The organism is Agromyces kandeliae, from assembly GCF_009674665.1.
GTDB lineage: Bacteria > Actinomycetota > Actinomycetes > Actinomycetales > Microbacteriaceae > Agromyces > Agromyces kandeliae.
This window is the reverse complement of sequence record NZ_WKJD01000019.1, coordinates 1-56,403: the sequence shown is the minus strand read 5'-3', so window position 1 is coordinate 56,403 and position 56,403 is coordinate 1. Positions and strand designations below refer to the sequence as shown.

Annotated in this window: 55 protein-coding genes and 1 tRNA gene (1 of these 56 only partly in view); 30 read left to right on the top strand and 26 right to left on the bottom strand. The window is 71.9% G+C overall.

The features are described from left to right. Positions 1-12, top strand: the end of a protein-coding gene (locus GJR97_RS14205) for a beta-ketoacyl-ACP reductase (protein ID WP_154347467.1). Its footprint begins 699 nt before the window's first position; only the last 12 of its 711 coding nucleotides appear in the window; its start codon lies beyond the left edge, outside the window; its stop codon occupies positions 10-12. A gap of 44 nt (positions 13-56) precedes the next feature. On the opposite strand, the gene GJR97_RS14200 is transcribed toward GJR97_RS14205, so the two are convergent. From GJR97_RS14200 to glgC, 3 genes are all read right to left on the bottom strand, one after another. Beyond that, complete coding sequence (locus GJR97_RS14200; protein ID WP_154347466.1) at positions 57-1,010, bottom strand: SMP-30/gluconolactonase/LRE family protein; 954 nt, start codon at positions 1,008-1,010, stop codon at positions 57-59. Between the two features lie 76 nt (positions 1,011-1,086). After that, the gene (serB, locus tag GJR97_RS14195; RefSeq protein ID WP_324613517.1) at positions 1,087-1,749 is read right to left on the bottom strand and encodes a phosphoserine phosphatase SerB; all 663 of its coding nucleotides are present in this window, start codon (positions 1,747-1,749) and stop codon (positions 1,087-1,089) included. Continuing rightward, a complete protein-coding gene (glgC, locus tag GJR97_RS14190) occupies positions 1,746-2,993 on the bottom strand; it encodes a glucose-1-phosphate adenylyltransferase (RefSeq protein WP_154347465.1) in 1,248 nt (415 codons plus the stop codon). Before glgC ends, serB begins: the two co-directional genes overlap by 4 nt. 101 nt (positions 2,994-3,094) lie before the next feature. Between glgC and glgA the strand changes: the two genes are divergently transcribed. The 3 genes from glgA (at position 3,095) to GJR97_RS14175 (ending at position 5,482) form a co-directional block, all read left to right on the top strand. After that, entirely contained in the window at positions 3,095-4,285 is a 1,191-nt protein-coding gene (glgA, locus tag GJR97_RS14185; protein WP_154347464.1) for a glycogen synthase, read from the top strand. 51 nt (positions 4,286-4,336) lie between these two features. Further along, complete coding sequence (locus tag GJR97_RS14180; protein ID WP_154347463.1) at positions 4,337-5,125, top strand: ABC transporter ATP-binding protein; 789 nt, start codon at positions 4,337-4,339, stop codon at positions 5,123-5,125. A gap of 108 nt (positions 5,126-5,233) precedes the next feature. Then, positions 5,234-5,482 (top strand): type B 50S ribosomal protein L31, encoded by a 249-nt coding sequence (locus GJR97_RS14175; RefSeq protein WP_129233276.1) that lies wholly within the window; start codon positions 5,234-5,236, stop codon positions 5,480-5,482. A gap of 46 nt (positions 5,483-5,528) precedes the next feature. Here the strand turns inward: GJR97_RS14175 and GJR97_RS14170 are convergent, their stop codons facing one another. Continuing rightward, the gene (locus GJR97_RS14170) at positions 5,529-6,011 is read right to left on the bottom strand and encodes a hypothetical protein (protein ID WP_154347462.1); all 483 of its coding nucleotides are present in this window, start codon (positions 6,009-6,011) and stop codon (positions 5,529-5,531) included. Between the two features lie 53 nt (positions 6,012-6,064). Further along, complete coding sequence (locus GJR97_RS14165) at positions 6,065-6,766, bottom strand: exonuclease domain-containing protein (protein WP_154347461.1); 702 nt, start codon at positions 6,764-6,766, stop codon at positions 6,065-6,067. 61 nt (positions 6,767-6,827) lie between these two features. Here GJR97_RS14165 and GJR97_RS14160 point away from each other — a divergent pair, with 61 nt between their 5' ends. Both GJR97_RS14160 and GJR97_RS14155 read left to right on the top strand, forming a co-directional pair. After that, positions 6,828-7,736, top strand: coding sequence for an alpha/beta fold hydrolase (locus GJR97_RS14160; RefSeq protein ID WP_154347460.1), 909 nt, complete (start codon positions 6,828-6,830; stop codon positions 7,734-7,736). Beyond that, entirely contained in the window at positions 7,733-8,833 is a 1,101-nt protein-coding gene (locus tag GJR97_RS14155; RefSeq protein WP_324613516.1) for a glycosyltransferase family 4 protein, read from the top strand. The genes GJR97_RS14160 and GJR97_RS14155 overlap by 4 nt, the downstream gene beginning before the upstream one ends. 25 nt (positions 8,834-8,858) lie before the next feature. Here GJR97_RS14155 and GJR97_RS14150 read toward each other — a convergent pair whose 3' ends face one another. Continuing rightward, entirely contained in the window at positions 8,859-9,638 is a 780-nt protein-coding gene (locus GJR97_RS14150) for a Sir2 family NAD-dependent protein deacetylase (protein ID WP_154347692.1), read from the bottom strand. Positions 9,639-9,788: 150 nt separating this feature from the next. On the opposite strand from GJR97_RS14150, the gene GJR97_RS14145 reads away from it, so the two are divergent. Both GJR97_RS14145 and GJR97_RS14140 read left to right on the top strand, forming a co-directional pair. Further along, the gene (locus GJR97_RS14145) at positions 9,789-10,586 is read left to right on the top strand and encodes a TrmH family RNA methyltransferase (protein ID WP_154347459.1); all 798 of its coding nucleotides are present in this window, start codon (positions 9,789-9,791) and stop codon (positions 10,584-10,586) included. A gap of 23 nt (positions 10,587-10,609) precedes the next feature. Next, a complete protein-coding gene (locus tag GJR97_RS14140) occupies positions 10,610-11,917 on the top strand; it encodes a D-alanyl-D-alanine carboxypeptidase family protein (RefSeq protein WP_154347458.1) in 1,308 nt (435 codons plus the stop codon). Between the two features lie 15 nt (positions 11,918-11,932). On the opposite strand, the gene GJR97_RS14135 is transcribed toward GJR97_RS14140, so the two are convergent. Beyond that, complete coding sequence (locus tag GJR97_RS14135; protein WP_154347457.1) at positions 11,933-12,736, bottom strand: SGNH/GDSL hydrolase family protein; 804 nt, start codon at positions 12,734-12,736, stop codon at positions 11,933-11,935. A gap of 104 nt (positions 12,737-12,840) precedes the next feature. On the opposite strand from GJR97_RS14135, the gene GJR97_RS14130 reads away from it, so the two are divergent. Together GJR97_RS14130 and GJR97_RS14125 are read left to right on the top strand one after the other, a co-directional pair. Further along, entirely contained in the window at positions 12,841-14,673 is a 1,833-nt protein-coding gene (locus GJR97_RS14130) for a DEAD/DEAH box helicase (RefSeq protein WP_324613515.1), read from the top strand. Positions 14,674-14,779: 106 nt separating this feature from the next. Continuing rightward, positions 14,780-16,180, top strand: a complete 1,401-nt coding sequence (locus GJR97_RS14125; RefSeq protein WP_154347456.1) for a DHA2 family efflux MFS transporter permease subunit — start codon at positions 14,780-14,782, stop codon at positions 16,178-16,180. Here the strand turns inward: GJR97_RS14125 and GJR97_RS14120 are convergent. Continuing rightward, positions 16,126-17,361 (bottom strand): trans-sulfuration enzyme family protein, encoded by a 1,236-nt coding sequence (locus tag GJR97_RS14120; protein ID WP_154347455.1) that lies wholly within the window; start codon positions 17,359-17,361, stop codon positions 16,126-16,128. The two genes, GJR97_RS14125 and GJR97_RS14120, sit on opposite strands and share 55 nt — an antisense overlap. Positions 17,362-17,469: 108 nt before the next feature. Here GJR97_RS14120 and GJR97_RS14115 point away from each other — a divergent pair, with 108 nt between their 5' ends. After that, positions 17,470-17,946, top strand: coding sequence for an Lrp/AsnC family transcriptional regulator (locus tag GJR97_RS14115; protein WP_129233612.1), 477 nt, complete (start codon positions 17,470-17,472; stop codon positions 17,944-17,946). Positions 17,947-18,143: 197 nt separating this feature from the next. Next, positions 18,144-19,262, top strand: a complete 1,119-nt coding sequence (locus GJR97_RS14110) for a VIT1/CCC1 transporter family protein (RefSeq protein ID WP_154347454.1) — start codon at positions 18,144-18,146, stop codon at positions 19,260-19,262. A gap of 10 nt (positions 19,263-19,272) precedes the next feature. On the opposite strand, the gene GJR97_RS14105 is transcribed toward GJR97_RS14110, so the two are convergent. Further along, on the bottom strand, positions 19,273-20,145 hold the full coding sequence (locus GJR97_RS14105; protein ID WP_324613514.1) for a DUF3097 domain-containing protein: 873 nt from the start codon (positions 20,143-20,145) through the stop codon (positions 19,273-19,275). Between the two features lie 57 nt (positions 20,146-20,202). Then, a complete protein-coding gene (locus GJR97_RS14100) occupies positions 20,203-21,441 on the bottom strand; it encodes an MFS transporter (protein ID WP_324613513.1) in 1,239 nt (412 codons plus the stop codon). 105 nt (positions 21,442-21,546) lie between these two features. Between GJR97_RS14100 and GJR97_RS18835 the strand changes: the two genes are divergently transcribed. Beyond that, complete coding sequence (locus tag GJR97_RS18835) at positions 21,547-22,632, top strand: DUF998 domain-containing protein (RefSeq protein ID WP_154347452.1); 1,086 nt, start codon at positions 21,547-21,549, stop codon at positions 22,630-22,632. Positions 22,633-22,647: 15 nt separating this feature from the next. Here GJR97_RS18835 and GJR97_RS14090 read toward each other — a convergent pair whose 3' ends face one another. From GJR97_RS14090 to GJR97_RS14075, 4 genes are all read right to left on the bottom strand, one after another. Then, on the bottom strand, positions 22,648-26,136 hold the full coding sequence (locus GJR97_RS14090) for an error-prone DNA polymerase (protein ID WP_154347451.1): 3,489 nt from the start codon (positions 26,134-26,136) through the stop codon (positions 22,648-22,650). Further along, the gene (locus GJR97_RS14085) at positions 26,136-27,710 is read right to left on the bottom strand and encodes a DNA polymerase Y family protein (RefSeq protein ID WP_324613512.1); all 1,575 of its coding nucleotides are present in this window, start codon (positions 27,708-27,710) and stop codon (positions 26,136-26,138) included. The genes GJR97_RS14090 and GJR97_RS14085 overlap by 1 nt, the downstream gene beginning before the upstream one ends. Continuing rightward, the gene (locus GJR97_RS14080; RefSeq protein ID WP_154347450.1) at positions 27,707-28,549 is read right to left on the bottom strand and encodes a hypothetical protein; all 843 of its coding nucleotides are present in this window, start codon (positions 28,547-28,549) and stop codon (positions 27,707-27,709) included. The genes GJR97_RS14085 and GJR97_RS14080 overlap by 4 nt, the downstream gene beginning before the upstream one ends. Before the next feature lie 263 nt (positions 28,550-28,812). Next, a tRNA-Leu gene (locus GJR97_RS14075) sits at positions 28,813-28,896 on the bottom strand. Between the two features lie 186 nt (positions 28,897-29,082). On the opposite strand from GJR97_RS14075, the gene GJR97_RS14070 reads away from it, so the two are divergent. Together GJR97_RS14070 and GJR97_RS14065 are read left to right on the top strand one after the other, a co-directional pair. Continuing rightward, entirely contained in the window at positions 29,083-30,411 is a 1,329-nt protein-coding gene (locus tag GJR97_RS14070) for a M20/M25/M40 family metallo-hydrolase (RefSeq protein WP_154347449.1), read from the top strand. Between the two features lie 70 nt (positions 30,412-30,481). Continuing rightward, positions 30,482-31,303, top strand: coding sequence for an undecaprenyl-diphosphate phosphatase (locus GJR97_RS14065; protein ID WP_154347448.1), 822 nt, complete (start codon positions 30,482-30,484; stop codon positions 31,301-31,303). Positions 31,304-31,381: 78 nt separating this feature from the next. Here the strand turns inward: GJR97_RS14065 and GJR97_RS14060 are convergent, their stop codons facing one another. Further along, on the bottom strand, positions 31,382-32,293 hold the full coding sequence (locus GJR97_RS14060; protein ID WP_324613511.1) for a PAC2 family protein: 912 nt from the start codon (positions 32,291-32,293) through the stop codon (positions 31,382-31,384). Positions 32,294-32,370: 77 nt separating this feature from the next. On the opposite strand from GJR97_RS14060, the gene GJR97_RS14055 reads away from it, so the two are divergent. The 9 genes from GJR97_RS14055 to lnt all read left to right on the top strand — a co-directional run bounded on the left by GJR97_RS14055 (position 32,371) and on the right by lnt (position 42,412). Next, positions 32,371-33,045, top strand: coding sequence for an HAD family hydrolase (locus GJR97_RS14055; protein WP_324613510.1), 675 nt, complete (start codon positions 32,371-32,373; stop codon positions 33,043-33,045). Then, positions 33,042-34,058, top strand: a complete 1,017-nt coding sequence (locus GJR97_RS14050; RefSeq protein WP_324613509.1) for a tRNA (adenine-N1)-methyltransferase — start codon at positions 33,042-33,044, stop codon at positions 34,056-34,058. Before GJR97_RS14055 ends, GJR97_RS14050 begins: the two co-directional genes overlap by 4 nt. Before the next feature lie 40 nt (positions 34,059-34,098). Then, entirely contained in the window at positions 34,099-35,043 is a 945-nt protein-coding gene (locus tag GJR97_RS14045) for an FKBP-type peptidyl-prolyl cis-trans isomerase (protein ID WP_324613508.1), read from the top strand. Positions 35,044-35,092: 49 nt separating this feature from the next. Then, positions 35,093-36,112 carry a helix-turn-helix transcriptional regulator gene (locus tag GJR97_RS14040; RefSeq protein ID WP_324613507.1) on the top strand — a complete coding sequence of 340 codons (1,020 nt, stop codon included), beginning with the start codon at positions 35,093-35,095 and terminating at the stop codon, positions 36,110-36,112. Continuing rightward, positions 36,109-37,128 (top strand): helix-turn-helix transcriptional regulator, encoded by a 1,020-nt coding sequence (locus tag GJR97_RS14035; RefSeq protein WP_154347444.1) that lies wholly within the window; start codon positions 36,109-36,111, stop codon positions 37,126-37,128. Before GJR97_RS14040 ends, GJR97_RS14035 begins: the two co-directional genes overlap by 4 nt. Positions 37,129-37,191: 63 nt before the next feature. Then, positions 37,192-37,479: a twin-arginine translocase TatA/TatE family subunit gene (gene tatA / locus GJR97_RS14030; protein WP_154347443.1), complete on the top strand. Its 288-nt coding sequence runs from the start codon at positions 37,192-37,194 to the stop codon at positions 37,477-37,479. Positions 37,480-37,529: 50 nt separating this feature from the next. Further along, the gene (gene tatC / locus GJR97_RS14025; protein WP_154347687.1) at positions 37,530-38,294 is read left to right on the top strand and encodes a twin-arginine translocase subunit TatC; all 765 of its coding nucleotides are present in this window, start codon (positions 37,530-37,532) and stop codon (positions 38,292-38,294) included. A 12-nt stretch (positions 38,295-38,306) separates the two neighbouring features. Further along, the gene (locus tag GJR97_RS14020) at positions 38,307-40,736 is read left to right on the top strand and encodes a DEAD/DEAH box helicase (RefSeq protein ID WP_154347442.1); all 2,430 of its coding nucleotides are present in this window, start codon (positions 38,307-38,309) and stop codon (positions 40,734-40,736) included. After that, a complete protein-coding gene (gene lnt, locus GJR97_RS14015; RefSeq protein WP_154347441.1) occupies positions 40,733-42,412 on the top strand; it encodes an apolipoprotein N-acyltransferase in 1,680 nt (559 codons plus the stop codon). The genes GJR97_RS14020 and lnt overlap by 4 nt, the downstream gene beginning before the upstream one ends. Here lnt and GJR97_RS14010 read toward each other — a convergent pair. The 4 genes from GJR97_RS14010 to GJR97_RS13995 form a co-directional block, all read right to left on the bottom strand. Next, on the bottom strand, positions 42,409-42,774 hold the full coding sequence (locus GJR97_RS14010) for an RNA polymerase-binding protein RbpA (RefSeq protein ID WP_129234554.1): 366 nt from the start codon (positions 42,772-42,774) through the stop codon (positions 42,409-42,411). The genes lnt and GJR97_RS14010 overlap by 4 nt on opposite strands. Positions 42,775-42,860: 86 nt before the next feature. Beyond that, entirely contained in the window at positions 42,861-43,613 is a 753-nt protein-coding gene (locus GJR97_RS14005; protein ID WP_324613506.1) for a glycerophosphodiester phosphodiesterase, read from the bottom strand. A 5-nt stretch (positions 43,614-43,618) separates the two neighbouring features. Continuing rightward, entirely contained in the window at positions 43,619-44,575 is a 957-nt protein-coding gene (locus GJR97_RS14000; protein WP_324613505.1) for an SPFH domain-containing protein, read from the bottom strand. After that, a complete protein-coding gene (locus tag GJR97_RS13995) occupies positions 44,572-45,045 on the bottom strand; it encodes an NfeD family protein (protein WP_129234551.1) in 474 nt (157 codons plus the stop codon). Before GJR97_RS13995 ends, GJR97_RS14000 begins: the two co-directional genes overlap by 4 nt. Before the next feature lie 125 nt (positions 45,046-45,170). On the opposite strand from GJR97_RS13995, the gene GJR97_RS13990 reads away from it, so the two are divergent. Beyond that, the gene (locus tag GJR97_RS13990; protein ID WP_324613504.1) at positions 45,171-45,938 is read left to right on the top strand and encodes an SDR family oxidoreductase; all 768 of its coding nucleotides are present in this window, start codon (positions 45,171-45,173) and stop codon (positions 45,936-45,938) included. Positions 45,939-46,029: 91 nt separating this feature from the next. On the opposite strand, the gene GJR97_RS13985 is transcribed toward GJR97_RS13990, so the two are convergent. From GJR97_RS13985 to GJR97_RS13975, 3 genes are all read right to left on the bottom strand, one after another. Continuing rightward, positions 46,030-46,638, bottom strand: a complete 609-nt coding sequence (locus GJR97_RS13985) for an HdeD family acid-resistance protein (protein ID WP_154347440.1) — start codon at positions 46,636-46,638, stop codon at positions 46,030-46,032. Positions 46,639-46,760: 122 nt separating this feature from the next. Continuing rightward, positions 46,761-47,810, bottom strand: a complete 1,050-nt coding sequence (locus tag GJR97_RS13980) for a 1-acyl-sn-glycerol-3-phosphate acyltransferase (protein ID WP_154347439.1) — start codon at positions 47,808-47,810, stop codon at positions 46,761-46,763. Continuing rightward, positions 47,810-48,655, bottom strand: a complete 846-nt coding sequence (locus GJR97_RS13975; RefSeq protein ID WP_154347438.1) for a patatin-like phospholipase family protein — start codon at positions 48,653-48,655, stop codon at positions 47,810-47,812. The genes GJR97_RS13980 and GJR97_RS13975 overlap by 1 nt, the downstream gene beginning before the upstream one ends. 66 nt (positions 48,656-48,721) lie before the next feature. Between GJR97_RS13975 and GJR97_RS13970 the strand changes: the two genes are divergently transcribed. The 4 genes from GJR97_RS13970 (at position 48,722) to GJR97_RS13955 (ending at position 52,687) form a co-directional block, all read left to right on the top strand. Then, positions 48,722-49,165, top strand: a complete 444-nt coding sequence (locus tag GJR97_RS13970; RefSeq protein ID WP_324613503.1) for a helix-turn-helix transcriptional regulator — start codon at positions 48,722-48,724, stop codon at positions 49,163-49,165. A 10-nt stretch (positions 49,166-49,175) separates the two neighbouring features. Then, positions 49,176-49,586 carry a VOC family protein gene (locus GJR97_RS13965; RefSeq protein ID WP_154347437.1) on the top strand — a complete coding sequence of 137 codons (411 nt, stop codon included), beginning with the start codon at positions 49,176-49,178 and terminating at the stop codon, positions 49,584-49,586. Positions 49,587-49,665: 79 nt separating this feature from the next. Then, positions 49,666-52,050, top strand: coding sequence for an ATP-binding cassette domain-containing protein (locus GJR97_RS13960; RefSeq protein ID WP_154347436.1), 2,385 nt, complete (start codon positions 49,666-49,668; stop codon positions 52,048-52,050). Between the two features lie 193 nt (positions 52,051-52,243). Continuing rightward, the gene (locus GJR97_RS13955) at positions 52,244-52,687 is read left to right on the top strand and encodes an iron chaperone (RefSeq protein WP_154347435.1); all 444 of its coding nucleotides are present in this window, start codon (positions 52,244-52,246) and stop codon (positions 52,685-52,687) included. A 400-nt stretch (positions 52,688-53,087) separates the two neighbouring features. Here the strand turns inward: GJR97_RS13955 and GJR97_RS13950 are convergent, their stop codons facing one another. From GJR97_RS13950 to dhaK, 4 genes are all read right to left on the bottom strand, one after another. Continuing rightward, positions 53,088-53,417: a hypothetical protein gene (locus GJR97_RS13950; RefSeq protein ID WP_154347434.1), complete on the bottom strand. Its 330-nt coding sequence runs from the start codon at positions 53,415-53,417 to the stop codon at positions 53,088-53,090. A gap of 139 nt (positions 53,418-53,556) precedes the next feature. Further along, entirely contained in the window at positions 53,557-54,273 is a 717-nt protein-coding gene (gene dhaM / locus GJR97_RS13945) for a dihydroxyacetone kinase phosphoryl donor subunit DhaM (RefSeq protein ID WP_154347433.1), read from the bottom strand. Position 54,274: 1 nt separating this feature from the next. Further along, on the bottom strand, positions 54,275-54,922 hold the full coding sequence (dhaL, locus tag GJR97_RS13940; protein ID WP_324613502.1) for a dihydroxyacetone kinase subunit DhaL: 648 nt from the start codon (positions 54,920-54,922) through the stop codon (positions 54,275-54,277). Between the two features lie 11 nt (positions 54,923-54,933). Further along, complete coding sequence (gene dhaK, locus GJR97_RS13935; RefSeq protein ID WP_324613501.1) at positions 54,934-55,935, bottom strand: dihydroxyacetone kinase subunit DhaK; 1,002 nt, start codon at positions 55,933-55,935, stop codon at positions 54,934-54,936. Between the two features lie 219 nt (positions 55,936-56,154). Here dhaK and GJR97_RS13930 point away from each other — a divergent pair. Further along, positions 56,155-56,403, top strand: a 249-nt coding sequence (locus GJR97_RS13930; RefSeq protein WP_324613500.1) for an aquaporin, incomplete at its 3' end; no start/stop codon positions are given.

Genomic DNA, 56,403 nt, shown 5'->3' with positions numbered 1-56,403 from the left:
ATGGGGCACTGAGCGAGGCGGATGCCGCGGTCCCGGCGCCGACCGCACCGTGACGGTCAGCGATCGACGCGAACCGCCTCGTAGGTGGTCGTCGGCGTCGGCGGCGTGCCGAACCGAGCGTTGGGCAGGTAGAGGCCGTTCCCGAACGAGTCCACCGTCGTGGGCACGTCGAAGTCGGCGCTCGTGAGCGTGTCGACGACCTCGCCGGCCGAACCGGACGGGTCGAGCCGGACCTTCGCCACCTGGTTCAGCTGGTTCTGCACCACGTAGAGCGTCCGGCCGATCACGAGCATCCCATCGCCGTTGGGCAGGTTCGCCCCGCCCAGGTCGACGGCGGTCGCGTCCCCGGTCGCCGGGTCGACCCGGTACAGCGTCGCGGTCGAGCTCTGGATCACGAGCAGCGCCTTCCCGTCGGGCGCGGCCACGATGCCGTTGGCGTTGAAGAAGCCCTGCTGCACCCAGTCGCCACCGAGCGGGACCGTCTCCACCTCGGAGGGGTCGGGCAGGGCGCCGCCCGGGCCGAGCGGGAGCCGGTAGAGCTCCGCGGCGAAGCTGTTGGTGAACCACGCGGCATCCCGGGTCACGATGACGTCGTTGATGAATCCCGCCCCCTCGGTGAGCTGGTAGGACGCGAGCACCTCGCCTGTCGCCGTGTCGACGACGCGCGCATCGCCGGCGTCGCCGCCCGAGACGAAGAGGCGGCCCATGGCATCGAGGTCGAGGCCCACGGACGGCGTGCCCGGACCCTCGCTGACCACCTCTCCCTCTCCGCTCCGGAGGTCGGCGGCGTAGATGTCGCCGTCGGCGAGCGAGCCGAAGTAGGCGGTGCCGCCCGGCGCGATCGCGATCCCCTCCGGCTGGAAGCCGTCGGGCAGGTCGATGACCGATTCGACCGCACCACCGCCGGACGACGACGCTGGGATCGCGGCGGCCGGCGACGCGACCGAGGCGATGAGGAGCGCGGCGAACGCGCCCGCGACGGACGAACGTGCGACGATGCGGCTGTCCATGGGGTCAGGCTAGGCCCGACCGACGCAGGCCGCGACGGGTTCGCACGCGACTCCCAGCCGCGAGCGCCGAACGGGATCAGCCGCGCAGGCCGGCGAGCGCGAGCACGCCGCTCAGGTCGACCCGGTCGATCGCGACATCCGCCTGCGCCCGCACCACCGGCTTCGCGCAGAACGCGACGCCGAGCGCCGCACGGTCGAGCATGCGCAGGTCGTTCGCGCCGTCGCCCACCGCGATGGTGCGCGCGAGCGGGATGCCGGATGCCGCCGCCCACTCCTCGAGCGCGCGCCGCTTCGCCTCCGCGTCGACGATGTCGCCCAGCACGCGGCCGGTGAGCCGGTCGTCGTCGACCTCGAGCCGGTTCGCGCGGCAGAAGTCGAGCCCGAGGCGCTCCGCGAGCGGATCGAGCAGCTCATGGAATCCGCCGGAGACCACGCCGACGCGACCGCCGGCGGCGTGCACGCCGTCGATGAGTTCCCGCACGCCGGGCGTGGGGGTGAGCCGCGCGCGCGCCGCGAGCACCTCGGCGACGGGCAGGCCGGCGAGGGTCGCGACCCGCTCGCGCAGGCTCGCCGCGAAGTCGAGTTCGCCGCGCATCGCGCGCTCCGTCACCTCGGCCACGTGCTGGAGGCTTCCCGCGGCTTCGGCGAGGAGCTCGATCGCCTCCTCGCGGATCAGGGTCGAGTCGGCGTCGAGCACGACGAGGAGGCCGCCTTGGCGGCCGGTGGTGCCGTGGCTCACGCGTGCTTCCGCACGTGGGACCCCTTGCCCACGACGGTGATGCCGCTGTCGGTGACGACGAACCCGCGTGCGCGGTCCTCGGCGCGGTCGACGCCGATGTGCGCCCCGGCCTCGACGACGACCTCCTTGTCGAGGATGGCGCGTCGCACCGTCGCACCCGCCTCGATGCGGGCGCGGTCGAACAGGATCGAGTCGGAGACGTTCGCGCCCGAACCGACGATCGCCCACGGACCGAGGACGCTGCGCTCGACGTGCGCGCCCGAGATGACCGAGCCGAGCGAGACGATCGAGTCGATCACGGTGCCGAGCGACCCGCGCGCGTCGCGCGTGAACTTCGCGGGCGGCGAGTTGACCTGCTGGCTGAAGATCGGCCACTCCTGGTTGTAGAGGTTGAAGACGGGCAGCACCGAGATGAGGTCCTGGTGGGCCTCGAAGAACGAGTCGATCGTCCCCACGTCGCGCCAGTAGTACCGGTCGCGGTCGGTCGAGCCGGGCACCTCGTTGCCCTTCAGGTCGTAGACGCCCGCCTTGCCCTGCGAGACGAAGGCGGGGATGATGTCGCCGCCCATGTCGTGGCTGGAGTCGGTGCGTTCGCCGTCGCGCAGCACGGCGTCGATCAGCGCGTCGGCGTTGAAGACGTAGTTGCCCATCGAGGCGAGCACCTCGCCGGGGGAGTCGGGCAGGCCCTCGGGGTCGCTCGGCTTCTCGAGGAATCGGTGGATGCGGTCGGGCGACGACCCGTCGACCTCGATGACGCCGAACTGGTTCGCGAGCGAGATCGGCTGCCGGATCGCGGCGACCGTCGCCTCGGCGCCGGAGTCGATGTGCGCCTGGATCATCTGGCTGAAGTCCATGCGGTAGACGTGGTCGGCGCCGACCACGACGATGATGTCGGGCTGCTCGTCGTAGATCAGGTTGAGGCTCTGCAGGATCGCGTCGGCCGACCCCGAGAACCAGCGCTTGCCGAGGCGCTGCTGCGCCGGCACGGACGCCACGTACGAGCCGAGCATGCCGTCGAGGCGCCACGTCTGCGACACGTGCCGGTCGAGGCTGTGCGACTTGTACTGCGTCAGCACCACGATCTGCTGGAGACCCGAATTGATGAGGTTCGACAGGGCGAAGTCGATCAGGCGGTACTGCCCCCCGAACGGCACCGCGGGCTTGGCGCGGTCCTCGGTCAGGGGCATGAGGCGCTTGCCTTCGCCGCCCGCGAGCACGATTCCGAAGATCTTCCGCGTAGCCATGTGCCCAGCGTAGTCAGCAGGACGCCGCCGCCGACAGGTGGTTGACGGCGCGTGACCGCAAGTCTTGACGGCACGCGACCGACTCGGACTAACGTTGCCGCATGCGAGTCGACCTGCTCACGCGCGAATACCCGCCCGAGATCTACGGAGGGGCCGGCGTACACGTCGCCGAACTCGTCCGCGCGCTCCGTCGCGACATCGACGTGCGGGTGCGATGCTTCGGCAGCCCGCGCGAGGAGGCCGGGACGACCGCGTACCCGACCCCCGCAGAGTTCGCGGGCGCCAACGCCGCACTGTCGACCATGGGCGTCGACCTCCTGATGGCGCAGGATGCCTCCGGCGCCGACCTCGTGCACTCGCACACCTGGTACGCGAACTTCGCGGGCTTCACCGCCAAGGCGCTGCACGGCATCCCGCATGTCGTCACCGCCCACAGCCTCGAGCCGCTCCGACCCTGGAAGGCCGAGCAGCTGGGCGGCGGCTACCGCGTGTCGAGCTGGGTCGAGCGGACTTCGTTCGAGGACGCGGACGCCGTGATCGCCGTGAGCGACGGGATGCGGCGCGACATCCTGCGCTCCTATCCCGACATCGACCCGGCGAAGGTCTCGGTCGTCTACAACGGCATCGACCTCGCCGACTGGCGTCCCAACGACGACCCCGACCTGGCGCGTTCGCTCGGTCTCGATCCCGACCGCCCGTCGATCGTGTTCGTCGGCCGGATCACGCGGCAGAAGGGACTGCCCTACCTGCTGCGCGCGGCGCGGTCCCTGCCCGACGACGTGCAGCTCGTGCTGTGCGCCGGAGCGCCCGACACCCCGGAGATCATGGCCGAGGTCTCGGGGCTCGTCGACGAGCTGGCGGCGACGCGCCAGGGCGTCGTCTGGATCGACCGGCACCTGCCGCGGAACGAGCTCACGGCGCTCCTCACCGCGGCGACCTGCTTCGTCTGCCCGTCCGTCTACGAGCCGCTCGGCATCGTGAACCTCGAGGCGATGGCGTGCGGCGCCGCGGTCGTCGGCACGGCGACGGGCGGCATCCCCGAGGTCGTCGACGACGGCGTCACGGGCGTGCTCGTGCCGATCGAGCAGCACGACGACGGCACCGGCACGCCGCTCGATCCCGACCGCTTCGTCGCCGACCTCGCCGCGGCGCTCGAGCGTGTGGTCGCCGACCCCGGCCGCGCTCGGGAGATGGGCGCGGCGGGCCGACGGCGCGCGGAGGAGCACTTCGCGTGGGACGCGATCGCGGCCGAGACGCGGGCGCTCTACGAGCGCGTCCTGGCGGGCCGCTGAGGGGTGTCCCGTGCGCGGGTCCGTCCGCCGGGTCCCACTAGGCTGGAGACCATGGCGTCTACGGTTCTGCAGTTCCAGCATGTGTCGGTGATTCGCGATGGCAACACGATCCTCGACGACATCGACTGGAACGTGGCCTCCGATGAGCGCTGGGTGGTCCTCGGGCCGAACGGCGCGGGCAAGACCACGCTGCTCCAGATCGCCGCGGCCGCGATGCACCCCACGCGCGGCTCGGTCGAGGTGCTGCAGGAGGCGCTCGGCAAGGTCGACGTGTTCGAGCTTCGCCCGATGATCGGGTTCGCCTCGACGGCGATGGCCCGGCTCATCCCGCGGAACGAGAGCGTGCTCGACACCGTGCTCACCGCGGCGTACTCGGTCACCGGCCGATGGAACGAGGAGTACGAGTCGATCGACGACCGTCGCGCGCAGCGCGTGCTCAAGGAATGGGGCCTCGACGGCTTCGCGGAGCGCCGCTTCGGCAGCCTGTCCGACGGAGAGCAGAAGCGGGTGCAGATCGCGCGTTCGGTCATGACCGATCCCGAGCTGCTGCTGCTCGACGAGCCGGCGGCGAGCCTCGACCTCGGCGCTCGCGAGGAGCTCGTCGCACTCCTCGGCGGCTATGCGTCCTCGAAGTCGTCGCCCGCGATCGTCATGGTGACCCACCACGTCGAGGAGATCCCGGAGGGCTTCACGCACGCCCTGCTCCTCGCCGACGGCGGGATCCGCTCGGCGGGACCGATCGCCGAGGCGCTCACGTCCGAGACGCTCAGCGACACCTTCGGCATGCCGATCGAGCTCAGCGAGCGCGACGGCCGCTTCACGGCACGCGCCGCACGTTGACGCACCGAGAGGCACGTCTCTGCTAGAATCGTGTTTTGGCCAAAGGCCGACGCACTTCCCTGCCCTCGAGGCGGGGTGACCCCAACATCCGATCAAGCAAGGATTCTCATGAAGACCGACATCCACCCCGAGTACAACGCCGTCGTCTTCCGCGACCTCGCCTCGGGCGAGACGTTCCTCACCCGCTCGACGGTCACGAGCGACAAGACCATCGAACTCGACGGCGAGACCTACCCGGTGATCGACGTCGAGATCTCGTCGGCCTCGCACCCGTTCTACACGGGCAAGCAGCGCATCATGGACTCGGCGGGTCGCGTCGAGAAGTTCAACAAGCGCTTCAAGGGCTTCGGCGCGTAAGACGCTCCACGACAGGGGCGGGCGACTCCGGTCGCCCGCCCCTTCGTCATGCCCGGGTCAGCCCCGCGGCCCAATCGAGCGCGTCGAGCTGCGCCTGATGCGCGGTGATGCGCCCGGCATCGAGCGCCTCGCCCGCGGCGAGCAGTGCCGCCGCCTCGTGGGGCGTGCCCGTGCCCTCGTCGATCACCGAGCGCGCGCGGTCGACGAGCTCGCGGATCGAGATGCGCTCGTGGAGGAACTGCGCGGCGAGCTCGCGGAGCGCGAGCCGCAGGGTGGCCGGCTCGCGCGGGTCGGGCACGGCGGTCCCGAGCTCGGCGAGCGCGCGTCCGAGCGCCTCCCTGAGGTCCCATGGCGAGTCCGCGTCGGACATGCCGGCGAGCTCGTGCAGCGCCGGGGAGTCGAGGCCGGCGACCGTGGCCTCGACGGCCGCGTCGACGAGGAAGCCCGGCGGACTGTCCCCGAGGATCCACAGGGCGCTCGACTCGACGAGCGCGTCGGTCGCTGGGCGTTCGGGGAGTCGTTCCGACATGGCTCAAGGCTCCCACTTCGGCGGCTGCGGCGCGATGGACTTCCGGCCCGGATTCAGCGGAGCGGCCAGGCCCCCGACGTGGTGAACTCCGGCTCGCCGTTCATCCGCCGCCATTCCTGGTAGCTCTCGGCCTGCTCGCGCGACCAGTCGACCTGGCTGGCGTGGAGCTCGGCGATGGCGGTGGCGGCCACCTCGGGGAACGAACGGGCGATCGCCTGGGCCACCCGGCCCGCGGCGATCGCGTCGGCGCCCGCGTCGTGCGCCGCGGTGAGTTCGACCCCGTAGTGCTCGCACGCCGCCGTGAGCGTGCGCTTGCCACGCCGGAAGCGGTCGACGGCTTTGTCGATCACGAGCGGGTCGATCACGAAGCCCGGGCCGCGGAACGCCTCGTGCGCATAGCGCTCGGCCTCGCGGTGCAGCACGGAGAGGTCGTAGGCGGCGTTGTAGGCGACGATCGGGTAGCCGCGGCCCGCGGCATCCCGGAGCGCTTCGATGATCTCGGCGACCGCCTGCGCGGCCGGCTGCCCCTCGAGCCGCGCCCGCTCGGTGCTCACGCCGTGGATGAGCGAGGCGGCGGTCGGGATCTCGACGCCGGGATCGACGAGCCACTGGCGTTGCTCGAGCACGGCCCCGTCGGCCCCGATCACGCCGACGTGGGCGGTGACGATGCGGCACGTGTCGATGTCGATGCCGGTGGTCTCGAGGTCGAACACCGCGAGGGTGTCGGCCCAGGATGCGACGGGGGAGGGCTCCATGCCGGTCACGGTATCGGCGGCCTCCGACAGCGCTCAGGTGACGCGCCGTAGGATGCTGGGGATGATCGCCTCACCGTACGCCGTCGACCTCGCGCGGATCCCCGTCCGCGAGCACCGTGCCCTCGTCCAGGGCAGCGAGACCGCATGGTGGGAGTACGGACCGGAGGACGGCCCCGCCATCGTCGCGGTGCACGGCTTCCGCGGCGACCACCACGGCCTCGAGCCGATCGTGGCGAAGCTGCCCGGATACCGCGTGATCATCCCCGACCTGCCCGGGTTCGGCGCGTCGTCGACATTCGCCGACCGACCGCACGACATCGACGCGTACGCCGAGTGGCTCGTCGCCTTCGTCGACGAGACGGGGGTCGCGGATGCCGCGGCGCACTCCGGCGAATGGACCCTGCTCGGCCACTCGTTCGGCTCGATCGTCACGAGCTCCGCGGTGGCATCCGGCCTCGCACCCGACCGGCTCATCCTGCTCAACCCGATCGGCGCGCCCGCCCTCGAGGGGCCGCGCGCGATCATGACGCGGCTCGCGGTCGGCTACTACCGGGCCGCCGCGGCGCTTCCCGAGCGCGCCGGCTTCGCGCTGCTCCGCAACGGCGCGATCGTGCGGGTCATGAGCGTCACGATGGCCAAGACCCGCGACCCGGAGCTTCGACGCTTCATCCACGACCAGCACGACCGGTACTTCTCCGCGTTCGACGACCGCGATGCCGTGCTCCAGGCGTTCGAGGCATCCGTCGGGCACGACGTGCGCGAGTACGCGCCCGCCATCTCCACGCCCACCCTGCTGGTCGTCGCGGAGGAGGACGACGTCACGCCGCTCGAGGCCCAGTACCGGCTGCGTCCGCTGTTCGAGGACGCGACGCTCGCCGTCATCCCCGACGTCGGCCACCTGATCCACTACGAGACGCCAGGCGAGGCGGCGGGACACATCCGCGTGTTCGTCGAGGGGGAGCGGGCGTGAGGCTCGTCGTCGACTGCCGGTACGTCCGGATCGACCACCACGACGGGATCAGCCGGTTCACCGCGGGGATCGTCGCCGAACTCGCGAAGCGGCACCCCCTCACCATGCTGATCAGCGATCACCGGCAGCTCGACAAGCTGCCCGCGCTGCCGTGGGAGATCGTGAGCGGGCCGACGAGCGTGCGCGAGCCGTGGGTCGCCCGCCAGGTGCGCAAGCTCCGGCCCGACGTGGTGTTCTCGCCCATGCAGACCATGGGCTCGTGGGGGCGCGACTACGGCCTCGTGCTGACGCTGCACGACCTGATCTACTACGAGAACCGCACCCCGCCGCGCGACCTGCCGGCGTTCGTGCGCGTGCTGTGGCGGCTGTACCACCTGATGTGGTGGCCGCAGCGGATGCTCCTGAACCGCGCCGACGCGGTCGTGACGGTGTCCGAGACGAGCGCCGGCCTCATCCGGAAGCACCGCCTCACGAAGCGGCCGCTCACCGTGGTCCAGAACGCGGCCGACGAGATCGGCACGCCGCGGCTGCCCCGCGCCCGTCCCGAGGGCGGCCGGCTCGTCTACATGGGCTCGTTCATGTCGTACAAGGGCGTCGAGACGCTCGTGCGCGCGGTCGCGCAGCTGCCCGACCACGAACTGCACCTCATGAGCCGCGTCTCCGACGAGCAGCGGCGGAGGCTGACCCGCATGGCGCCCGAGGCGCGGCTCGTGTTCCACGACGGAGCGACCGACGAGGAGTACGCGCGTGTGCTCTCCGGCGCGACGGCGCTCGTCACGGCGTCGAAGGCCGAGGGCTTCGGCATCCCGCTCGTCGAGGCGATGCGCCTCGGCACGCCCGTCGTCGTGAGCGACATCCCGATCTTCCGCGAGATCGGCGGCGAGGCGGCGACCTACTTCGCCGTCGACGATGCGGATGCCGCGGCCCGCGCGATCGCCTCGCTCGACGCGCCCGGGGAGTGGGAACGACGGTCCGCGGCATCCGTCGACATCGCGCGGCGGTTCACGTGGAGCGCGTCCGCCGAGCGGCTGCTCGAGGTGCTCGCCGACGTCGGCGGCACCAATCGGCGCGCTGCGCACTCGCGGCGGCGGCGCTGAGCTCCGCCCGCCCGGTCCGCGGGGGTCAGGCGAGCGCCGCGGCCATCGCGGTGAGCGTCTCGGTCGCGCCCGCGTCGAGCTTCACCGTGGCCCGGCTGTCGCCCTTCGTGATGCCCCGGTTCACGACCACGATGGGCACGCGGCGTCGGCGGGCGATCTCGAGCAGGCGCACGCCGGAGTTCACGACCAGCGACGAGCCCGCCACGAGCATCACGTCGGCGCGCTGCACGAGCGCCGCGGCCTGCCGGTACACGGGCGTCGGAACGAACTCGCCGAAGAACACCACGTCGGGCTTGAGGATGCCGCCGCACACCGTGCACGACGGGATCGCCATCGACTCCACGTCGTCGACCTCGACGTCGCCGTCGGGCGCCGGCCGGATCGCGACGTCGAGGTCGATGTGCGGGTTCAGCTCGGCCAGTCGGTCGGCGACGGACTGGCGTGCGAACACCTGACCGCACGAGAGGCACACCACCCGGTCGGAGGCGCCGTGCAGCTCCACCACGTGCGAACTGCCCGCGCGACGGTGCAGCCCGTCGACGTTCTGCGTGACGACGCCCGAGACGACCCCCGACTCCTCGAGTCGTGCGAGGGCGCGATGCCCGTCGTTCGGCTGCGCGGTGCCGAAGGTGCGCCAGCCGAGGTGGCTGCCCGCCCAGTACCGCTTCCGCGCCGCCTCGGACGCCACGAACGTCTGCGCAGTCATGGGCGTGCGCACCGGCGCTCCCTCGCCCCGATAGTCGGGGATGCCCGAGTCGGTGCTCACGCCCGCGCCCGTCAGCACCGCCACGCGGGACCCGCGCATGAGGCGGATCGCCTCGTCCAGCAGCACATCGGACGGCGCCGGAGCCTCGATCCCAGTGACCACGCGCGTCTCCCTTCGACCGTGCTGCGATTCTAGACATGCGGCTTTTCCGGAATGTTTCCGGATGCCGCGCGACGACCGGGAGGACCCATGCGCATCGAACACGTCACCGACGCGACATCCGACGCCGTGGCCGACTACGCCAGGCTCACCGATGTCGCCCTCCGCAGCATCACCGAGCCCGAGCGGGGCGTGTTCATCGCCGAGTCCGCCAAGGTCATCCGCCGCGCCATCGCCGCCGGGTGCACGCCGCGTTCCGTGCTCATGGAGGAGAAGTGGCTCGCCGACCTCGAACCCCATCTCGCGCCGTTCGACATCCCCGTGCACCTCGCCGACCCCGCTGGGCTCGAGGCGATCACCGGGTACCGCGTGCACCGCGGCGCGCTGGCGGCGTTCGAGCGCCCCGTGCTGCCGGACCCGGGCGACCTCCTCGCCGGCGCCCGACGCGTCGTCGTCCTCGAGGACATCGTCGACCACACCAACGTCGGCGCGATCCTCCGCTCGGTCGCGGCGCTCGGCGCGGGCGCCGTGCTCGTCACGCCCCGGTGCGCCGACCCGCTCTATCGGAGGAGCGTGCGCGTGAGCATGGGCACGGTCTTCCAGGTGCCCTGGACGCGGCTGCCCGAGTGGGGCGAGGCGCGCGAGCTGCTCACCGCCCACGGGTTCCGCGTCGCGGCGCTCGCACTCGCCGACGACGCCGTGAGCCTCCGGGAGCTGGCCGCCGACCCTCCCGAGCGGCTGGCGCTCGTGCTCGGCGCGGAGGGGGACGGCCTGTCCCGCCAGGCGCTCGCCGCGGCCGACACGATCGTGACGATCCCGATGGCCCGCGGCGTGGACTCGCTGAACGTGGCGGCCGCCGCCGCCGTGGCGTTGTACGCGATCGCATAGGTCGGCTGGGTATCCTGCAACGGATGTCTCGCACGCTCGACCCGGCTCCGCCCACCCCGACGCGACCCCCGAAGCCGTCGGCCGCGGTCTACCGGCGGCGGCGGATCGTCGCGGTCGCCGTCCTCGCCGTCCTCCTCGGGCTGTTCATCGGCGGCGGCATGTACACCTCGTCGGCGCTCGGCGCACCGGTCCCGGCCGCGGAGCCCGCGATCGCCGACCCCGCGCCGATCGCCGCGCAGGCCCAGGAGGTCGCCCAGCCCGGGTTCGGCACGTGGGCGGTCGGCGCCGTCGGGTTCGACGGCCTGATGGCCGCAGGGGGCGAGGACACCCCGATGCCGATGGCGAGCATCGCCAAGGTCATCACGGCGCTCGTCGTGCTCGAGGAGCACCCGATCCCCGCCGGCGAGGGCGGCCCGCAGATCGCCTACACCGACGCCGACGTCGACATCTACTGGGACATGGTCGCCCAGAACGGTTCCGTCGCGCCGGTCGTCGCCGGTTCCGAGCTCTCGCTGAAGGAGAGCCTCGAGGCGATGATGCTGCCGTCGGGCAACAACTACAGCATCTCGCTCGCGAACTGGGCGTTCGGTTCGGTCGACGGGTACCTCGAGCGGGCGTCCGCGTGGCTGTCCGGACACGGGCTGACCGAGACGCGCGTGGTGGACACGAGCGGTCTCTCGCTCGACGACGTCAGCACCGCCGCCGACCTCGTCCGGCTCGGCGAGATCGCGCTCGAGAACCCGACGCTCGCCCAGATCGTCGCCACCCGGTCGGTCGCCATCCCGGAACTCGGCACGATCGAGAACTCGAACCGGCTGCTCGGCACGCACGGCATCGACGGCATCAAGACGGGCACGACGGATGACGCGGCGAACCTGCTCTTCTCCGCAGACGTGGCGGTCGGCGAGAGCTCCGTCACATTGGTCGGCGTGGTGCTCGGCGGCGACACGCACGCGCTCGTGCGCGGGGCCGTCGCAGGGCTCGTCGACTCGATCGGGCCCGGGTTCCACGAGGTCGTCGCGCTCGAGGCCGGTCGGCCGCTCGCCGCGTACGCGACGCCGTGGGGCGACACGGCCGAGGCCGTCACGACCGAGGGGGCGACCGTCGTCGTCTGGTCGGACACGCCCGTCGACATCGCCGTCGAGGCCGGGCCCCTGCGCCTCGTCGACGACGGCGCGGAGGTCGGCGTCGCGACGGTCACGGCCGGCACCCAGGTCATCGAGGTGCCGCTCGCGGTCGACGGTGCACTCGAGGACCCGGGCGCGTGGTGGCGCCTGTCGAACCCGGGCGCACTCGACGAGGGCGCCGTGGCGGAGCCCCCCGCCGGCTGACCGAGTCGCCGCGCGTCAGTGGCCGGGCCTCGCCTCGGGTCGCGAGGCGTACGGTCCCGCCGCCGGCCGCTTCGGCGTGACGAGGTCGCCGGAGGACTGGTGCCGGATCCGGCGGATGACCCAGGGCACGAGGTACTCGCGCGCCCAGGAGAGGTCCTCCGTCCGCGCCTCGCGCCACGAGCGCTCGGGCAGCGGCTCGGGCTTCATCGGCTCGAGGTCGTTCTCGACGTTGAGCGACTGCAGCACCATCCGGGCCACGGTGTGGTGACCCAGCGCGTTCAGGTGCAGGCGGTCGCGGTCCCACATGCGCTGGTCCTGGATCTCGGCGAGCGCCCACTGGTCGGCGACGAGGCAGTCGTGCTTCTGCGCGATCGCGCGGAGGTTCTCGTTGTAGATCGCGACCTTGCCGCGGATGCCCCGGAACACGGGGGAGAAGCCGACGTCGACGCCCGTGAAGATGACGATCGTCGCCCGGTCGCGCGCGAGCCGCTCGATCGCGTACTCGAAGCGGGCGGAGATCTCATCGGGATCCGTTCGCGGACGGATCACGTCGTTGCCGCCGGCCGAGATCGTGATGAGGTCGGGGCGCAGTTCGAGCGCGGGCTCGATCTGCTCGTCGATGATCTGCTGGATGAGCCGGCCACGGATCGCGAGGTTCGCATAGGCGAAGTCGTCGGCACCCTGCGAGAGGACCTCGGCGACGCGGTCGGCCCACCCGCGGTGGCCGCCGGGCACGCCGGGCTCCGGGTCGCCGATGCCCTCCGTGAACGAGTCGCCGATCGCGACATATCTCGACCAGGGATGCTGCTGCGTGACCATCCCTCCATTCTGCACAGCCCGCGAGGCGGCGGTGCGGCGTGTCGGCTGCACGTGCGTGCGTCGCGCGACATCCGTGTCGGTCGACTCGACTACAGTGCTGCAGAGTGAGCAACGCGACCCCATCCGGCAGCCACCTGCCCGGCACCTCGGCCGCAGAGCACCTCTCACCCTCCTTCCCGGCCCGTGCGCCTTGGGGCACCGCGTCGAAGCTGCGTGCCTGGCAGGCCGAGGCGCTCGAGCAGTACTTCGCATCCGAGCCGCGCGACTTCCTCGCCGCCGCGACCCCGGGCGCCGGCAAGACGACGTTCGCACTCCGCCTCGCGGCGGAGCTGCGCGCTCGACGCACCATCGATCGCATCACGGTCGTCGCCCCCACCGACCACCTGAAGCGCCAATGGGCGGATGCCGCGGCGCGCGTCGGCATCCGGCTCGATCCCGGCTTCCGCAACGCGCACGGGCGCTCGGCCCGGCACTACCACGGCGTCGCCGTGACGTACGCTCAGGTCGCGGTGCGGCCCGCGCTGCACCGCGAGCTGACCCTCTCCGGGCGCTCGCTCGTGATCCTCGACGAGGTCCACCACGGCGGCGACACGCTCTCCTGGGGCGATGCGATCCGCGAGGCGTTCGAGCCCGCGACGCGCCGGCTCTCGCTCACGGGCACGCCGTTCCGGAGCGACACCGCGCCGATCCCCTTCGTCGACTACGCGCCCGACGAGCAGGGCGTCCGGATCTCGCGGACGGACTACGACTACGGGTACGGCCGGGCCCTCCGGGACGGTGTCGTCCGCCCCGTGCTCTTCATGGTCTACGCGGGCAGCATGCGCTGGCGCACGAGGGCCGGCGACGAGATGGAGGCGCGCCTCGGCGAGGACGCCACGAAGGACATCCACTCGGCGGCGTGGCGGACCGCGCTCGAACCGTCGGGGGAGTGGATCCCGTCCGTGCTCCAGGCCGCCGACCGTCGCCTCACCGAGGTGCGGCACGCGATCCCGGACGCCGGCGGGCTCGTCATCGCGACCGACCAGTCGACCGCGCGCGCGTACGCCGAGATCCTCGAGGGCGTGTGCGGCGAGAAGGTCACCGTCGTGCTCTCCGACGAGAAGGAGGCGTCCGGCCGGATCGAGGAGTTCTCGGAGGGCACGAGCCGCTGGATGGTCGCCGTCCGCATGGTGTCCGAGGGCGTGGACGTGCCCCGCCTCGCCGTGGGCGTGTACGCGACCAGCTCGTCGACCCCGCTGTTCTTCGCACAGGCGATCGGGCGGTTCGTGCGGGCCCGACGCCGCGGGGAGACCGCGTCCGTGTTCCTTCCGAACGTGCCCGTGCTGATGGCGCTCGCGGGCGAGCTCGAGCGGCAGCGCGATCACGCGCTGGACCGGCGCAGCGGGGACGGCGACGACGATCCGGGCCTCGAGGACGGGCTGCTCGAGTCGGCGAACCGCGAGGACTCGGCCTCCGACGAGCTCCAGGACGAGTTCACCTGGCAGGCGCTCGGTTCGGATGCCGCGTTCGACCGCGTCGTCTACGACGGCACCGACTTCGGCACGTTCGCCGAACCGGGCAGCGACGAGGAGCTCGACTTCATCGGGATCCCCGGCATCCTCGAACCCGAACAGGTCAGCGAGCTCCTCCGCCACCGCCAGGCCCGTCAGGCGCGCCGCGCATCCGACCGCCGCAAGCACGCGCTCGCCGCGGGGGAGTCGGCGGAAGCCGACGGCGAGGAGCGCGCCGAGCCGGTGGCCCTGTACCGCACGCTCAAGGAGCAGCGCTCGCTGCTGAACAGCCTCGTGGGCCTCTACGCGCGACAGACGGGACAGGCGCACTCGCTCGTCCATGCCGAGCTCCGGCGCGCGTGCGGCGGCCCGGAGGTCGCCCAGGCGACCGTGACGCAGCTGCAGTCGCGCATCGAGCTGCTGCGCCGCCGGCTGTCCGGGCGCTGAGGCCGCGCCGCGGCTTCCGCGGCATCCGCGGGGCTCGATGAGTTTCGTCGGACGCCCGCGACCAAGGCCCCGGACGCCGTCGCCCGTGCGGCGTAGCATGGCGCCCATGGACCGCCGCAGCCGCGTGCTCGCCATCGCGATCATCGTCGCCTTCATCGCCTTCCTCGACGGTGCGGTGATCAACATCGCGCTTCCGGCGATCGAGGCCGAACTCGGAGGCGGGCTCACGCTCCAGCAGTGGGCGGTCGACGCCTACCTCCTCACCCTGGGCTCGCTCATCCTGCTCGCCGGATCGCTCTCCGACTCGTTCGGGCGACTCCGGGTGCTGCGCATCGGGTTGTACGGCTTCGGCGTCACGTCGATCGTGTGCGCGATCGCGGTGGACGGCACGGTGCTCGTCGTGGCGCGTGCGCTGCAGGGCGCCGCCGGCGCGCTGCTCGTGCCGAGCTCGCTCGCCCTCATCATCGCGAACTTCCCGTCAGCCGAGCAGGGCCGGGCGATCGGCCGGTGGACGGCCTGGACGACGAGCGCATTCCTCATCGGACCGATCCTCGGCGGCGCCTTCGTCGACCTCGTCTCGTGGCGGCTCGTGTTCGCGATCAACGTGCTGCCGATCGCAGTCGCCCTGATCATGATGCGCCCGCTGGGCCGCGACGAGCCGAACCCGGATCGGGCTCGCGTCGACTGGCTCGGCGCGACCCTCGGCGTCGTGGGCCTCGGCGGCATGGTCTTCGCGCTCATCGAGCAGGGCCGCCTCGGCTGGGCGGACCCCCTCGTGTTCGTTCCCGCGCTGGTGGGCGTCGTCGCACTCGTCGCGTTCGTGCTGTGGGAGCGGCGCGCACCCGCACCGATGCTCCCGCTGTCGCTGTTCCGTGCGCGCAACTTCGCAGCCGGCAACCTCGCGACCTGGTTCATCTACGCCGCGTTCATGCTGGGCCTGTTCGCGCTGCCGATCTTCCTGCAGGAGGTCGGCGGATTCCCGGCGACCCTCGCCGGCCTCGCCACGCTGCCCCCGATGGTGCTGCTCGTGCTGCTCGGCTCCTGGTTCGGCACCCTCGGGGGGAAGTTCGGTCCGCGGTTCTTCATGTCCGCGGGACCGGTCGTGGTCGGCGTCGGGTACCTGCTGACCGTGGTCGTCGACGTGCCCGTCCAGTACTGGTGGCAGGTCTTCCCGGGCATGGTGGTGGTCGGCCTCGGGATGGCGATGACCGTCGCCCCGTTGACGTCGGCGATCCTCGGCGCGGTGGACCCGTCGCGAGCCGGTATCGGCTCGGCCGTGAACAACGCCGTCGCCCGCATCGCAGGACTCGTCTCGGTGGCGTCCATCGGCGTCATCGTCGCCGGCGCCCTGGACGTCGACGGCTACCGCCGCACGGCGGTCGTGATCGCGGCGCTGCTCTTCGTCGGCGGCCTCGTGTCGTGGATCGGCATCCGCAACCCGGGTGCGTCGGATCAGCCCAGCGCGTCCGCAGATGCGGCGAGCTCCGAGGAGCGCCCGAGGTCCTGAGCGTCCGCCGCGGCGTCGAGTGCGGCCATCAGGTCGGCCGTCAGGTCGTCGACGTGCTCGAGCCCGATCGACAGTCGCACGACACCGCCGTCCGGCTTGGCATGCGCCGCGACCGGTCGGTGCGTGAGCGACGCGGGGTGCTGGACGAGCGAGTCGACGCCGCCGAGCGAGACCGCGTGCGTCACGAGGCGACAGGCCTCGGTGAAGCGGCAGGCGGCGTCGTAGCCGCCTGCGAGCTCGATGGCGATGATCGAACCGGGCCCCGCGAGCTGACGGCCGAGGAGGCCCTGCGGGTCCTGTCCGGGCAGGCCCGGGTAGCGGACCCGGGCGACGGCCGGGTGCGCCTGGAGGCGTCGGGCGAGCTCGCCGGCCGTCTCCTGCTGCGCGCGCACGCGGATCGGCAGGGTGCGGATGCCGCGGTGCAGGAGGTAGGCGCCCATCGGGTGCAGGAGGCCGCCGGTCAGGGCGCGGACCCGCCGGAGACGCTCGACCCATTCGGTCGGTCCCGCGACGACGCCGCCCATCGCGTCCCCGTGGCCGCCCAGGTACTTCGTGGCGCTGTGCAGCACGAGGGTCGCGCCGTGCTCGAGCGGACGCTGCAGCACGGGGGTCGCGAACGTGTTGTCGACGAGGAGCGGCACGCTGCCCGCGGCATCCGCCACCCGTCGGAGGTCGAGCAGTTCGAGCGTCGGGTTCGCCGGTGTCTCGACGATCACGAGACCGGTGTCGGGGCGGATGGCCGCGGCGATGCCGTCGACGTCGGTCCAGGTGACGCTCGTGCCGAGCAGGCCGCTCTCGAGGACGTGGTCGCTGCCTCCGTAGAGCGGGCGGACGGCCACGACGTGCGGGGTACCGGCGGTCGTCGCGGCGATGAGCGTCGCGGCGAGCGCGGCCATGCCGCTGGCGAACGCGACGGAGCCGTCGGCGCCCTCGAGGTCGGCGAGCGCGGCCTCGAACCGGGCGACGCCGGGGTGCCAGAGACGCTGGTAGACCGCGGAGCGGCCCTCGGTGAGGCACCCGCCCGTCGCGAGGTCCTCGTAGGACATTCCGCCGTTCTCGACGTCGCCGAGCGGATTCGTCGTGGAAAGATCGATGGTGGGAACGTGGGAGCCCGCCTCGTGCACCCCTTCCATTCCAGCGTGGACGGCACGGGTCTCGAGGTTCGACGACGGTGTCAGCATGCGAGCAGGCTACAGAATCTGTCACTAGTTCGGGTGCCTTGCGAAGATACTTGCGAATCAGCGAGAATCGTAGAAGAAAGTGCACGCGTGATTGGAAGGGTCTCGACCATGGCGCAGAAAGCGGAACTCGACCGGGTCGACCGGGCCCTGCTCACCGCCCTGTCGAAGAACGCGCGGGCCTCGGGCGCAGCGCTCGCTGCCGAGGTCGGCGTGGCGGAGTCGACGGTGTCGCTGCGGCTCCGGCGCCTGCAGAGCCTCGGCACCGTCCGCGGGTACCGCGTCGACGTCGACCTCGTCTCACTCGGCGTCTCGCTCCAGGCGCTCATCGCGATCCGGCTGGTCAAGCACGACCGCAGCGAGATCGACGCCTTCCGCAACGCGGTACCGCACCTGCCGGGCGTGATCGGCGTGTTCCACATGGCCGGCGCGGAGGACTACCTCCTCCACGTCGCCGCCCGCGACGCGGAGGAGCTGCGCGAATTCGTGCTCGCCCACCTCACCGGCCACCCGGCCGTCGCCCACACCGAGACGAACCTGATCTTCGAGCACGCCGAGGGCGACGGCTGGCAGAAGCTCGTCGGCTGAACGACCGGTTCCCGCCGCACGCAGTCGTTCGGCGTTCCGAAATGCTGCCAATCCGGCCGCGCGGCATGACGCCGCGCCATCCGCACCGCTAGCCTTTCGGACGGCCCGACCGGGCCGACCTACGCGACGACGCAGGCGCCCGACACGCCGACGCACCGCGGCACGGGGGTCTGCGAACCGATGGAGCAGACACCGCCATGACCGCCGACGACGCAGCGCGCGACCCCCACGTCGAGCCGCGCGGGACCGCAGCCGACCGCGACCGATGGCGGCGGTACCTCGCGGACGAACGAGCAGAGGCCGCCGTCTACCGGGAGCTCGCGGCGCGACGCGACGGCGAGGAGCGCGAGATCCTGCTGGCCCTCGCCGCGGCCGAGGGGCGCCACGAGGCGCACTGGCTGCGCCTCCTCGGTGGCGACGAGACGGGCATCCCGCGGGCCGACGTCCGCACCAGGATGCTCGGCGGACTCGCGCGCCGCTTCGGGTCGATCTTCGTGCTCGCGCTCGCCCAGCGTGCCGAGGCGCGATCGCCGTACGCGACCGACCCGCACGCGACCGCCGCGATGGCCGCCGACGAGCGCATCCACGGCGAGGTCGTGCGCGGCCTCGCCGCACGGGGACGCCGTCGCCTCGCGGGCACGTTCCGCGCCGCCGTCTTCGGCGCGAACGACGGCCTCGTGTCGAACCTCGCACTCGTGCTCGGCATCGGGGCGACCGGCGTCCCCGCACCCGTCGTGCTGTTCACGGGCATCGCCGGTCTCCTTGCGGGAGCCCTGTCCATGGGCGCGGGGGAGTACGTGTCCGTCCGCTCGCAGCGCGAGCTGCTCGAGGCATCCGCCCCCGACCCGAGTGCGCGCGACGCACTCGGCGACCTCGACCTCGACGCGAACGAGCTGGCGCTCGTGTACCGCGCACGCGGGATGGCACCCGACGAGGCGGTCGACCAGGCCGCGCTCGTGCTCGCGCGCGTGCAGGCCGCCGAACGTCAGGCGGCGCCGACCGATGCGATCGGCACGCTCGAGCACGACGACGAGGCGGTCGGCACCGGAATGAGCGCGGCGATCTCGAGCTTCCTGTTCTTCGCGTCGGGCGCGCTGATCCCGGTGCTGCCGTGGCTCTTCGGGATGTCGGGCCTCGCCGCCACCGTCACCGCGACGGTGCTGGTGAGCCTGGCGCTGCTGCTGACCGGCGCGACCGTCGGACTGCTCTCGGGCGCGCCGCCGCTGAAGCGCGCGCTGCGCCAGCTCGCGATCGGCCTGGGCGCCGCGGCCGTCACCTACGTCCTCGGCCTCGCGTTCGGCACCACGATCGCGTAGCCGTCACGGCTCAGTCGGCCGGGGCGGTGACGAAGTCGATCAGCTCCTCGACGCGCCCCAGCAGCGCCGGCTCGAGGTCGCCGTAGCCGCGCACCCGACCGAGGATGCGCTGCCAGGCGCGCGCGATGTCCGCCTGGTCCTCGTGCGGCCAGCCGAACGCCGCGCAGACCCCGTGCTTCCACGACGTGCCCCGCGGGATCACCGGCCACGACTCCCGGCCGACGCGAGTCGGCTTGACGGCCTGCCAGACGTCGACGAACGGGTGGCCGACCACGAGCACGTGGCCGCGGTGCGGGCCGCGCATCGCGGCATCCGCGATCCGCTGCTCCTTCGACCCGGCGACCAGGTGGTCGACCAGCACGCCGACCCGGCGACCGGGTCCCGGCTGGAACTCGTCGAGCACGTCGCCCAGCACGTCGACGCCCTCGAGGTACTCGACGACGACGCCCTCGACGCGCAGGTCCGCACCCCAGATCCTCTCCACGAGTTCGGCGTCGTGCCGACCCTCGACGAAGATGCGGCTCGGCAGGGCGACCTTCGCCGGGCGCCCCGCCTCGACCGCGAACGAGCCCGACGCCGTGCGGATCCGGCCCTGCGGCGCGCGGGCCTCCGGTGCCACGAGTCGCACCGGCTCGCCGTCGACCAGGAAGCCGTGCCCCAGCGGGAACATCCGCATGCGGCCGTGGCGGTCCTCGAGCGTCACGGTCTGCTTCTCGACCGAGACCACGGCCCCGCAGTACCCGTCGGCGGCGAGCTCGACGACCAGGTCGCGCGTCGCCGGGAGCTCCGGGATCGTGCGCCGCCCGGCGGCGCGCCAGTCGCCGGCGAGGACGTCCGGGCCGTAGCGGTCGGGTCCGAAGCGATCGTTCGAGGCTGGGGGCACCGGACGAGGCTAGCGAATCGATCGCGACGCCCGGCGTCGACACGACGGGGACGGGCCTCAGGTTCGTGCAGGTGCCCGGCGCACGAGGCCGGCGGTCCAGGCCGCGCCCGCGAAGGCGATGCCCGCGGCGACCGCGAACGCCCACGGGATGCCGAAGGGCGCCGCGACGAGGCCGAGGGCGATGGGGCCGATGCCGAGGCCCAGGTCGAGCGCGGCGCTGGCCGTGCCCGAGGCGACGCCCCGCTCGGACGGGGACGCCGTGGCGAAGACGGCGGAGAAGAAGGCGGGGGTCGTGAAGGTGATGCCGACCGCCATGAACACGACGCCGACGAGCAGCCCGACCCAGTCCTGCCATGCGGCGGCGATCACCAGGCCGACGCCGATGAGGACGAGCGACGCCGCGGCGAGCGGCAGCGACGGGAGGCGATCGGGGACGCGGGCGAAGGCGATGCGGCACACCACCACGACGGCGCCGTAGGCGAACAGGGCGATGCTCGGCGAGGCGAGGTCGATGCGCTGGGCCCACAGCGTCGCGAACGCGATGAAGCCGCCGACGGCGGCGAGCGAGCTGAGGAAGCCGATCGAGATCGGGATCGCCGGACGGTGGACGATCCGCAGCCGGCCCCCGATCTCGGGCGGGGCGGTCCTCGTCTCGCCCACGAGGAATGCGAGCCCCGCCGCGAGCACGGCGAGGCCGGCGCCCCCGAGCCACACAGCGCGGAACCCCGCGGCATCCAGCAGCACCTGGCCGACGAGGGGTCCGAACGCGATGCCGAGGTAGAGCCCGAGTGAGTTGTACGAGAGCGCCTCGCCCAGGCGCGAGGCGGGCGCCAGGTCGGCCAGCGCGGCGAACACCGACACGAAGAAGGCCGCCTCGGCGACCCCGGCGAGCAGCCGGAGGCCGATGATGACGGCGAGATCCTGGGTCACCGTGAGCAGGAGCAGGGATGCGGCCGCGAGCAGCGCCCCTCCCACCAGCATCGGCCGGCGGCCGAAGCGGTCGGACGCGCGTCCCGCGAACGGTCGCAGCACGAATGCGGAGACCGCGAAGACGCCCACCGAGAGCCCCGCGGAGGCCTCGTCGCCACCGACGGGCCCGGTCACGTAGAGCGGAAGCGCGAAGAGGGCGAGTCCGGTCGCCGTGAAGTACGCCAACTCGGCGACGGCCAGAGCGATGAAGGCTCGCGTGAAGAGCGGTTCGCGCGTCGATCCGGCCATGCGGCCACCTCCTCGCGTCGCGTGCGCGTCGCGCGTCCGGGCCGTGGCCAGCGTATCGCCGTCCGGCCGCCGCCGCACCGGCTGAGCGCTGCGCTACCGTGGCCATCAGAGCACGAGGCCGGCCCCGGTCGCCGTACGATGCGGCGCCGCCCGGGACGGCTTCGCCGGCGAGGGGAGCGAGTCGTGCCGACCGACCGCAGTGCGGGCCTGAAGCGGCTCCTCGGAACCGGCGAGCGCTCGCTGGAGTCCCTCGCCCTCGCCGCGGGCGCCGTCTCGTTCGCTGCGGTGGGGCTGATCGCGATCCCGGTGTTCGGGCTGGGCGACGCGCCGATCTCCGGACGCGGCTCGATCGGCGAGTACGCCGCCGTCGCGAGCGGCGTCGTCGCGATCGTCGTGTTCGCCGCCGGGAGGGCGATCGTCGCCGGGCGCGAGGGCGGCGGGCGGATGCGGCCGATGGACGTGCTCGACGTCGTCGCGCTCGCCATCGCGCACGGCGTGATCGCCCTGCTCACGTGGACCCTGCTGGCCGACATCCTCGAGCGCGCGTTCATCGGCGCACCGGTGTTCGCCGTTCCGCTGCTCGTCATCGCGGGCTCCGCCGGTGCCGTCACGGCCTACGTCGTGTTCTCGTCGGCGACGCACATGGACCTCCTGCTGCTCGCGATCGTCCTGGCGGTGTTCCTCGTCGAGGGCATGCTCGCGAGCATGCTGACCGCCTCCGACCCGCACTGGTGGGCCGAGCACCTGAGTGCGCTCGGCATGACGGACGACCTGTCGGCCCGGGCGTTCAACCTGACGCTCATCGTCGCCGGCTTCCTCGTGACCACGCTCGCCCGTGCCGCGACGACGACCGTCACCACGTCGCATCCGCACGGGCGGCGCAACGTGCGCGTCTGCCTCGTGCTCATCGGGGTGCTCCTCGCATGCGTCGGGATCTTCCCCGTCGACACCCACTTCTGGATCCACACGGTCGCGGCATCCGGGATGGCGGTGACGTTCTTCGTGCTGGTCGTCGCACTGCGGCGCTGGATCCCGGGCACGTCGCGGACGTTCCTGGTCGTCGGCTGGTCGTTCATGGCCGTCGTCGTCCTGTTGGCCGTGTACTTCATCGTCGGCCTGTACACGCTCACCGCAGTCGAGCTCGTCGCGGGCATCCTCGTCTTCACGTGGATCATCCTGTTCATCCGCAATGTCGCGGCGCTCGGGGCGGACGCCCGCCCGAGCGGCACGGCCGGGGCCGTGCCGGAGGCGCGTCTCCAGCCGCGATGAGGATCGGCCGCGGGGTCAGCGGAAGTCGCGGGACCGGTTGGTGGTCGACACGGTCAACGGCTCGAACCGGTCCGCGACGAGGTTGACCACGCCCTCGCGCGAGCGCTCCAGGATCCCGCGGACCACCATCGCCGGCGCCTCGCGCGCGATCCGGCGGTACCGCGACCACACGCCCACGCTTGCGATCACGTTGAGCGTGCCGGATTCGTCCTCGAGGTTCATGAATGTGATGCCGCTCGCGGTCGCCGGTCGTTGCCGGTGCGTGACGACGCCACCCACCTCGATGCGTCGCCCCGACTCGGCACCCCAAAGCCGATCGATGCGAACCACGCCGCGCGCGTCGAGCCGGTCGCGCACGTGCCGGATGGGGTGGTCGTCGGGCGAGATGCCCGTCGCCCACAGGTCGTAGACGACCTGCTCGGCGTCGTTCAGCAGGGGCAGCAGCGGCGGCTGCACGACGACGACCGCGCCGGGCAGGTAGTCGGCACGGTCCTGCGCGGCCTCGCCCGCGAGCCACAGGGCCTGCCGTGGCCGCAGGTCGAAGCACTCGAACGCCCCCGCCGCGGCGAGCGCCTCGAGTTGCGTCGCATCGAGGTCGGCGCGACGGGAGAGGTCGGCCATGTCGCGATACGGGCCGTGCGCGTCGCGCTCGGCGACGATGCGCTCGGCGACCTTCGCCCCGATCGAGGTGACGTCGGCGAGTCCCAGGCGCACCGCGAACGCACCGTCGCGGCGATGCTCGGTCGAGCGGTCGGGCGCCTCGCGATCGAACGGCCCGACCGGCGGCTGGGCGGCGTGGGCGCAGTCCCGCCTGCCGGTGGGGCGACGGATGCCGCGCGCCCCCGCCGCGGCATCCGTCGCCGTCGCCTCGGCGCCGCCGTCAGCGCCGGCCGCACCGCTCCGCCCGACCGCCTCGAGCCCCGCGTGCACGCCCGAGCGTGCGAGGTCGGGCCGGAGCAGCTCGACGCCGTGCCGCCGCGCGTCGGCGGTGAGCGTGTGCGGCGAGTAGAAGCCCATCGGCTGGGCGCGCAGCAGCGCCGCCAGGAACGCCGCGGGGTAGTGCAGCTTCAGCCACGAGCTCGCGTAGACGAGCAGCCCGAAGCTGATGGCGTGGCTCTCGGCGAACCCGAAGTTCGCGAACGCCTCGATCTTCTCGTAGATCGCGTCGGCGGTCTCGGGGTCGATGCCGTTGCGCGCCATCCCGGCGTAGAGCTTCGCGCGCAGCCGCTCGATCTTCTCGACGCCCCGCTTGGAGCCCATCGCCCGACGCAGCAGGTCGGCGTCGGCCGCGTCGCAGTCGCCCACCGCGACGGCCATCTGCATGAGCTGCTCCTGGAAGAGCGGCACCCCGAGCGTGCGCCGCAGCACGGGCTCGAGCTTCGGGTGCAGGTAGGACACCTGCTCCTCGCCCGTGCGGCGGCGGATGTAGGGGTGCACCGCACCGCCCTGCACCGGCCCCGGACGGATGAGCGCGATCTCGACGACGAGGTCGTAGAAGCAGCGCGGTTGCAGCCGGGGGAGCGTGCCCATCTGCGCGCGCGACTCGACCTGGAACACCCCGATGGAGTCGGCGCGGCACAGCATGTCGTAGACCGCCGGCTCCTCCTTCGGGATCGTCGCGAGCTCCCACTCCTCGCCCGTGTGCTCGCGGACGAGGTCGAACGTGTACTGCAGCGCGGCGAGCATGCCGAGCCCGAGCAGGTCGAACTTCACCAGGCCCATCCAGGCGCAGTCGTCCTTGTCCCACTGCAGCACCGTCCGGTTCTCCATGCGCGCGTGCTCGATGGGGCACACCTCGCCCACGGGGCGATCGGTGAGCACCATGCCGCCCGAGTGGATGCCGAGGTGCCGCGGGAAGGTCAGCAGCTGCTCGGCGAGCTCGACGACCGACTCGGGGATGTCGTGCTCGTCGGTCTCGACGACCGAACCCCAGCGTTCGACCTGACGCGACCACGCGTCCTGCTGCCCGGTCGAGTAGCCGAGCGCCTTCGCCATGTCGCGCACCGCGCCCTTCGGCCGATAGCTGATCACGTTCGCGACCTGCGCGGCGTTGTGCCGCCCGTACCTGCCGTAGACGTACTGGATGATCTCCTCGCGGCGGTCGGAGTCGAAGTCGACGTCGATGTCGGGCTCCTCGTCGCGCAGCGACGACAGGAACCGCTCGAACGGCAGCTCGTAGTAGATCGAGTCGACCCCGGTGATGTCGAGCACGTAGCAGACGGCCGAGTTCGCGGCCGACCCGCGGCCCTGGCAGAGGATGCCGCGGCGGCGGGCCTCCTGCACCAGGTCGTGCACGATGAGGAAGTACCCCGGGAAGTCCTTCTGCTCGATCACGTCGAGCTCCTTCGCGAGGCGCTCGCGCACGTGGTCGGGCACGCCCGGGTAGCGCCGCTCGGCCCCCCGCCACGCGAGCTCGCGCAGCCACGACATGGGCGTGTGGCCCTCGGGCACCTCCTGCCGCGGCAGGCGCGGACGCGCGCTCCGCAGCCGGAACGACAGGTCGCGCGCGAGCGTCACCGAGTGCTCGACGGCGCCGGGGTGGCGCTCGAAGCGCGCGAGCATCTCGGCGCCCGCGCGCAGGTGCAGGCCGTCGGTCGCCGGAAGCCACCCGTCGAGCTCGTCGAGGCTGCGCCGCGCCCGCACCGCCGCGAGCGCGGAGGCGAGCCGATGCTCGCGGGGCGTCGCGTAGTGGACCGCGTTCGTCGCGAGCACCGGCACGCGCGCACGGCCGGCGAGCGCGGCGAGCGCGTCGTTGCGGACCTGGTCGAGCGGGTCGCCGTGGTCGGTGAGCTCGACGACGACGTGGTCGCGGCCGAACAGCGCGACCAGCCGGTCGAGCTCGCGCCATGCGGCATCCGCCCCGCCCTCGCCCGCGAGCGCCCGGCGCACCGCGCCCTTGCGACACCCCGTCGAGACGACCCAGTGCCCGTCGGCGCGCGCCGCCAGGTCGTCGAGGTCGTAGACCGGACGGCCCTTCTCGCCGCCCGCGAGCTGGCCGGCGGTGATCGCCGACGCGAGCCGGTGGTACCCCTCCTCGCGCGCGGCGAGCACGAGCAGGTGGTCGCCCTCGGGGTCGGCGGCGCCCATCTGCGGCTCGCTGAGCCCGAACGAGAGCTCGGCGCCGTACACGGTCTCGAGCTCCGGGTACGCCTCGGCGGCCTCGGCGAAGCGCACGATGCCGTAGAAGCCGTCGTGGTCGGTGATCGCGATGCCGGTGAGCCCCAGCCGGTGCGCCTCCTCGACGAGCTTCTCGGGACCCGACGCCCCGTCGAGGAAGCTGAACGTCGAGTGCGCGTGCAGCTCGGCGTACGGGACGACGGGCCCGGTCGGCCGCTCGTCGGCCTCCGGCGGCCGGTACGGATGCCGCTTCCGGCTCCAGGCCGGGCTGTCGCCGCCGTCGCCCATCACCTTGGAGCGACCGGCGGACGCGCCGCCCGGACGCTGCCGGTCGGAGAGCCGCCGCTCGAGCTCGGACCACGGGATCTCGGGGTTGTTCCAGCCCATCAGTCGTACCTCGCCTCGGCCCACCAGCCGTCCGCGTCGCGGACCAGCAGCCACGCGCAGCCGTCGTGGTCGACCACCTGGAAGCGGTGCACCCGGCGGGCGCGCTCCGCGTCCCACCAGCGTTCGACGACCGGCCACGGGCCCGCCCACGCCCGCACGGGCGATGGCCGCCCACCGCCGACCGCGAACGAGGCCGGCGCCGCGGAGATCGCCCCGCGCGCATCGACCGCCACGGGTGCGGCCTCGGCGTCGACGAGCGCGACCGGCAGCCGCTCGCGGAACACGCTCGCGGGCGCGAGCGCAGGCAGGCTCCCCGGCCAGGGCGCTTCCGCCGCGACCCGCTCGGGGGCGCGATCGCCCCACGGCACGAGCACCTGACGGTCGGCCAGCATGCGCCCGCCGCCGATCGCCGCCGTGACCACGCCCTCGTGCCCGAGCATGCTCTGCACGCGCGTGAGCCCGTGGTGCACGCGCTCGTCGGGTCCGCCGCCCCAGAGCCCCTCCTCGTGGTTGCCGGTCGAGTCGACCCGCTCGGGCACGATCCGCAGGCGCACGATCGCGGACTCGAGCCCTGTGTCGGCCGTGCCGGACCCCTGCAGCTGCCACCGCACGCGGTCGACCACGTCGGCCGGCGTGAACCAGTGCGGGTGCAGCCAGCTCCGGCTCGAGTGGCCACCGCGCTCGTCGTCGAGTTCGACCCGGATGCCCGTGCACACGAGCCGCACGGCCCGCATCCGCTCGATGAACTCCTCGGCCCGCACGCGGAACGCGAACGCGAGTTGGTCGACGCGCTCGAGCGGGGGCTCGAAGTGCTGCTCCACCTCGAAGTCGGGCGGGGGAGTCCGCGGCGCCACGCGCGACTGCTCCCGCCCGGCGGCCCGATCGTGCGCGAACGCGCCGGCCGCGCCGAAGCGCCGCCGCACGTCCTCTTCGGGCAGTGCCGCGAACTCGCCGAGCGTGCGCACGCCCAGCCGGTGGAGCAGGGTCGCGGTGCGGCCGTCGGCCACGAGCGAGACCGGCAGTGGCGCCAGGAACCGCGCCGACGCGCCGGGAGGCACCGCGAGCACCGCGCCCGGTGCGGGCGAAGCGCCCTCAGCATGCGCGGCGCCCGCTGCCCGCGCCGCCTGCTCGGCGGCGAACGGCCCGTCGGCGACGCCCACGCGTGCCCCCACGACCCCCAGCCCCGCGGCGGCCTCGAGGAGCGCCCGCGCCGCGGCATCCTCACCGCCGTAGTACCTGACCGGACCGCGCGCCCGCATCGCCAGCGTGCCGGGCCGCAGGACCTGCACGCCGGGCACGATCGCCTCGATGCCCCGCACGACCGGCTCGAACGCGCGGTGGTCGAGCGCGGCGTCGTACTCCAGCACCGCGAGCGCGGTCGAGCGGTACTGCGCCTCGCGCAACCGCAGCCCCCGCGCCACGCCGTCGCGCCGGGCCGCTGGCGAGCAGGAGTGCACGAGCCCCTTCTCGGTGAGCGCGACCGGCAGCGCGGGGTCGATGCCGTGCTCGCGGCACGCCGCGAGCACGGGCCAGTCGGGGCACCAGAGCACGATGGTGCGCACGCCCGTGCTCACGACGCCCTCGCCGTGAACTCGGGTCGGTGCACGATGCCGTGCGCGGATGCCGCGTCCGCGGCATCCGCCCCGACCCCCTCGGGTGCGACCTCCGGCTCATCGTCGCCGCTGCCGGCATCGACGGCGCGGATCGCGGACGGCGCGCCCGCCTCCTCGATCGCGGCGAACCCGAGGTCGCCCCCCGGCAGCCGCAGCCGCCGCCGGGCGCCGCGCCCGACCTCGCCGCGCCCGGTGACCCGCACCACGACCTCGCGCTCGGCGAGGTGCCCGTGCCCGTGCCCGAGGCCGGTCCAGTCGCTCCGCTCGAGTTCGAGCCGGGCGTCGCTGCCCGGCCAGCCGCCGTCGACGAGGAGCAGTGCGCCGCGCTGGCGCAGCCGTGCCGCGAACCGCGATGCCTCGGCCGGGGCGAGCCGACCCGCGGGCCGCACGGCGACCACGGGGATCACGTCGGCGAGCGCCGCGGCGACCGTCAGCCACTGACGGCCGGGATCGGGCACGAGCACGAGCCGCTCCAGGTCGATCCCGAACCGCGCCGCCGCCTCGACGCCGAACTCGGGGATGCCCGAGACCGCGACCCAGCGACCGCTCCGCGACGGCCCGGCGAGCGCGGCCATGAGCAGCGTGATCGAGCCCTCGACCTGCACGACCGCGCCCTCGCGCAGCGCGCCGCCCGGCAGCACGCTCGCGAGCGCCGGGTGGGTGGGCACGGCCCGCGTGTCGAGCCTCGTGGCCTGCATGCCGCGGATGCGGGCCTGCAGATCCTCGACCCGCTCGAGCCGTGCGGCGGGCGCCGACTCGGGGGCGATCGCGCCGTCGGGCGCGGGTCGGGGAGCGATCATCGTCACCCCTCAATGTTCGAACACATGTTCGAATGTGGCAAGTCGGGGATGCCACGCGTCCACGCCCCCGAGCGGGGGTCGTGTCGGCGGCGCGGCGGCACACCGGAGCCCACGGGAGGAAGTTCCGGCGGCTCGCCGGTGTGTCCCGGCGCGACGCGCCGCGCGGCCCGCGGAACATCCTCCCGTTCGCGGCGCGACCGGCGGGGAGCGTGCGTTAAACGCGAGAAGGCCGGATCCGAAGATCCGGCCTTCTCGACAACGCGTGCGCGAGGGGGGACTTGAACCCCCACGCCCGTTAGGGCACTAGCACCTCAAGCTAGCGCGTCTGCCATTTCCGCCACCCGCGCGTTGTCTCGGCCTCCGATCGCTCAGCGGCCGTAGAAGACACTAGCACGGTTTGCGGGGGCCCCAGACCACTCGGCACCCCTGGGCGACCACGGGTGGAGGACGGGGCAGGTCAGGCGCGGAAAGCCGGATTTCCGAGGCATCCGTCGCCACCCGCGAAGCCGAGGCCGCGCGATAGCGTGGACCGCATGGCCGAGACGCTCCCGACGAACCCCGAGCCCCAGCCCGAGCTCGACGAGACCGCGCTCATCGCGCGCGACCTCATCCGATTCGACACCACGAACCACGGCGAGGGCCGCTCGAACGGCGAGCGAGAGGCCGCGGAGTACGTCGAGGCGCGCCTGCGCGCGATGGGCCTCGAGCCGGTCGTGCACGAGTCCGCGCCGCGTCGCGCCAACGTCGTCGCACGCGTCCCGGGTGCGAACCCCGACAAGCCCGCGCTCGTCCTCCACGGCCACCTCGACGTCGTGCCCGCCGACCCCCGGAACTGGAGCGTCGACCCGTTCGCGGGCGAGATCCGCGACGGCATGCTGTGGGGGCGCGGCGCCGTGGACATGAAGGACATGGACGCCATGATCCTCACCGCGGTCGGCGACATCCTCGCCGAGGGGCGCCTCCCCGAGCGCGAGCTGATCCTGGGCTTCTTCGCCGACGAGGAGGCGGGGGGACTGTACGGCGCGAGCTGGCTCGTCGACGAGCACCCGGAGCTCTTCGCCGGCGCGACCGAGGCGATCAGCGAGGTCGGCGGGTACTCGATCACGGTCGGCGGAAAGCGCGCGTACCTCCTGCAGACCGGCGAGAAGTCGCTCGTCTGGGTGCGGCTCGTCGCGCACGGCACGGCCGCCCACGGCTCGAGGCTCGTCCGCGACAACGCGGTCACGAAGCTCGCCGAGGCGATCGCGCGCATCGGCCGACGCGAATGGCCGATCCGGCTGACGGGCACGACCCGAGAGCTGCTCGCCGCGATCGCCGGCGCACTCGGCGTCGACCCCGAGCAGGCCTCGCCCGACGAGCTGGCGCTCGCCACGGGGTCGGCCTCGGGATTCATCACGGCGACCCTCCGCACGACGTCGAACCCGACGCTGCTGCAGGCCGGATACAAGCACAACGTCATCCCCGACCGCGCGGAGGCGCTCATCGACATCCGCACGCTGCCGGGGGAGGAGGACGCGGTCCTCGCCGAGATCGGCGAGCTCCTCGGGCCCGACGTCGAGCTCGAGATCGTTCACCGCGACGTCGGCCTCGAGGCGCCCACGCACGGCCCGCTCGTCGACGCCGTCACGCACGCCCTGCACGCGCACGACCCCGAGGCGGCGGTCTTCCCGTACCTGCTCAGCGGGGGCACCGACAACAAGGCACTGTCGCGGCTCGGCGTCTCGGGCTACGGCTTCGCGCCGCTCCGGCTGCCCGACGGCCTCGACTTCCCTGCGATGTTCCACGGCGTCGACGAACGCGTGCCGCTCGACGCACTAGTCTTCGGTAGGCGGGTCCTGCGGGACCTGCTCCTGGCGTACTGATCGCGCCCACCCGTTCCCGACCACGACGGTCCCGTGCCCTTCGCGTCGAGGGGCGGAAGGCGATGCCCCCTTGTTCGAAGCCCTGATCCTCGGCCTCGTGCAGGGACTCACCGAGTTCCTGCCGATCTCCTCGAGCGCGCACCTGCGCATCCTCGGTGAGTTCCTGCCCAACGCGGCGGACCCGGGCGCGGCCTTCACCGCGATCACGCAGCTCGGCACCGAGGCCGCGGTCGTCGTGTTCTTCTGGCGCGACATCGTCCGGATCATCCGCCAGTGGTTCGGTGCGCTGCTCGGCCGTGTTCCGCGCAACGACCCCGATGCGCGCATGGGCTGGCTGATCATCATCGGCTCCATCCCGATCGTCGTCCTCGGCCTGCTGTTCCAGGACCAGATCGAGACGGTCTTCCGCTCGCTCTACGTCGTCGCGACGATGCTCATCGTGTTCGGCATCGTCCTCGGCCTCGCCGACTGGGCGGGCGCCAAGCGCCGCAAGCTCGACGACCTGACGTACCCGCACGGCGTCTACTTCGGGCTCGCCCAGTCGCTCGCGCTCATCCCGGGCGTCTCGCGCTCGGGAGGGACGATCACGATGGGCCTCCTGCTCGGCTACGAGCGCGCGGCCGCGGCGCGGTACGCGTTCCTCCTCGCGATCCCGGCGGTGTTCGGGTCGGGCTTCTACCAGCTCTTCAAGAGCTGGGGCGAGCCGGCCGTGTACGGCCCACTGGAGACCGCCGCCGCGACCGTCGTGGCGTTCGTCGTCGCGATCCTGGTGATCGCGTTCTTCATGAAGTGGATCTCGCGGCACAGCTTCCTGCCGTTCGTGATCTACCGCATCGCGCTCGGCACGACCGTGTTCGTGCTGCTCGGCGCGGGCGTCCTCGAGCCGTTCTGATCCGCGCGCGGTCGAGGCGGGCGAGCGCGAGCGACCCGACCGGGGCCCGGCCGCGATCGGGCGAGCGGATGCCGCGCGTCAGCCGCCGTCGCGCGGCCGCCACGGGCCGCCGCCGGGCTGGTCCCCGCGCCGGCGGAGGTAGCGTTCGAACTCCTGGGCGATCGCCTCGCCGGACGCCTCGGGCGCGTCGACCGCGTCGCGGGCCTGCTCCAGCTGGGTGATGTACCCGGCCATCTCCTCGTCGTCGGCGGCGAGGGCGTCGACGCTCGACTCCCACGCCTTCGCCTCGTCCTCGAGCGAGCCGCGCGGGATGCTGAGCCCGGTGAGTTCCTCGACCTTGCCGAGCAGCGCGAGCACGGCCTTCGGCGACGGGGCGTTGTGCACGTAGTGCGGCACCGACGCCCAGAGCGACACCGTGGGGATGCCGACGCGCTCGGCCTGGTCGGCGATGACGCTGAGGATGCCGACCGGCCCCTCGTAGGTCGAGCGGTCGACGCCGAGCGCGGCGCGCACCTCGGGGTTCTCGCTCGAAGCGAAGACGGAGAGCGGGCGCGTGTGGGGCGCGTCGGCGAGCATCGCGCCGAGGAGCACGATGCCCTCGATGTCGGCGGTGAGCGCGGCGTCGATGAGCTCGGCGGCGAAGCCCTTCCAGGTTCGCGCGGGTTCCGCGCCGAGGAGGACGTGCAGCCGATCGGCCCCGGGCCCCGTGACCACCTCGTCGTCGTCGTCGGGGCGCGGTTCGCCGCTCGGGCCGAGGATCGCGGCGCCGGGCCAGCTCAGTCGACGCGTGCCGTCGGGTGCGGACTCGATCGTGGGGCGCGTGAACTGGTAGTCGAAGTAGAGCTCGGGGTCGACGGCGGCGATCTCGACGAGACCCAGCCGTTCCGCCAGGAGCCGGGCGGCTCCGGTGGCCGCCTCACCGGCGTCGTTCCATCCTTCGAATGCCACGACGAGGAGTCGTCCGCCCTCGAACCCGGTCGGCTGCTGCACTCGGTCCGCCCCGCTTCCCGAGCCCGGAACGTCCGGACTCATGTCCACAATAGGCCGTGCCGATAGAATCGCCCGTTGTGACCAAGCGCCTGCCCGCCGCCGTCCTCTGGGACATGGACGGCACCCTCGTCGATACCGAGCCGTACTGGATGCGGGCCGAGATCGAACTCGTCACCGAGTTCGGCCGGACCTGGACGCACGAGGACGCGCTGCAGATGGTCGGCATGGGTCTCTGGGACGCCGCGGAGGTGTTCCGGCGCGCCGGCGTCGACCTCCCGGCCGACGAGATCGTCGAGCGGCTCACCGAGCGCGTGCGCGAGCAGCTCGCCCAGCACGGCGTCCCCTGGCAGCCGGGGGCGCAGGCGCTCCTGAAGCAGCTCCGCGACGCCGGGATCCCCACCGCGCTCGTGACGATGTCGATCCGCTCGATGGCGGAGGACGTCGTCGGCGCCATCCCGTTCGCCGCGTTCGACGAGCTCGTGACGGGCGACGAGGTCGCCGCGCCGAAGCCGCACCCCGAGCCCTACCTGGCCGCCGCGGGGCGCCTCGGCGTCGACATCGCGGACTGCGTCGCGATCGAGGACTCGCCGACGGGCCTCGCGTCGGCGACCGCGGCGGGCGCCGTGGCGATCGGCGTGCCCCACATGCTCGCCCTCGACGAGGCGCCCTCCGACGTGGTGTGGGACACGCTCGACGGCCGGACGCTCGACGATCTCGTGGAGGTCGCGGCGACCAAGTGGGCGCGCGCGTGAGCCGCGGCGAGGCGAGCGGGCCGTTCCGCGTCGGCGACCGAGTTCAGCTGACCGGCCCGAAGGGCCGCATGCACACGATCACGCTCGAGCCGGGCAAGGTCTTCCACTCGCACAAGGGCACGATCGCCCACGACGAGATCATCGGCCTTCCCGACGGCTCGGTCGTGGCCAACGCGGTCGGGGTCGAGTACCTGGCCCTCCGACCCCTGCTCAGCGACTTCGTCATGTCGATGCCGCGCGGTGCGGCCATCGTCTACCCGAAGGACGCCGTGCAGATCCTCGCGCAGGCCGACGTCTTCCCCGGGGCGACCGTCGTCGAGGCGGGCGTGGGCTCCGGCGCGCTGTCGCTCTGGCTGCTCCGCGCGATCGGGCCGGCGGGCCGGCTCATGTCGTTCGAGCGGCGCGAGGAGTTCGCCGACGTCGCACGAGGCAACGTCGCGACCTTCCACGGCGAGGATCCGGCCAACTGGTCGATCACCCTCGGCGACCTCGCCGAGGCGCTCCCGCAGCAGGCCGAGCCCGCCTCCGTCGATCGCGTGGTGCTCGACATGCTCGCGCCGTGGGAGTGCCTCGACGTCGTCTCGGCGGCGCTGAAGCCCGGCGGCGTCGTGCTCTGCTACGTCGCGACCGTCACGCAGCTCTCCCGGGTCGCCGAGGCGATCCGGGCGACGGGCTGGTACACCGAGCCCGTCGCGAACGAGACGATGGTGCGCGGATGGCACGTGCAGGGGCTCGCCGTGCGGCCCGACCATCGCATGATCGCGCACACCGGCTTCCTGATCACGGCGCGCCGGCTCGCGCCCGACACCATCCTCCCGGAGCTCAAGCGGCGGCCGTCGAAGACCGAGTTCAGCGATGAGGACGTCGAGGCGTGGACGCCCGGCGCGCTCGGCGAACGCAACGTCAGCGACAAGGTGCTCCGCAAGCGGGCCAGGGCGGCGGATGCCGCGGCGCGCAGTTCGCGCGGCGACATCGACGCGGACCCCACCACCGACCCCGCCGACGCCGACTAGGCTGTCTGCGCCCGTTCCACCCGAGACGAAACGAGGATCCGTGCGCCTCCCGCTCGCACTCACCGTCACCGCGACCGCCGTCGCCCTCGCCCTGACCGGCTGCGCCTCGGCGCCCGCACCGCAGGCCGAGTCCGGCGGGTCGTCCGACCTCGTCGACGTCCGGGGCGACTTCGGCGAGACGCCGCGCGTCGACTTCCCGACCCCGCTCGTGCCCGACACGACGCAGTGCACCGAGCTGATCGAGGGCACGGGCGACTACCTCGTCGACGGTCAGCAGGCGCTCGTCGGGCTCGCGGTCTACAACGGGACGACGGGCGAGGAGATCCAGGCGCCCCAGGGCTTCGGCAGCCAGGACCCGCTGCCGGTCGTGCTCGGGGCGAACACGCTGACGGGCCTGCGCACCGGGCTGAGCTGCGCGCGCGAGGGGTCGCGCGTCGCGGTCGTCATCCCGCCGGCCGACGGCTTCGGCGAGGCGGGCAACGCGGGACTCGGGATCGGCGCGGAGGACAGCCTCGTCGTCGTCTTCGACGTGCAGGAGGCGTTCCTGCCGAGGGCGAACGGAGCGCCGCGCATCACCCGTGACGGCTTCCCGGCCGTCGTCACCGCGCCCGACGGCCGGCCCGGCATCACCGTGCCGGACGACGAGCCGTTCGAGACGACCGAGGTCGAGGTCCTGAAGCAGGGTTCCGGCGAGACCGTCGAGGACGGCGACCGGGTCGTGGTGCACTACACGGGCGTGCTCTGGGACGACAACGAGGTGTTCGACTCGAGCTGGGAGAACGGCGCACCGGCGTCGTTCATCGTGAGCGAGGGCTCGGGCTCGCAGGTGATCCCGGGCTTCGCCGAGGCGCTCATCGGCCAGCAGGTCGGCTCGCAGGTCGGCGTCGTCATCGCCCCGGAGGACGGGTACGGCGACGCCGAGCAGGCCGGCATCCCCGCCGGGTCGACGCTCTTCTTCGTCATCGACATCCTCGGCGTGGTGTGAGGCCGGGCGGCGGCCGTGCCGCCGCGGGCGCTTCAGTATGATCGCTGACGTGGCGTCATCCAAGCCCGCGGGGGAGTCTCGGATCCCGGTCGAGGACCGGCTCTTCAGCCTCGTCCTCGCGCTGCTCGCGACCGAGACCGGACTGCTCAAGTCCGAGATCCTCTCGACCGTGCGCGGCTACGCGGAGCGCTACGATCCGAGCGGCGGGAACGCGAACCTCGAGCGCCAGTTCGAACGCGACAAGGACGACATCCGCGACCTCGGGATCCCGCTCGAGACGGTCGAGTCCCCGGATCGTCCCGGCGACAACCAGGCGTTGCGATACCGGATCCCGAAGGGCGAGTACGACCTGCCCGTCGACGTGCGGTTCACGCCCGACGAGCTCGCGCTCCTGGGCCTCGCGGCCGAGGTGTGGCGCGAGGCCTCGCTCTCGGCCGACTCGCAGCGCGCGCTCACGAAGCTCCGCTCGCTCGGCATCGAGCCGCGCGAACCCGTGATCGGCTACGCGCCGCGGCTTCGGGTGAGGGATGCCGCGTTCGAACCGCTCCGGCAGGCGCTCGACCGGCGGCAGCGCGTCCGCTTCCACTACCTCAAGCCCGGCGAGCAGGCGCCTCGCCTGCGCACCGTCGAGCCCTACGCGGTGGTCCTGCACGAGGGCCGCTGGCACCTCCACGGGCGGGACGTCGACGCGGCGGCGCCGCGCACGTTCCTCCTCTCGCGGATCGTGGGCGACGTGAAGGCGCTGACCGGAGCGCCGTTCGACGCGCCGCCTGCCGACGTGCAGGATCGCGTCCTCGCCGACCTCCAGGCGCTGCGGCTCGCCAACACGGCCGACCTCGTGGTGAGCGCCGGGTCCGATGCGGAGGTGCGGCTCGGCAAGCGTGCCGTCGAGGTCGACGACGACGCCGGAGTCATCCGCCTGCACTACACCGACGAGGTCGTCTTCGCCGACGAGCTCGCCTCGTACGGTCCGGAGGTGCGCGTCATCGCACCCGATTCGCTGCGGGACGCCGTGCGGACGCGACTCGCGACGGTCGCCGCCGCGCACCGCACGGGAGGCGCCGCATGAGCGCTCGCCCGTCGCGGCGGCCCGCGGGGCTGCGCGCGCCCGACAAGCTCGTCTTCCTGCTCTCGCTCGTGCCGTACCTGCTCGAGCAGCGTGTCGTGGACGTCGCCGACGCGGCCGCCCACTTCGGCGTCGGCGAGCAGGAGATCCGGGACGCGGTGATGCTCATCGCGACGTCCGGGCTGCCCGGTGCGACCGGGACCTACCAGCCGAACGACCTCTTCGACATCGACTGGGACGCGTTCGAGGACGACGACGTCATCGTCATCGTCCATCACGTCGCGATCGACGACGCCCCGAAGCTCTCCGCCCGTGAGGCCGCCGCGCTCATCGCGGGCCTCCGCTACCTCTCCGCGGCGCCCGAGAACGCCGACAGCGCATCGCTCGCCGCGCTCACCGAGAAGCTCCGGGCGGGCGCCTCGGGCGAGCCGAGCCGCATCGCGGTCGCCGAGGAGGCCGTCGACGCGACCCTCGCCGAGGTGCGCCGGGCCGTGGCATCCGGCCGCAGGCTCGAGTTCGACTACCTGAACGCGCGTGGGGAGCACCGGCGCCGTCGGGTCGACCCCCTCCGGATCGCGTCGCTCGGCGCCGACTGGTACCTGCAGGCCTACGACCAGCACCGCGAGGACGTCCGCAACTTCCGGATCGACCGGATGAGCGGGCTCAGCATCACCGACGAGCCGATCGGCGACCACACGGGCCGGGTCATCCCCGAGACCCTCTTCCAGGCGTCGCCGGACGATCTCGAGATCGTCGTGGACGTCGCGCCCGAGAGCCTGCCTCTGCTCGCCGACTACCTCGCGGACTCCACGTCGACCGAGGTGGACGGACGACTGCGCGTGACCCTGCGCCTCGCGCACGTGCACGGGCTGAAGCGCCTCGTCACGGGTCTGCCCGGTCTCGTGACGGTCGTCGCCCCGAAGGAGGCCCGCGAGGTCGTTGCCGCGTGGGCGGAGGCCGGTCTCGCGGCCTATCCGGACGACCTGTCCGATCGTGACCCGATCGAAGCAGAGGTGTGAGGCTCGCCCCTCTCACGAGCAGGTAGACTGGCCGCACCATCCCGCCAGAATGGACGAGCACCTATGTTTGGAAACGCCTTCACCGGTTGGCACGCGCTGATCATCCTCTTGGTGATCCTGCTGCTGTTCGGTGCGCCGAAGCTTCCCGCGCTCGCGCGGAGCCTGGGCCAGTCGATGAAGATCCTCAAGAACGAGGTCCGCTCCGACGGAGACGACGCCGACGCCGAAGCCAAGGACGGCGCTGCGGCGAGCACCGAGGCCCCGGCCTCGACGACCACGTCGACGCCCGCGTCGACGACGCCCGCCCAGGTCGAGCAGCCGAAGCGCGCGGACTCCGGCCCGAGCGCCTGAGCCGCATGACCGCGGTGAAGGATCGCGGGGAGAAGAACCGCGAGAAGCGGATGTCGCTCGGCGCGCACCTCGTCGAGCTGCGCAAGCGCCTCTTCCGTTCCGCGATCGCCATCGTCATCGGCATGGTCGCGGGCTGGTGGCTGACGGACGCGTTCGTGTGGCAGGCGATCCAGGAGCCGGTCAACCTCGTGGTCGAGGCGCAGCAGGGCACCGACGCCGCGTCGACGGGCATCATCTTCCCGACGATCTCCAGTGCGTTCGACCTCCGCCTGCAGATCGCGTTCACGCTCGGCATCGTGATCTCGGCCCCGGTCTGGCTCTACCAGGTCTTCGCCTTCCTGGTCCCGGGCCTGAACACGCGCGAGCGCAAGTACACCTTCGCGTTCTTCGCGACGGCGATCCCGCTCTTCTTCGCCGGCTGCGCAGCCGGCTGGTTCGTGCTTCCCAACATCGTGAAGCTCATGACCGGGTTCGTCCCGGAGGGCGCCGAGACGCTCCTGACGGCGAAGGAGTACATCGACTTCGTGCTGAAGCTCGTCGTCGCCATCGGCATCGCGTTCGTGGTGCCGGTGTTCATCGTGCTCCTGAACTTCGCCGGGATCCTGAGCGCTGCGTCGATCATCAAGTCGTGGCGCGTCGCGATCCTCGTGATCGTCCTGTTCACGGCGTTCGCGACGCCGTCGGCCGACATCGTCTCGATGTTCATGCTCGCGATCCCGATGATCGGGCTGTACTTCGCGGCGTACGGGCTCGCGTACCTGCACGACCGTCGCGTCGCCAAGCGCAATCAGTTGGAGTTCGGCGACGCTGTCTAGGCTGGAGGGGTGATGAGCCTCTCGCCGGCGGAACGCTACGCACTCTCCCGGCAGCAGCGCCGGCAGCCCAGGCTGCAGGAGTTCGCAGCGGACCTCTCCTTCGACCTCGATCCGTTCCAGCGCGCCGCGTGCGCGGCGCTCGACGAGGGCCGAAGCGTCCTCGTCGCGGCGCCCACGGGTGCGGGCAAGACCGCGGTCGCCGAGTTCGCCGTGCACCTCGCCATGAACGGGGCCGACGAGAAGGTCTTCTACACGACGCCCATCAAGGCGCTCTCGAACCAGAAGTACCAGGAGTTCGTCGAGGCCTGGGGTCCGAAGAGCGTGGGCCTGCTGACGGGCGACACGAACATCAACGCCGGCGCCCGGATCGTGGTGATGACCACCGAGGTCCTCCGCAACATGCTCTACGCCGACTCGCCGCTGCTCGAACGACTCTCGTTCGTCGTCATGGACGAGGTGCACTACCTCGCCGACCGTTTCCGCGGCGCGGTGTGGGAGGAGGTCATCATCCACCTCCCCGAGCACGTGCGGCTCGTGTCCCTCAGCGCGACCGTGTCGAACGCCGAGGAGTTCGGCGACTGGCTGCAGGCGGTCCGCGGCGACACGGACGTCATCGTCTCCGAGCAGCGGCCCGTGCCGCTCGAGCAGCACGTGCTGGTGGGGTCGAAGCTCATCGACCTCTTCGACTCGTCGGGCCAGGCGGCGACGCATCGCGTGAACCCCGAGCTGCAGCGGCTCGCTCGCGCCGGCGGCCGATCGATCGGCGGCCGTTCGCAGCGTGGTCGTCGCGGCAGCGACCGCGGTCGCTACCACAGGCCCGCGCCCGGCGGTGGGCGTGCGGAACGGTCTGCGGTCGTTGAGCTGCTGAGCGGCAAGCACCTGCTGCCCGCCATCTTCTTCATCTTCTCGCGGGCCGGGTGCGACCAGGCGGTGCGCCAGGTGCTGCGCAGCGGCATCCGCCTCACCGACGCCGACGAGCGCGCGGAGATCCGCGCCATCGTCGAGGAGCGGGCCCGGATGCTGCGCGACGACGACCTCGCGGTGCTCGGCTACTGGGAGTGGATCGAGGGACTCCAGCGGGGTGTGGCCGCGCACCATGCCGGCATGCTCCCGACGTTCAAGGAGATCGTCGAGGACCTCTTCCAGCGCAAGCTCCTGAAGGTCGTGTTCGCGACCGAGACGCTCGCCCTCGGCGTCAACATGCCCGCCCGATCGGTCGTGCTCGAGAAGCTCGAGAAGTTCAACGGCGAGGCGCGCGTGCCGATCACGCCGGGGGAGTACACGCAGCTGACCGGCCGCGCGGGGCGTCGTGGGATCGACGTCGAGGGCCACTCCGTGATCCAGTGGGTCGACGGCCTCGATCCGGAGTCGGTCGCCTCGCTCGCGTCACGTCGGAGCTATCCGCTGAACTCGAGCTTCACCCCGACGTACAACATGGCCGTGAACCTCGTCGACCAGTTCGGCCGCGAGCGCACCCGGCAGATCCTCGAGCTCTCGTTCGCGCAGTTCCAGGCCGATCGAGCCGTGGTCGACCTCGCCCGCACCCTCCGCAAGCAGGAGGAGTCCATGGCCGGCTTCGAGGAGGCGATGCGCTGCCACCTCGGCGACTTCGCCGAGTACGCCGGCATCCGCCGCCGGATCGGCGACCTCGAGCGGCAGTCCTCGAAGGGCAACCCGACGCACGCGCAGCGCGAGCGGCTCCAACGGGAGCTCGGCGCCGAGCGCAAGCGACTCCGTGCGCATCCGTGCCACGGGTGCGCGGAGCGGGAGCAGCACGCCCGGTGGGCCGAGCGCTGGTGGCGCCTGAAGCGCGATCACGACGAGCTCTCGCGCCAGATCCGCGCGCGTACCGGCCAGGTCGCGAAGCGGTTCGACCGCGTCGCCGAGGTGCTCGAGGAACTCGGGTACCTGGAGCGCGATGGCACCGGCGGCCTGGCTTCGACGGCCGCGGGTCGGACGCTCAAGCGCATCTACGGCGAGCGGGACCTGCTGGTCGCCGAGGCGCTCCGACGCGGGCTCTGGGAAGGTCTCGACGTTCCGTCGGTCGCCGCGATGGCAGCCGCGCTCGTCTACGAACCGCGTCGCGACGACCGCGGGGTGCAGTACCGGATGCCGAAGGGCGGCTTCCGTGCGAGCTTCGACCGGACGCTCGATGCGTGGAGCGAGCTCGACGACGTCGAGCGCGACCATCGACTGCCGGGAAGCGAACAGCCCTCGCCCGCCCTGGCGACGGCGATGCACGCCTGGGCGCGCGGAGCCGGACTGGCCCAGGTGCTCGCCGACACCGAACTCGCCGCCGGCGACTTCGTGCGGCTGTCCAAGCAGGTCGTCGACCTGCTCGACCAGGTGTCGATCGTGGCCGACGCGGAGCTCGGCGCGACCGCTCGCGCGGCGATCGACGCCGTCCGGCGGGGAGTCGTCGCCTACGGGACGGCGGCATGAGCGCCGATCCGGCCGCGACCGCGGCACACGAGCGCTCGGCCGAGGGACGCGCGACGGTCGCATCCGGTGGAGTCCGCGGTACGGACGCCGCAGCCCATGCCGACCCTGGCACGCGCCCGATCCTGCCGCTGTGGGCCGCCCTCATCGTGTCCGCGCTCGGCGGGTTCGTCTACGACCTCGGCTTCCCGGGCGCGAGCGTCTGGCCCCTCGCCTTCGTCGGGATCTCGATGGCCCTCGTCCCGCTCATCGGGCGTTCGCTGCTGTCGTCGTTCCACGTCGGGCTCGCCTTCGGCCTCGCGTTCTACCTCTCGCACGTCTCCTGGACCTCGCTCTACCTCGGTCCGATCCCGTGGCTCGCGCTGTCGATCCTCGAGTCGCTCTTCGTGGCGGGCGGGGCGGTGCTCATCACGCTCGCGTACCGCTGGGTGCCCCTCGCGGGCCGCTCGCGCTGGCTTCGGCTCATCGCGCTCCCGGCGCTCGTGGCCGGCCTCTGGGTCCTTCGCGAGACCGTGACCGGCACCTTCCCCTACGGCGGTTTCCCGTGGGGCCGGGCTGCGCTCAGCCAGTCCGAGAGCCCGTTCGCGCCCGTCGTCTCCTGGATCGGATCCTCCGGCCTGGGGTTCGTGATGGTCGCGCTGACGGCTGGCGTCATCGAGTGGGTGCGAGCGCGCGGATGGCGCGACCTCCGCAGCGCCGTCCCCGTCGTCGTGCTGGTCGCCATCGCCGTCGCGGTCCCGGCGTTCCCGACGATCCCGGTCGGTGATCTCCGCGTCGCGAGCGTGCAGGGGAACGGACCGGCCGGGTACTTCGACGAGCGGGAACAGGGTGACATTCTCCGATCACAGCTCGAGGCGACCGAGCCGGTGCTCGGCGACGACGTCGACGTGCTGCTCTGGCCGGAGGGCGGGTCCGACATCGACCCGACCCGCAGCCCGTCCGTGGCGCGCATCTTCGATCGGCTGTCGGAGGACCTCGACGCTCCCGTCGTCCTGAACACGGTCACCGTCGACGGGGAGGAGGGCGACGAGCGCTTCTACAACACGTCGCTGCTCTGGGAGGCGGGCGAGGGCGCCGTCGACCGGTTCGCCAAGCGCAATCCGGTGCCCTTCGGCGAGTACATCCCCGACCGGTGGTTCTACGACGCCCTGGTGCCCGAGCTCACGGGCCTGATCCAGCGCGGGTACTCACCGGGTGCCGAACCGCCGGTCTTCGACCTCGGCGACGCGGTCACCGGGCTGGCGATCTGCTTCGACGTCATCTACGACGACCTGATGTGGGAGGGTGCGCGCGACGGCGCGGAACTCTACATGCTCCAGACCAACAACGCCGACTTCCGCGGCACCGACGAGAACCAGCAGCAGCTCGCGATCGCGCGTCTGCGGGCGATCGAGACCGGCCGGTCGGTCGTGAACATCTCCACCGTCGGCACCAGCCAGGTGATCGACCCGGCCGGCCGCACGATCGACGCACTGCCCGCCTACGAGGCCGGCGCGATGGTGACCGATGTCGAGCTCCGGACCGGGCTCACGCCATCGGTCGTGCTGGGCGGGATCGTCCCGCTCGTGCTCGCGCTCGGCTCGCTCGCCGGCCTCGCCTGGGCGGGGATCGCGGTGCAGCGAAACGCCCGGCGCCGGACGAGGTCCGATGCCGGGCGTGCGGGTGCGCTGGATTCCTAGGCGCCGATCTTCTGCTGACCGCGACGGGCCCGCAGGTACTGGAGGCGCTCCTCGAGGATCTCCTCGAGCTCGGCGCGGGTGCGGCGCTCGAGCAGCATGTCCCAGTGGGTGCGGGCGACCTTCTCGCCCGAACGGTCGATCTCGACGGGCTTGGAGTCGACGAGGAGGACGGCGGAGTTGCCGCAGTGACGGCACTCCCACTCCTCCGGAAGCTCGGCCTCGGTCGAGAAGGTCATCACGGTGTCACGACCGCACGTCTCGCAGCGGTACGTGTAGTCAGCGCGGTCGGCGAAGATCACGCCGTCCTCGCTCTGCAGGCTCTGGGCGCCGATACGCATGCCTCGAAGGCTCCGGTCCGCCATGGCGTACTCCTCTCGATCGTCAATCAGGTATAGACGATCAAGCTGTGCATCTTCTTCCCGCCGGCTGAGGTTTTGCCGGGGAACGCTCAGATTCCCGCGACGACGCGCAGCGCGAGGTCGGCACGATCGGTCACGAGCCCGTCGACGCCGAGGCCGAGCAGGCGCCGCATGTCGACCTCGTCGTTCACGGTCCAGACGTGCACCTCGAGGCCCGCGGCGTGCGCCGTCTCGATGAGTGCGGGGGAGAGGACTCGGAGCCGCCCGACCCGCTCGGGGATCTGCAGGGCGCGGGCTCCCGCGACGCCGCGACGCATCGCGGCCGAACTGCGGGTGCGGGATGCCGCGACCGCGCGGAGCACGGACGTGCGACCGGCCGACGTGACCGATCCGGGAACCGCGTCGGCGAGTCGCCGTCGCCGCGCGTCCGAGAATGCGGTGAGCAGGACCCGATCGGCGGCCCCGGCACGACGGACCGCATCGACCGTCGGCGCGACCGCGGCATCCGTCTTCACGTCGACGTTGAGGCGGACCTCGGGGAACGCGTGCAGCAGCTCGTCGAGCGTGGCGAATCCGTGCCCGCCGCCGAGGTCGACCCCTCGGAGTGCGTCGAGCGAGAGGTCGGACACCGACTCGGGGCGACCGGCGACACGTCGCAGCGTGGGGTCGTGCGCCAGCACGGCCGCACCCTCGGCGCTCGGGTGGATGTCGGTCTCGAGGTACTGCGCGCCGGCCCGCACCGCGGCCTCGAACGCGGCGAGGGTGTTCTCGGGTGCCTCCAGCGCGAGCCCGCGGTGCGCGAGGACGCGCGGTGCGGGCGGCTCGAACCAGCCGCCGGCCACTCAGGTCAGCCGGGGAAGCTCGGGCCGGACGTCCCGCGCGGCGCGGCGGGACCCGTGCCGCCGGTCCCGTCTGCGGCACCGTTCGGCGTGAACGCGCGCCCGATGCCCTTCAGTGCCTCGGTGAGCTCGCTCGGGATGATCCAGAGCTTGTTCGACGCGCCCTCCGCAAGCTGCGGGAGCATCTGGAGGTACTGGTAACCGAGCAGCTTGGGGTCGGGATCGCCCTTGTGGATGGCGTCGAACACCGTCAGGATCGCCTCCGCCTCGCCCTGCGCTCGGAGCACAGCGGCCTTGGCGTCACCCTCCGCCTTCAGGATCGCGGCCTGCCGGGAACCCTCGGCCTCGAGGATCGCGGACTGCTTCGTGCCCTCGGCGGTGAGGATCGCGGCGCGCCGGTCGCGCTCGGCGCGCATCTGCTTCTCCATCGAGTCCTGGATGGAGAGGGGCGGATCGATCGCCTTCAGCTCGACGCGGGACACGCGGATGCCCCACTTGCCCGTCGCCTCGTCGAGCACGATGCGGAGTTGGCCGTTGATGTTGTCGCGGCTCGTGAGCGCCTCTTCGAGGTTCAGTCCACCGACGACGTTACGGAGCGTGGTCGTCGTCAGCTGCTCGACCGCGCCGAGGTAGTTGTTGATCTCGTACGTGGCGGCCCGCGCATCGGTCACCTGGAAGTACACGACCGTATCGATCGACACGACGAGGTTGTCCTCGGTGATCACCGGCTGCGGCGGGAACGAGACGACCTGCTCGCGCATGTCGACGAGCGGGAGCAGTCGGTCGATGAACGGGATGAGGATGTTGAGGCCCGGCGTGAGCGTCTTGTGGTACCTGCCGAGCCGCTCGACGACGCCGGCGTACGCCTGCGGGATGATCCGGATCGACTTCGCGATCACCACGATCGCGAAGATCGCGATCGCGACGACGACGATCAGGGCGATGATGGGTCCGACGTCGTTCACGCCTGGGTGCTCCTCTCCATCGGGACGACGACCGCCGTCGCCCCGTCGATGCCGGTGACGAGCACGTGCTCGCCCACGGCGACATCCGCCTGCTCGGTCACCGGCGAGAGCCGCGCCGTCCAGACGTCCCCGTTCTCGAGGCGGACCTGGCCGCCGGCGGGCCCGACCGTGCGCACCACGGTGCCGGAGGCGCCGATCAGCGCGTCGACGTTGCTCCTGGCCGGATCGGCGCCCCGGCGGAGCATCCGCAGGAGCGGGGGTCGCAGCGTCAGGATGAGTGCGACCGCGACGACCGCCGCCACGATGAACTGCGCCCACCAGGGGATGCCGGTGAGACCCGAGAGCAGGCCCGCGACGCTTCCGAGGGCCAGCATCAGGAAGGTCATCTCGAGGGTGAACACCTCGATCGTGGCGAACACGAGGATCAGGACCAGCCAGGCGATCCACGCGTACTGAGTCAGAACATCCAACTTGGTCTCCTTAGGCCCCCGTCTGTCAACCTAGCAGCGCATGGGACGGCGGTGGGGGAGTTGGTAGTCTCGGTGCGGCGCGCAGCGCGCGCCCGCGACATCCGCACCACTCGAGGAGCCCAAACGTGACCAACCCGCTCGCCCCCGGATCGCTCGACGGCCGCGTCGCCCTCGTCACGGGCTCGTCCCGCGGCATCGGCGCGGATACCGCACGCTACCTCGCCGAGGCCGGCGCAGCGGTCGTCATCAACTACCGCAGCAAGGCCCCGCGCGCCGAGAAGATCGTGAACGAGATCACGACAGCAGGCGGCCGCGCGATCGCCGTCGGCGCCGACCTGACCGATGCGTCGTCGGTGCAGGCCATGTTCGAGCGCGCCGTGGCCGAGCTCGGTCCCGTCGACCTGCTCGTGCTCAACGCCTCGGGCGGCATGGAGACCGGCATGGGCGAGGACTACGCGATGCGCCTGAACCGCGACGCGCAGGTCAACGTCGTCGACAATGCGCTCCCGCACCTCGCGGAGGGCGCCCGGATCGTGTTCGTGACGAGCCACCAGGCGCACTTCATCCGCACGACGCCCACGATGCCGGAGTACGAGCCCGTCGCCCTCTCCAAGCGCGCCGGCGAGGACGCCCTGCGGGCGAAGCTCCCGGAGTTCGACGAGCAGGGCGTCGAGTTCGTGGTCGTGTCCGGCGACATGATCGAGGGCACCATCACCGCCACGCTGCTCGAGCGCGCGAACCCGGGCGCGATCGCCGCCCGCAAGGAGGATGCGGGCAAGCTCTACAACGTCGCCGAGTTCGCCGCGGAGGTCGCCTCGGCCGCCGTCGAGCCGATCCCCGCCGAGCACACCCGCTACGTGGGCGACGTCTCGGGGTTCGCCCAAGAGGGATGATCCGCCGCGCGCCCGCGCGCTGACCCGCATGCGACGAGGGCGGGACCGGTCGGACCGGTCCCGCCCTCGTCGCATCCCGCGGGTCAGATGATCACGACGAGAGCTGCATCCCGCGCCCGAAGGTGAACGCGCGCACGATCTGCACGATGCCGAGGACGATGAGCGCGATGCCCGTCACCACGAACAGGATGACCACGCCCCAGAGCGGCGAGAACAGCAGCACGATCCCCGCGATGATGCTCAGGATGCCGAAGAAGATGCTCCATGCCTTCGACGACGAGCTGCCGGCCTGCGCCAGCGCGACCACTCCCTCGATGATCCAGAGGATGCCGACCAGGATGCCGACGAAGATGCCGATGACGACGGCGCTCTCGGTCGGGTTGGCGAACATGACGATGGCGCCGAACAGGAACAGGACGCCGAGGATGATGTCGAGCGCCCTCGCGCCGCCCGAGATCGACCTCGAGAAGATGCCGATGCCGACGTAGGCCAGGCCGGCGATCAGGAAGTAGATCGCGAGCATCACGGTCAGGACGACGGCCGAATCCTTCGGCCAGAACGTGATGAAGATGCCCATGATGAGCGCGATGACCCCCGTCACGCCGAGGGCGATGCGGATCGAGTTCACCGCCGACTTCGTGAGCTCGGCCGAATCGAACGCGAACGCCGCGAACATGCTGTTGGACTGCGGGGAGGACATTCCGACTCCTTCCGGCGCACCCCGACTGGCGCGCTCGCGTTCAGGCTATTCCCAGCGGCGGGCTCGGCGGTGGAGCCGTTGGTCCCGAGGCCGCGGCGTGTCGCACCCCCGGTCCGCCCGGTTCAGGCCCGGCGCGCCTCGATCCATCCGTCGATGCGCTCCCACTGGTCCATGAGCCAGTCCGTCCGCGCGTCGTGGTCGTCGGGGATTTCGGCGCGCGGGACGTTCCAGACCTGCATCGTGATCGTCTTGTCGGTCGGCAGTTCGCGCCAGACGTCGCCGACCGTCCTGATCCGGTCCAGGCCGGTGTGCGCGACGAGGAACACGTCGGCGTGCGGTGCCGCGTCGAGTGCGGCGAACAGGCCCGCCGGGCGTGGCGCCATGACGTTCATCAGACGGGCGGCGCGTTCGGCCGCGGACGTGAGCCCGGCCGCCCGCAGGCGGTCGATGGCCCGCGCACGGCGTTCCGGTGTGAAGTTGCCGCCCTCGGGGAAGATGACGAGCGCGTCGCGTTCCTCCATGCCGTTCGCGAGCTCGCTGATGCGATCGGTCAGCGGGACCGACGGCGTCGAGCGTGGACCGGGGCTGCGCGCGCCGCCCACGCGACCGGCGACGGGCGGCGGTGCGATGAAGCGATTCGGCAGGCGGTTGAGGACCACGTCGACGGCCGGATCCCACTGCATGGTGTCCTTCAGCACGATGCGCGGCGACCGGTCGAACCAGTTGAGGACGGCGTGGATGAGGATGAACGAGTCGCCGGGCCCCGCGTGGCGGCTCGCGATGACCCTCGGCTGGTCGTCGTCGTGGAACCCCTCCGGCACGCGCACGTCGATGTCGAGGCGGAGCACCCAGTGCGCGTTCCAGAACAGGAAGCCGAGCATGCGCGCGACGAACCGGTAGTGCGCGTGCTGGAAGCCGCGCGAGTGGATGCGCCATCCGAAGCCGGAGGCGATCCACAGCCCGAAGAGCACGACGATCGCCGCGGCATCCCACAGCAGGTAGATCGCGACCATGAGGAGCAGCCGCGGGGTCCGCAGCCGCGGCTCCAGGAAGATCGACACGATCAATGCGATCGTCAGCCATGCCGGCAGGAGGGCGACGACGACGAGCGCGAGCAGGATCACGAGCGGCGCGAGGATGCCTCGGCGCACCCACTTCGGCGGCAGGCGCATCAGTCCGCGGCCCGGTCCGCCGCATCGCCGTCGCGCTCGGCCTCGCGGTCGAGGTATGCCGACGCCGCACCGTGGGCGGTCGCCATCCGCCGGCGGAGCGCGGCAGGGGAGAGGTTGCGCGAGATGCGGTTCTCCTTCGCCGAGGAGGTGCCGGTGGGGAGGACGTGCAATCGGGTCCCCTCGCCGAGGGCGGCGCTGTCGCGCGCGAAGCGATGCCTGCGCGAGATCTCGAAGGCGATGCGGGCGTTGTCGAACTGGTTCCGGGGCGGGGTCAGCGCGTGTTCGATCCGGCCGACCTGCATCACGTAGATGTCCGTCGCCCCGGCGTCCGCGGCCTGGCCGACCGGGATCGAGTTCACGATCCCGCCGTCGACGAAGTGCTCGTCGCCGATCCGCACCGCCGGGAACAGGCCCGGCAGGGCCGCGGAGGCGAGCACCGCCGGCACCAGCGGGCCCGAGTCGAACCAGTGCTCGGCCGCGCGTTCGACGCTCGCGGCGCAGCAGCGGAACTCCACGTCGAGGTCCTCGAACTCGGCGGCGCCGGCGAGCCCCTGCATGAGCATCCGACGCAGCGGCTCGGTCGACATCACGTGCGCTCGCGCGATCCGCAGGCCCACGCCGGTGGTGATCGCACGCGCCTCCCTCGACGTCCAGGCCGCCTCGAGGCGCTCCAGGCTCCGGTCGACGTCGGCGGCGATGATCGCCCCGTTGATCGCGCCGATCGACGTGCCGACGACGAGGTCGGGGCGGATGCCGCGCTCGAGCACCGCACGGAGCATGCCGACCTGCACGGCACCGAGCACCCCGCCGCCCCCGAGCACGAACGCCACCTTGCCGGAGTCCATGGCGCCATTCTGGCACCCGACGGGCGCGGCTGGACTTCCCACCCGGGAGGTGGCAGCATCGCGCTCGTGAGCGCTCGACCCATCGGCCCGGACGTGCTGCGCGACCTCGCGGTGCTGCGTCGCGTGCGCGACCGCATCGACCGCGAGTACGCCGAGCCGTTGGACGTGGAGGCGCTCGCGCACGGCGCGAACATGTCGTCGGGTCACCTCAGCCGGCGGTTCCGGGCGGCGTTCGGGGAGACGCCCTACTCCTACGTGATGACGCGTCGGATCGAGCGGGCGATGGCCCTGCTCCGTCGCGGCGACCTCTCCGTGACCGAGGTGTGCTTCGAGGTGGGGTGCTCGTCGCTCGGCACCTTCAGCACGCGGTTCACCGAGCTCGTCGGCGTGCCGCCGAGCGTGTACCGCGAGCGGTATGCGGGCGAGACGCTCGGCATGCTCCCGTGCGTCGCGAAGCAGGTGACGAAGCCGGTCAGGAATCGAGAAGCGGTCGTCGGCGGCCGTCGATAACGTGAACGCCATGAGCCTCACCATCCACTCCAGCTTCCTCCCGCACGTCGACCCGGAGGCCTCGCTCGCCTTCTACCGCGACGTGCTCGGCTTCGAGGTCCGCAACGACGTCGGCTACGAGGGCATGCGATGGATCACCGTCGGCCCCGCCGACCAGCCCGACACGGCGATCGTGCTGCACCCGCCGGGCGTCGGGCCGGGCATGACCGACGAGGACCGGAACGCGCTCCTCGAGATCATCGCCAAGGGCAGCTACTTCGGCGTGAACCTCGCATCGAACGACCTCGACGCGACGTTCGCCCAGCTCGAGGCCGCCGGCGCCGAGGTCGTGCAGGAGCCCGTCGACCAGCCATACGGGCTGCGCGACTGCGCCTTCCGCGACCCCGCCGGCAACATGATCCGCATCCAGCAGGTCGGGTGACCGCGCCGCCGCACCCGCCACGCGTCCGGCGTCCGGGGCCTCGCGGTGCTTGGATCGGAACGACCGTCATGGAGGAACGATGACCACGACCCCGAACGTCGTCCCCGCGGCATCCGCCCTGCCCGCCGCGGACGCCCACGACCGGATCCGGGTGCAGGGCGCCCGCGAGAACAACCTGAAGGACGTCTCGGTCGAACTGCCGAAGCGCCGGCTGACGGTGTTCACGGGCGTCTCCGGCTCGGGCAAGAGCTCGCTCGTGTTCGACACCATCGCCGCCGAGTCGCGTCGGCTCATCGACGAGACCTACAGCGCCTTCGTGCAGGGGTTCATGCCGTCCGTCCCGCGCCCCGACGTCGACGTGCTCGAGGGCCTGACGACCGCGATCATCGTGGACCAGGAGCGACTCGGCGCCAACCCGCGATCGACCGTGGGCACCGTCACGGACGCGAACGCGATGCTGCGGATCCTGTTCAGCCGCCTCGGCGAACCGCACATCGGCGGCCCGACCGCGTTCTCGTTCAACATCCCGACCCAGAAGGCGAGCGGGGTCATGACCTCGGCGACCGGCGACAAGACGATCGTGCGCGACGTCGTGTACCTCGGGGGCATGTGCCCGCGCTGCGAGGGGCGCGGCTCCGTGTCCGACCTCGACCTCTCCCAGGTGATCGACGAAGCGCGGTCGCTGAACGAGGGCGCGATCATGGTGCCCGGCTACACCGCAGACGGGTGGATGGTCCGCGGGTTCGCGGAGTCGGGGTTCTACGACCCCGACACGCCGATCTCCGAGTTCACGCAGGAGGAACGGCACGCGCTGCTCTACAGCGAGCAGAAGAAGGTCCGGATCCAGAACATCAACATGACCTACGAGGGGCTCATCCCCAAGATCACGAAGTCGATGCTCTCCAAGGACCTCGATGCGCTCCAGCCCCACATCCGGGCGTTCGTCGAGCGCGTGGCGACGTTCGCCCCCTGCCCGGAGTGCGACGGCACGCGCCTGACCGAGGCCGCGCGATCGTCACGGATCGACGGCGTGAGCATCGCCGACGCGTGCCGCATGCAGGTGACCGACCTCGCGCACTGGGTACGCGGGCTCGATCGGCCCGATGCCGGTCCACTGCTCGAGGCCCTCGGAGCGAACCTCGACGCCTTCGTCACCCTCGGACTGGGCTACCTCAGCCTCGAACGGCCCTCGGGCACCCTCTCGGGCGGCGAGGCCCAGCGGATCAAGATGCTGCGGCACCTCGGATCGTCGCTGACGGATGTCACGTACGTCTTCGACGAGCCCACGATCGGCCTCCATCCGCACGATATCCAGCGCATGAACACGCTGCTCCTGCAGCTGCGCGACAAGGGCAACACCGTGCTCGTGGTCGAGCACAAGCCCGAGACGATCGCCATCGCCGACCATGTCGTCGACCTCGGCCCGAGGGCCGGAGTCGACGGCGGCGAGATCGGCTTCGAGGGCACGGTCGAGGGGCTGAAGGCGAGCGGCACCATCACGGGTCGGCACCTCGACGATCGCGCGAGGATCAAGCCCGACGTGCGCACGCCGTCGGGTGCGATCGAGGTGCGCGGTGCCGACGAGAACAACCTCGAGAGCGTGGATGTCGACATTCCGATCGGGGTGCTCACGGTCGTGACCGGCGTCGCCGGATCCGGCAAGAGCTCGCTCATCGACGGGTCCGTCTCCCCGCGCGACGGAATCGTGTCCATCGACCAGGGCGCGATCAAGGGGTCGCGTCGCAGCAGCCCGGCGACCTACACCGGCCTGCTCGAACCGATCCGGAAGGCGTTCGCGAAGGCCAACGGCGTGAAGCCCGCGTTCTTCAGCGCCAACTCGGAGGGCGCGTGCCCGACGTGCAAGGGCGCCGGAGTCATCGTGACGGAACTCGGGTTCATGGACACGATCGAGACGCCCTGCGAGGACTGCGGGGGCAAGCGCTTCCAGGCAGGCGTGCTGCAGTACACGCTCGGTGGGCTGGACATCACCGAGGTGCTCGACCTGCCGGTCGCGAAGGCGCGCGAGTTCTTCTCGTCGGGGGAGGCGAGGATCCCCGCCGCGGCTGCGATCCTGGGGCGGCTGGAGGACGTCGGCCTCGGATACCTCAGCCTCGGCCAGCCGCTGTCGACGCTGTCCGGCGGTGAGCGCCAGCGGGTGAAGCTCGCGATCGCGATGGGCGAGACGGGCGACGTGTACGTCCTCGACGAGCCGACGACCGGCCTGCACCTCGCCGACGTCGACAACCTGCTGCGGCTGCTCGACGGTCTCGTCGATTCCGGCAAGACCGTGATCGTCATCGAGCACCACCAGGCGGTGATGGCGCACGCCGACTGGATCATCGACCTCGGGCCGGGTGCCGGCCACGATGGCGGGCGGATCGTCTTCGAGGGCACGCCCGCCGATCTCGTCGCCGCCCGGGCGACGCTGACCGGGGAACACCTGGCCGAATACGTGAGGGCGTGATACCCCACGGGGTATCGCCTGGAGAACGGAGGAACGCGGATGTGCCTGCATTCTGCCTACGGGTCCGGGGGAGCGGTCCATTCGCGAGACCTCGCACCGGTGCCTGCGCTGGCGTCATCGGGGAGCCGCACGGGGGATTCCGTCGCGATTCCGATGGCCGGAGTCGCATCGAACGAGATGAAGGGAGCCGATCATGGCTGAGACGAAGCGCACGCCCGCACGCGACGAGGACTCGGGCGGGTTCACCGACGAGGAGCGTGCCGCGATGAAAGAGCGCGCCAGGGAGGTGCGCCGCGGCAAGAAGAAGGACGGCGCTGCCGACCTGCTCGAGAAGATCGCCGAGTTGGAGGGCGCCGATCGCGCGATGGCGGAACGGCTGCATGAGCTCATCACCGAGCATGCTCCCGAGCTCGCGCCGCGCACGTACTACGGCATGCCCGCCTGGGCGAAGGACGGCAAGGTGCTGTGCTTCTTCCAGCCGGCGCTGAAGTTCAAGACGCGCTACGCCACGTTCGGCTTCAACGACAACGCGATGCTCGACGACGGCGAGCTGTGGCCCACCTCGTACGCGCTCATGGAGCTGACGGCAGCGGGCGAACGGCGCATCGTCGAGCTCGTGACGAAGGCGATCGGCTGAGCCCGGTCGCGCTGAGGGAACGGCTTCGGCTCAGACGATCGGCCGAGTGAACATTACGCCGATAATGCACATTATGTCCGAACTGGGGAGCCATCGGGCGACGACACCCGAACCCGGACTCCCCTGCCGCTCCGTCTGATCGACTCGTTCGCGGTGACCGACGGCGGGAATGCGCAGGTGAGAGGTGCGAGTCTGTCGCGCCCGCGACCACGACGCATCCCGCTCCCGAGAGCCTCTGGTCGGCTGCGAACTGTGCGGTCGCATCACCGCAGGCAACCATGTCGTGAACTGACTTCACGATGCTGACGATTCATCGTGTCGTCGTGTGAGGCCGAACGGGTCACGCGGGACGAGCGGTCGCTCGGCGGCGACCGCTCCCCCGATGGACTGGGTTGAACGATCAGGAGCGCTCGTGGCGCCTGGTCTTCTCGATCCGCTCGTCGCTCGCCGGCATGCCGAACTCGTTGAGCGGACCGCTCATCGCCGGCTCCGGCAGTCGGACATCGGTCGGGCATTCGAGCAGGACATTCGGCGTCGACTCGTCGATGTGGTGCTCGAACATCGGGTGTCCGCAGAGCGGACACGGCTTCTCCCCCGACTGACTGCGGTCGTCGGGCTCTTCCGGGGCCATCCGCGGCGATTCGAACGCTGGGGTCATGACCCGATCCACCCGGTCGAAGAACCGGGTGAACGCGTTGCCTTCGCCGTGGCCCGCCTCTTCGCGTGCCATGGCGCCGATCGTACTCCCGCTCTCACCCGCGATGCGAGGGGAATCTGGACAGCAGGACTATCCGATGGATGCGATGGCACCCCTCAGGTTCCATCACCCGCCGGTCGGCACGCGGAACGAGCCCTGGATCGGCGGGAGCTCAGTGCTCGCCGAATCCGCTGGCCGCGAGTTCGGCGAGTGCCTCCACGGCGTGAGCGCCCGCCGGGTCCTCCGTCGCGATCTCGACCTCGTCGCCCTTCACGAGACCGAGCGCCATGATGGCGAGCAGGCTCTTGGCGTCGATGCCGTTCACGGTGACGCGCTGCGGGAAGGTACTCGCGAGCTTCACGAGTTCGGCGGCGGGGCGCGCGTGCAGTCCGTCCGAATTCGTGAGGGTGATGCGCCGGCTGATGGGCTCGCCCGACGAGCCATCGTCTGACGCCCCCGCCGATTCCGCCGGCACATCCGCCAGGTCGGCCGTGCCTCCCCCGCCGGCCGATTCCGCGGCCCGGACGACGCCCTCGAGCGGGTCGCCGGACTCCGCGGCGACGGATGCCGCGACCGTTCCCTCCACGAGCGGCGCGTCCGCGATGCGCACTCGCTGCCGCACGTCGTCGTCGAGGAAGTCCATGGCGGTCTCGGCGGTGAGGATGGCCGACCCGAGGTCGCAGAGGACGACGACGCCGGCGCCGGCATCCGCTGCGCCGATCGCCGTCGTCACGCGCTCGAAGCTCGTCCCGATCCGGCCGTCGTCGGTTCCTCCGGCGGGTTCGATGCGGACGTTCGGGGCCATCTGGTGTGCGAGTTCGATCACCCCCGCGGCCAACTTCTCGGAGTGCGAGACGACGACGATCCCGATGCGATCCCCATCCGCCATATCAGGCACTGGTCCCGTTCGACGCGGCTGCGGCCGCCGCCTCGAGGAGGTACGCCGTCGATTGCGCGCCCGGGTCGCGATGACCGGCCGAGCGTTCGCCCAGGTAGCTGGCCCGACCCTTGCGCGCGACGAGCGGTTCGGTCGCGACGGCGCCCGATGCCGCGGCATCCGCCGCCGCCCGTAGCGTCGCCGCGGCGCTCGCGCCCCCGTCGGCGGCGCTCCGTGCCGCGTCCACCGCAGGCGTCCAGGCGTCGACCATGGTCTTGTCGCCGGACTCGGCCTTCCCCCTCGCCACGATGCCGTCGCGGGACGCCTCGAGGAACGACACGACGCCGGACGCGTCGATGGACGCCTCCCCCGCGATCGCGACCGATCCCTTCAGGTACGCCGTCCCGTAGAGCGGTCCAGCCGCGCCGCCGACCGTCGAGATCAGCGTCGTCGCGACCATCTTCAGCACGTCCGCCGGCGTCGATCCGGCGGGCAGGTCGTCGAGCTTCGGAAGCACGGCCTGGAAGCCGCGATCCATGTTCTCCCCGTGGTCGCCGTCGCCGATCTCCCGGTCGAGCGTGATCAGCTCGATCCGATGCTCCGCCATCGAGTCCGCGCTGCGCCTGACCCAGTCCACCGCCCAGGTGATGTCCAATCCCACCGCGGCCGCCCCTATCGGCCCCACCGGAGTGCCGCCGTGTGCACGGGAGCGTCCCAGAGCCCGATCATCTCGTCGTCGAGCTTCAGGAGGGTGATCGAGAACCCCTGCATCTCGAGCGAGGTGATGTAGTTTCCGACCAGTGAGCGCTCGATCGTGATCCCCTTCTCGGCGAGGACCTCGGCGGCACGCCGGTACGCGATGTAGAGCTCGATCTGCGGCGTCCCGCCCATGCCGTTCACGAAGAGGAGCACCCGGTCGCCGGATGCGTACGGGAGGTCCTCGATGATGGGCGTGATGAGTCGGTCGACGATCGCGTCGGCCGGCTCGAGCTTGATGCGCTCTCGTCCCGGCTCGCCGTGGATGCCGATGCCGATCTCGACCTCGTCCTCGGCGAGCGTGAAGCTCGGCTCGCCGGCGTGCGGGACGATGCACGGCGTGAGCGCCATGCCCATCGAGCGCGCGTTGGCGTTGACCCGCTCCGCGATCTCGGCCACCTGATCGAGGCCGTCGCCGCGATCGGCGGCGGCGCCGGCGATCTTCTCGACGAGCACGGTGCCGCCGACGCCGCGACGGCCCGCCGTGTAGAGGGAGTCCTTGACCGCGACGTCGTCGTTCGTCACCACGGCACGGACCTCGATGTCGTCCGCGGCCGCGAGATCGGCCGCGGTCTCGAAGTTCAGGACGTCGCCCGTGTAGTTCTTCACGATGTGGAGCACGCCCTTGCCGCCGTCGACGGCCTTGGTGGCCGCGAGGATCGGATCGGGCGTCGGCGAGGTGAAGACCGCACCGGGTACGGCCGCATCGAGCATGCCGGGGCCGACGAATCCTGCGTGCAGCGGCTCGTGTCCGCTCCCGCCGCCGGACACGAGGCCGACCTTGCCCGCGACCGGCGCGTCGGCGCGCACGACGTGGATGGGATCCGTCTCGAGCCTCACGAGGTCGGCGTGCGCGAGACCGAAGCCTGCGACTGACTCGTCGACCACGTGCTTGGGATCGTTGATGATCTTCTTCACGAAAACGTCCCTTCCCCTCGGCCGCACCCGCCCGGCCCGTCGCCTGTCGACGTTGACGCGGCACTCCCCCGCAAAACTACTCCGGCGGGCCCCGCCGATGAAAGGGCTATCCGACGATTGCCGCGCGCCCTTCCGCGCATCTCGACCACGCGAGTAGGGTGGGCGCTGATCCGCCCTGGGGCGCGGCCCTCGGGCACGGCGAAAGGATGGAAGGTCAACGTGGACAATCTCGGAGTGCTGTTCCTCTCCGAACTCGTCGGCACGGCGATGCTCGTGCTGCTCGGTTGCGGAGTCGTGGCGAACGTCGCCCTTGTGAAGACGAAGGGCTACAACGGCGGGTTCCTGTTGGTCAACATCGGCTGGGGCCTCGCGGTCTTCTCCGGTGTCGTCGTGGCCTACGCGTCAGGCGCGCACATCAACCCCGCCGTCACCCTCGGCCTGGTCGCGAACGGCGCGACCGAGTTCGGC

Bases quoted from the DNA above. Each gene is read 5' to 3' on its own strand.
- GJR97_RS14090 (WP_154347451.1), bottom strand. From the start codon at position 26,136: ATGGGCTGGAACAACCCCGAGATCCCGTGGTCCGAGCTCGAGCGGCGG.
- GJR97_RS13975 (WP_154347438.1), bottom strand. From the start codon at position 48,655: ATGGACTCCGGCAAGGTGGCGTTCGTGCTCGGGGGCGGCGGGGTGCTC.
- GJR97_RS14020 (WP_154347442.1), top strand. From the start codon at position 38,307: ATGAGCCTCTCGCCGGCGGAACGCTACGCACTCTCCCGGCAGCAGCGC.
- GJR97_RS14125 (WP_154347456.1), top strand. From the start codon at position 14,780: ATGGACCGCCGCAGCCGCGTGCTCGCCATCGCGATCATCGTCGCCTTC.
- GJR97_RS14170 (WP_154347462.1), bottom strand. From the start codon at position 6,011: ATGTCGGAACGACTCCCCGAACGCCCAGCGACCGACGCGCTCGTCGAG.
- GJR97_RS14165 (WP_154347461.1), bottom strand. From the start codon at position 6,766: ATGGAGCCCTCCCCCGTCGCATCCTGGGCCGACACCCTCGCGGTGTTC.
- GJR97_RS13965 (WP_154347437.1), top strand. From the start codon at position 49,176: ATGAGCCTCACCATCCACTCCAGCTTCCTCCCGCACGTCGACCCGGAG.
- glgA (WP_154347464.1), top strand. From the start codon at position 3,095: ATGCGAGTCGACCTGCTCACGCGCGAATACCCGCCCGAGATCTACGGA.
- GJR97_RS13980 (WP_154347439.1), bottom strand. From the start codon at position 47,810: ATGCGCCTGCCGCCGAAGTGGGTGCGCCGAGGCATCCTCGCGCCGCTC.
- GJR97_RS14010 (WP_129234554.1), bottom strand. From the start codon at position 42,774: ATGGCGGACCGGAGCCTTCGAGGCATGCGTATCGGCGCCCAGAGCCTG.
- GJR97_RS14135 (WP_154347457.1), bottom strand. From the start codon at position 12,736: ATGGTCACGCAGCAGCATCCCTGGTCGAGATATGTCGCGATCGGCGAC.
- GJR97_RS14115 (WP_129233612.1), top strand. From the start codon at position 17,470: ATGGCGCAGAAAGCGGAACTCGACCGGGTCGACCGGGCCCTGCTCACC.
- dhaM (WP_154347433.1), bottom strand. From the start codon at position 54,273: ATGGCGGATGGGGATCGCATCGGGATCGTCGTCGTCTCGCACTCCGAG.
- GJR97_RS14035 (WP_154347444.1), top strand. From the start codon at position 36,109: ATGAGCGCTCGCCCGTCGCGGCGGCCCGCGGGGCTGCGCGCGCCCGAC.
- GJR97_RS14110 (WP_154347454.1), top strand. From the start codon at position 18,144: ATGACCGCCGACGACGCAGCGCGCGACCCCCACGTCGAGCCGCGCGGG.
- GJR97_RS14080 (WP_154347450.1), bottom strand. From the start codon at position 28,549: ATGATCGCTCCCCGACCCGCGCCCGACGGCGCGATCGCCCCCGAGTCG.
- GJR97_RS14180 (WP_154347463.1), top strand. From the start codon at position 4,337: ATGGCGTCTACGGTTCTGCAGTTCCAGCATGTGTCGGTGATTCGCGAT.
- GJR97_RS14200 (WP_154347466.1), bottom strand. From the start codon at position 1,010: ATGGACAGCCGCATCGTCGCACGTTCGTCCGTCGCGGGCGCGTTCGCC.
- GJR97_RS14175 (WP_129233276.1), top strand. From the start codon at position 5,234: ATGAAGACCGACATCCACCCCGAGTACAACGCCGTCGTCTTCCGCGAC.
- glgC (WP_154347465.1), bottom strand. From the start codon at position 2,993: ATGGCTACGCGGAAGATCTTCGGAATCGTGCTCGCGGGCGGCGAAGGC.
- GJR97_RS14140 (WP_154347458.1), top strand. From the start codon at position 10,610: ATGTCTCGCACGCTCGACCCGGCTCCGCCCACCCCGACGCGACCCCCG.
- GJR97_RS13985 (WP_154347440.1), bottom strand. From the start codon at position 46,638: ATGTCCTCCCCGCAGTCCAACAGCATGTTCGCGGCGTTCGCGTTCGAT.
- GJR97_RS13955 (WP_154347435.1), top strand. From the start codon at position 52,244: ATGGCTGAGACGAAGCGCACGCCCGCACGCGACGAGGACTCGGGCGGG.
- tatA (WP_154347443.1), top strand. From the start codon at position 37,192: ATGTTTGGAAACGCCTTCACCGGTTGGCACGCGCTGATCATCCTCTTG.
- GJR97_RS14160 (WP_154347460.1), top strand. From the start codon at position 6,828: ATGATCGCCTCACCGTACGCCGTCGACCTCGCGCGGATCCCCGTCCGC.
- GJR97_RS14150 (WP_154347692.1), bottom strand. From the start codon at position 9,638: ATGCGCGGGTCCCGCGTGGCGGTGCTGACGGGCGCGGGCGTGAGCACC.
- GJR97_RS13960 (WP_154347436.1), top strand. From the start codon at position 49,666: ATGACCACGACCCCGAACGTCGTCCCCGCGGCATCCGCCCTGCCCGCC.
- GJR97_RS14120 (WP_154347455.1), bottom strand. From the start codon at position 17,361: ATGCTGACACCGTCGTCGAACCTCGAGACCCGTGCCGTCCACGCTGGA.
- GJR97_RS13950 (WP_154347434.1), bottom strand. From the start codon at position 53,417: ATGGCACGCGAAGAGGCGGGCCACGGCGAAGGCAACGCGTTCACCCGG.
- lnt (WP_154347441.1), top strand. From the start codon at position 40,733: ATGAGCGCCGATCCGGCCGCGACCGCGGCACACGAGCGCTCGGCCGAG.
- GJR97_RS14070 (WP_154347449.1), top strand. From the start codon at position 29,083: ATGGCCGAGACGCTCCCGACGAACCCCGAGCCCCAGCCCGAGCTCGAC.
- tatC (WP_154347687.1), top strand. From the start codon at position 37,530: ATGTCGCTCGGCGCGCACCTCGTCGAGCTGCGCAAGCGCCTCTTCCGT.
- GJR97_RS14145 (WP_154347459.1), top strand. From the start codon at position 9,789: ATGCGCATCGAACACGTCACCGACGCGACATCCGACGCCGTGGCCGAC.